Here is a 57,671-nt window from a genome sequence, read left to right as displayed (position 1 = left end):
GCCGCAGCCATTAAGCCTTCATCTGCTTCTTTAGCATCTTTGTATTCACCATGCCACACAATGCTGTAACCCACAGGTAGTTCAATCGCTTCAATATCCGCTTTGATTAAGTCTAATGCTTCAGATGTTAACAAACCTGGAGCGGGATCCGACTGTGCTAAAATTGTCGGGATGCGATTAATGCGGCGTAATAAATCGTCGTGCCATTCAATCTGCACAGATTCAATTAACTGCTCTAACTGTACATAGCTGCCAGTTGTTGAACTGAATACTCTAGCATGCTCAATTACCTTTTCATGGCTACGTTCATGTTGAGGTGCTCTGGCAACAATCGGTATTAAATGATTACCTTCACGGTAAACTCCCACGTTACGGCCATTCAATGTTTGCTCAATCGCGTTGTTGATTTCAACGGTTGTTAAACCAAAACTTTGAACTTTTTCAGCCGAGTATACAGGGCGTACCACTGGTACCTGCTCACGCCAATTATCCTGCACCGCAATTACATGAGGGCTATTCTCCATGATGAGTTTAGCTTGTTCAGATAGCTGACGTAACACAGCACTATCAGAGCCTTTAAATGCCACTTCAATTTTCTTACCACCACCAGGGCCAAGCATGAACTTCCATACATTAATGGCCGCATCGGTGTAACGAGCATTAAGATCAACTTGCAGTTCTGCAACTAAATCTTCAATGATTTCAAAATCACCAACATCAACCAACAATTGACCATAACTTGGGTTATTTGGTTCTGGCGAATAGGTCAACATGAAACGTAAACCACCTGAACCAATGAAGCTAGTTGCTGCCGTAACACCTGGCTTTTGTAATATATCTTGTTCAATACCTTCTACAATTTGCTTAGTACGGTTGATATCCGAACCTTGTGGCAAGTAAACATCAATGACGAATTGCTCACGTTGTGACTCTGGCATATATCCTGGAGGTACATGCGTGAAAGCATTTAAGCCTAAAAATAGTAGAGCAATGACGACTGCTAGACTCTTTTTTTGGTTATGTAGAACGCTTGTCAGTGCTTTTCGGTATAGCACACTAACTTTACTTGGACCTTTGTTTGCTTTGTTACGGTCAATTTTAATGAAGTCATGACATAACATTGGGGTGACAGTAATGGCGAGCACCCAACTCAAGAACATCGAGTATAAAATTACCCAGAATAGTGAGCCAGCATATTCACCCATATTGGATGGTGATAAGCCGATAGCGCTGAATGCACAGATACCAACGATTGTACCGCCAAGTAGAGGCCATTTAGTGCTGTTTACTACATCTGAAACCACTTGTTGGCGATCAGCATCAGGGTCTTTTTCTAGTCGGCTTAACACACCATCAGTCACAACGATTGCGTTATCTACCAGCATACCTAGGGCAATAATCAAGGCACCCAGAGAAATACGTTGCATGGCGATGTCATCAATTAACATTATGATGAGTGTACCGGCAACGGTTAGTACCAATACAAAACCAATAATTACGCCGGTTCGTACTCCCATAAATAGCAACAGTACAATAAATACAATGACTACGGCAGCAATCAAATTGTTAATAAAGTCAGAAACTGACTCTCGAACGGAATCTGATTGTATAGAGACTTCATTGAGCTCAATACCAAGTGGACGTTGGCTTTCAAGTTCAGCGATACGGGCTTTAACTGCATCACCCATTTCAACCACGTTACCACCAGCAACGTTTGAAATACCCAAACCAACCGCGCGCATACCGTTGTAGTTCATCAGCACGGCAGCGGGCTCTTCATAGCCACGAATGACATTAGCGATGTCAGATAACCGTACAACAGTGTTGTTCTCACCGATGCCGATCTGCAGCGACTTTAACGCTTCAAACGAGTTTATGTTCGATATGGGTGACACTGTGATACGCATGCCATCCGTTTCTAGGTTACCAGTAACGGCAACCATGTTTTGCTTTTCAAGCACGGTATAAACTTGGTTGGCAGATACCCCAAACTGAGATAAACGGTCGCTGGATATCTCAACAAAGATGGCTTCTTGTTTTTCGGCCATCGTCGTTGTTCTAGATACACCAGGCACAAGAACAAGCTCGCGACGTAGTTCATCAACATAATCTTGCAGCTGCTTGTCAGTATAGCCTTCACCGGTTACCGCATAGAATTGGGCAAATACGTCACCAAAGTCATCGTTAACGATAGAGCTGGCGGCGCCAGGTGGTAATTGACCTTGCGCATCATTAATTTTACGGCGGAGTTTGTCCCAAACTTGTTGCAGCTCTGCCTCATCATTTGAAAACTCACGCTTTATTTCAACGGTAACTTCCGAGATCCCTTGCTTTGAAACTGAGGTGATTTCATGCACCTCTTGCAATGACTGCGCCGCGCCCTCAATGACATCGGTGATCTCATCAGACACCTCTTGTGCACTGGCGCCTGGATAAGGTGTCACAACGACTGATTGGCGGATAACGAACTCAGGGTCCTCAAATCGACCGAGATTGAGATAGCTGAGGTAACCGCCTAGCAAGGTCAAGGCAACGATTACCCAGACACTAGTACGTTTAGCTATGGTATAACCTGCGATGTTCATATTATTTTGCCTCATTTTGCATTGGGCGAACTTCTAACCCCTCGGTTAAGCCTAATATGCCAGCAACAACCACTTGCTCTCCAGTATTTAACTGGGACTTAATTTGGACTCTGTCACCGTGTAAAGAGCCAACTTCAACAGTACGTTTTTGCAAAGTGTTATTTGCATCAACAATCCAAATATGTTGGTTGTTTAGGTTGTCTGGTGTAATCGCTGATAATGGCACAGTAATGTATGCCTCACCCTCAACGGAGTCTGAAAATACACGTACATTCATGCCCGGCAATAGACGAGAGTTCTGTAAATTATCAAACGCTAATGTGATTGCATAAGTGCGCGTCACTGGATCAGGTTCAGTTTCATATTTTTTCACTGACAACTGATACATTATGCCAGGCGTTAACGCTGAAGTTGCTTTAATTTCTGGGTTATAGCCTTCACGAGTCATCACACTTTCAGGGACATTAATGACCACTTCCATACTTGAAAGGTCATGGATTGAAATAATGGGTTCATTTGCCTGAATAGCGACGTGGTTATTAACAAAGCGGCGACTAACAATGCCTGAGAAAGGCGCCTTAATCATAGTGTCTTCAACTCGGCGTTGTGCTTCACTTACACGGTTTTTGGCTAAATTGTACATCAAGGTTAATTCATCAAGTTGGCTTTGAGAGATTGATTGCAAGCGTTCGAATAATGTGTTTGCACGCTCGTATTCAATACGGGCGTTCTCTAGTTCGTTTTGCGTAGAAGCAAGTGCAATCTCAGCATCAGTTGAGTCGATTTTTGCTAACACATCGCCTTTGTTAACTTGACTCCCTTCTCCTACTAGCAGCTCAATTAACTGGCCATTTGTGCGGAAAGAAAGCTCTGCTTGCGATGCAGATTGTACCGTTCCATTAAAATACAGGTCAGAGACTTGAGTTGGAGTGATGATTTCAGTGAAGACCGGGCGGATCACTGTTTCAATGACTTCTTCTTGCGGCTTTTCACTGCAGGCACTGAGCAGTAATGAAACTGAAATAGCCGTCGCCAGTAATGCAAGTTTTGCATTCGATAATTTAGATGGGATTGATTTAATCACAACATTCTCCAAGAGCTTTCAAATTCATTTCAAGTGACATAACACTATGTATGCACTTTTTGATGTTGATGAGTCTACGTCTTTAACAGTTAAAGGCTAGGGATAAGAGATATTCATATTTGCAGCATCAAGTAAAAACACCAACTAATCACAAGCTTAGTCATAAATATCATACCGATTAACGCCGTGCTATTGAACACATTTTCCTTACAAATTTTACTTTACAGATACGTTTTGCGCCTATTTACGTTTATCAATCTGATATATTGTTGTGATGCACTTGTTTGGATATAACTCAATAGCCATTTTGTGGTGTAGTGAACAGCCAATTTTAATTTTAGCGTTATAGGGGGAAGTAATGAGTAAAGTTATTTCAATTCACTTGCCTTCATTGTTGAGAAAAATGGGTCAACATAACCTTGGCGTGCTTAAGCAGGCTGCAATACTCCATCACTGTCACATTACTCGAGTTAGACGCTCTAGAAATTGGCAGATTGAAGGCGACGTGCATTGTTTAGCCGAGCTCGCTTCGTATTTATCCGTTGAGCAATTAAATCTTACAGAGCAATCTGCACTGGATAGCTTTACAAAAAAGCTATCTGCTGGCTTAACTCCTTATGCCGACTACTTAATTCCGTTATCTACCCGTTTAGTGCAACTGATCCGGCAAAATCCAGCCATCACATTGAATGAGTTAATGAGCTTAACGCAATGTAGTGAATCACAGGCCAGAACCGCTCGATTTGAAGCTGACGATTGGTAATCAAGATATTGCAGAACATTGTGTTGGCAAAAATTACAACATCATTATTGACTCTCTAGTTTGTTTTTAAATTTCTTAATCGTCACTTATATTATTTAAGTGTATTAACACTTAATTCTTTATTACTATCTAATATAAGTGGGCTGGATAATTGTTAATGGAATTAAAAGTCAGGCTTTGTTTTGTTACTGGATGAAGTTTTTATAATTGACACCTGGATATTAGATGTTATTAAAGTAGCTATTGTTAATAATTGAAAATGTTCTTGTTGTTTTAATGGCTTAACTGCTAATTCATATCTCATTTATATTTAAAGTGTTGTTCAAGTTTAATATGTTCTTAATAGTCAATAGTGACTATCCTCCCAAGCGTTAGGTGCTAGAGCACCTTGGTGGCTCCACCTCAAAAGCCTTTATATATAAATGTAGATATATCTAATTAAGCTGTTACTGTTGCTTTCATTGTGTTTCTATATATTTCTCTTTTAAATTCAATTTAGTACCTATAAAGGGGTAGTTGAAATACTTGATTTTGTCGACCACTTAACACATTGGCTAGTTTGATTGGGGTAGGGTCACATTTTTACTTTAAATAACTATTTATGGTTTATTAGTTTGGTTAAATTAATATTAATTCAAGCGGTGATGATTATTTTGGGTTGGTTATTTTGTAGATGACTCGAATAAAGCATTTGCATATTAAAGCGTGTAAGTGTTGCTTGATGAATAAAAATAAAATATTCCAGTGAGGAGTGAATATGAAACTTAACAAGATCGCATTGGCCGTTGTTGTTTCAGCTGCATTTACCGGGCAAGCAATAGCGACTGACCTATATAATAGTGACAACTGGCAAAAGCAGTATCCAGATCAGCACAAAACATGGGCTGAAACTGAAAATGCTAACCCTGCTTCTGGTGAACCAACAGATTTATTAGCTAAAAATCCTAACTTAGTTTCTGCTTGGGCAGGCTATGGTTTTGCTAAAGACTATAACCGTGCTCGTGGTCACCACTTTGCAGTCACTGATTTAATCAAAACCTTGCGTACAGGTAGCCCAATTGTCGGTCATGACGGTAAGGTTGTCGGTGAAGCCATGGCTGCAAGCTGTTGGGGCTGTAAAACACCTGATCTTCCTCGTATGTACGACAAAGTAGGTGAAGCAAAATTCTCTGACAATGCGTGGTCAACTTGGGGCCATGAAATTTCAAATACCATTGGTTGTGCAGACTGTCATGAGTTAGGTAAGTCTGACATGCGTCTAAGCCGTCCATATGCAGAACGTGCGATGAATACCATTGGTAAGCCTTTCGATAAGCAAGACAAGGTCATGCAGGCTAGCCAAACATGTGCACAGTGTCACGTTGAATATTACTTTGATGGTACTGATAGCAAGAAAGTGAAATTCCCATGGGATTACTGGGTACCTGGTGTGAAAACAGACTATAAGCAGTTTGTTAGTTATAAAGGTACCGATGGTCTATATGAAGGTTTTGCTGCTGAAGCGCAACTCGCTTACTTCGACAACCGCGGCTTTAAAGACTGGACTAATGCGATTTCAGGTGCACCTATGCTAAAAGCACAGCATCCTGAGTTTGAAAACACGTTAGATCGTACTTCTCATGCAATGGATTCACACTTAGAGTTTGGTTGTTCAACTTGTCACATGCCAAAAGCTAAAAATGACCAAGGTGCTAAGTACTCTCATCACAAAGTGACGTTTGAAGCTGAACAGTTACCGAAGACATGTACTAGTTGTCACGAAGCGGGCGATTTCAAAGAAATCTTTGCTGAGCGTAAAGCTGAAATCAACAAGTTACGTTTCGATGCAAACGGTACTGACCCACGTTTAACTGAAGTTCACTTCAAGGCACAAGCGATTTGGGCTGCGAATGGCGTGGAAGGTTTAGAAGCGGGTCTTGGTATTGGTAAAGCCAAAGCTAACTATGAAGCTGCATTAAAAGCTGACAACGAGTTAGCTAAAGAAATGAATAAGTTACTAACACAAGTACGTAATGCTCAGTGGTTCTGGGATAGTGCAACTGCCTCTCACGGTATCCATGCACATAACCCTGAAGAAGCTGTACGTCTGCTAACTAAAGCAAATGGCATCTTAGATGATGCGATAGCCAATGCAGATAAACTACTTGCTAAATACGCTCCTAAGTATAAGTACGATGCAAGCAAGTACGACACTAAAGAGAAGTTACAACCACTAGCGGGTCTAAACTTTGACAAGATGACTGCTGATAAAGAGAAGTTCATCAAAGAACGTGTTGAAAAAGAATGGCCACACAAACTTAAGTAAGCTTATGTAAGTTTACTCAGTTACCTACCATTCAATGCCAGCTGACCATGTCAGCTGGCATTTTTTTGTGTCTAGTTATCAACTAAAGAAATTAATCAAACAAGCGAGTCAAAGCGTCCAATTAAATTACCAATCAAGCATTGCCGCAGACTTTATTCAGTCTTGAGTGTCATGCCTTGCAAATGCATGGCATAATCTTGGTCACGATATATCGCTACTTTATCTGTTGTTTCAGATTTTTCACCTTAGCCTAACCCTTGTTTTAGTCTTTAGAGGACGTTATATGGCAGTCAATGTTGATGATGCACACATGGATTTTTTACCCGAAAACAAGCTGCTGTTAAATGCCGTAGGTGAAGGGATTTATGGCTTTGATCTGTCTGGAAATGCCGTGTTTATTAACCCTGCGGCTGAACGGATGACAGGTTGGAAAGCCCAAGAGTTGCTTGGTACTAATATCCATAGTTGCCACCACCATAGTCATGCTGACGGTAGCCATTATCCACAAGAAGATTGCCCTATTTACAATACACTTAACGATGGTATTGCCCGTGAAATCAGTCGTGACGTGTTTTGGCGCAAAGATGGCAGTAGTTTCCCTGTGCATTACACTTCAACGCCAGTATACAAAGATAATCAACTGATCGGTGTTGTCGCGATATTTCGTGATATTAGTATTCAAAAGCAAACTGAACAGTCACTACGCCAAGCTTTGGCTCAAGTACAAGCGCTATCGGAAAAGCTGGCCAGCGAAAATGATTACTTACATACCGAGTTAAAATCACGCACGGGGGATGTGACGCTCTCAGGTGAAAGCCCTGTGATACAGCAGTTATCTGAGCAAATTAAATTGGTAGCCAACACCAATAGTACAGTGCTTATTACCGGCGAAAACGGCACGGGTAAAGAGTTGGTGGCAAGGAATATTCATCGCCTCAGTGAACGCAGTGATAAGCCCTTAATCAGTGTTAACTGTGCGGCATTCTCTGCATCATTGTTAGAAAGTGAACTCTTTGGTCACGAGAAAGGTGCCTTTACGGGGGCCACGTCAAGGCGAAAAGGGCGATTTGAACTGGCGCATAAAGGCACGCTTTTTCTGGATGAAGTGGCTGAGTTGTCACTTGAGGCACAGTCGAAGTTGCTCAGGGTGATACAAGAGCAAGAGTTTGAGAGAGTGGGCAGTAGTCAGCCGATTAAAGTGGATATTCGACTTGTGACAGCCACTCACCATGATTTACAAAAACGAGTAGAGCAAGGACTGTTTAGAATGGATTTATTCTATCGGTTGAATGTGTTCCCGCTCAACGTGCCACCTCTTAGGGTGCGCAAGAGCGATATTGGCATTTTAGTCGGTGACATTTTGCAGCAAATAAACAGTAAGTTAGGTAAAAAAATTACTGGAGTTAGTAAAAAAGGCTTAAATAATTTAATGGCTTACTCATGGCCTGGTAATGTACGAGAGTTGCAAAATATTATTGAGAGGCAAAGCATTCTGTGCCATGGCTCAGTATTGGATATTCCGTCCCTAAACAACGAAACTCCCCCGAGTACGGTATTGCAAACCCTTGCGGAGGCAGAAACTGCGCATATATTACAAACCTTAGAACAAGTACATTGGCGAATATCGGGTGCAAATGGTGCAGCCGCCTTACTTGGTGTGCCACCCAGTACCTTAAGGTCGAAAATGCACAAGTTATCCATTCAGCGCCCCAGTTAATGGCGCGTTTTCCCCTTCAGTAATAATAAAGCAAAAGTCACGATATATCGCTAAAGTCACGTTATATCGTGACCTTTGTGAGCGTGTTGGTTTTTTATCTCTTTAAATTCAACACTTTAAAAGTATTTCTGATTGGTTTTGAAATTGCATTAGTGCATGTCATTAAATTGTACATAGCCGTAATGGAATTGAATATGAGCCAACCTCGTCAAGCAGAAGATACCATTGTAAAAGCAGAGCGTATCCCCACAACCTTTATTGAAGTGGATAAGCCAAGTGTTACAGAGGCAAGCCAACTAGAAAGAAACGTGAAAGATAAGCGTAAAAATCGTCACTTTCAATTGCAAAAGGGCTTATATCAGCGCTGGCGTACCACTATCAATGCCTTGGTGATTATGGTTTTTCTTCTATTGCCTTTTGTAAAATATCAAGGCCAGCAAGCTATTTTGTTTGACTTGTCCCAACAACAGTTTCGTTTTTTTGGTGTGACCTTATGGCCGCAAGATTTCACCTTGATGGCTTGGGTATTTATTATCGCGGCTTTTCTGTTGTTTTTGGCCACTGTCATATGGGGGCGAGTTTGGTGTGGTTACCTGTGTCCGCAAACCAGTTTTTGTTTCAGCTTTGTTTGGGTTGAACAGCAAATTGAGGGCAATCGTAATAAGCGTCATGCATTAGACAAAGCGCCATGGACGCTAAATAAGCTGATAAAACGCATTGCCAAGCACAGTATTTGGGGATTAATGAGCCTAGTGACTGGTTGCGGTTTTATTGCGTATTTTGTGCCAGCAACAAGCTTGTATATGGATATATTTACGCTTAATGCCAGTGGTTTAGTGACAGCATGGGTATGGTTTTTCGCCGTTTGCACCTATTTGAATGCTGGTTTTATGCGTGAAAAAATGTGCTTACATTGTTGCCCGTATGCCCGTTTTCAGTCCGCTATGTTTGATAGCAATACCATCACAGTGACTTATGACACCAAACGAGGTGAATCAAGAGGGCCTAGAAAGCGTAAGCAACCGACCTCTCTTGGTGATTGTGTTGACTGTAATCTGTGTGTGGATGTGTGCCCAACAGGTATCGATATTCGTAATGGTTTGCAGTATGAATGCATCAACTGTGGCGCTTGTGTGGATGCCTGTAATCAGACAATGATTAAATTTGGCTACCAGCCAAACCTAATCGGTTATTTCAGTGAGAATAAGCTCTTAGGTAAGCGCAGTGGTGGTGTGAAATCATGGAAATTTGTTGGCTACGCAGCCGGTGTACTGGCCATGGTTTTAGTATTTACTTTGGACGCTTTCTCTAAAACAGATATAGAGTTGAATGTGTTGCGAGATAGGCAGCACCTCTATCGCGAGGTGAGTGAATACCGCATTGAGAATACCTATACCTTAGTGATCCGTAATAAAACTCAACAAGATAAGCAGTACTTTATTTATCTTGATAAAGAAAACGGGCTGGAAATTAACCGAGACATTAATGTTGAAGTGGTCGTGAAAGCAGGCGAGTTACTTATTTATCCAGTGACACTATTTCATACACGGTCAGGGAATGAAATGGATAAACTGAAGAGAATGTCTGTGATGTTTAATGTAACTAATGTCGATGAACCACGTGATAGCGTGGCTCAACAAAGCCAATTCTTTACGTTATAAGGCAATTTATAACATGTCGAGCTACATTGTAGTCGCATGAACATTCTGACAATGCGCCTTCTTTACTCATTGTCAGAAAGTTGATCTCCATCAGCACAAGTTATTCATCCTCAACCATAATAGTGATATGCATTGAGATGTGGATGAGTGACTTGTCAGACAGGAAATTAATCACCTTGCTTAAAACTTGTATTGCGATAGGGCTGTGTCTTATCGCAATGGGTATTTATTTGCATAATTTTAATGATGCTGTGGAAGCGATGGGTGTCAAAGGCATTATTATCAGCGCTGTATGTGTCGCATTTGGTATGGTGCTGTCACTGCCTACCAAAATGTATTTAACCTTTTTATTGGTGCGCCGTGAAGAAGAGCAAAAAGCAGAGCAAAAAGCCAATAGTCAGTAGTTGTCACTTATCAACATTGCTTACAACCAGCAATACACTAGCCCTAATCTAACAACCCTAGCTCATAAACCATAAGCTAATATTTCTGCATGGAAACACATCACTTCCAAGTTAACAACATTATGCATTTGAGCCTGTTAGCCATTTTGCCACTGAGGTAAGGAATTAAACACGCTATCTAAATCTAACGATTGCTCAAGACAATCAGCTAAGCGATTTAGGTTATCCTCTCTTACTTGATGAATATCCTTAGCTTGACTGTGACCGACTCCCGCCCATTTCAATAGCGCGTCGCAGGCTTGTGAGTCATCAAATAAGCCATGTAAATATGTGCCAAATATCTGATTACATTCACTGATAGCACCTTCCAATTTACCATCAATATTGATCGGTGTAGTTTCGTTTGAATCGGTAATCCCCGCGTGGATTTCGTAGCCAGAAATTGGGCTAGAGGTGTGGTTTAACGTGAGTGTACCTGAGACGTGTTTCAAGGTTTTTTGAGCGGTAATGGTAGTGGATATATTTAAATAACCTAAACCGTCACTGCTACCCGCTTGGCTTTCAATGCCCTGAGGATCACTGATCGTCTGTCCAAGCATTTGATAGCCACCACAAATACCAATGACCTTGCCATGATAACGCAGGTGCTTGGCAATTTGCTTATCCCAGCCTTGTTGTTTCAACATAGCTAAATCATCTCTGACGCATTTTGAGCCGGGGATAATGATTAGATCAGCTGGTGGCAATGGGTTACCTGGGCCGATAAAATGAATATTTATAGCAGGGTTTAACCGCAGGGCATCAAAGTCAGTATGGTTACTGATCCGTGATAACACCGGAACAACCACAGTGAAGTTTGCTTTATCATCCACCTGCTGCTGGCTAACGCCATCTTCGGATTCTAAATATAGACCGTGCAAATAAGGAATGACGCCAATTACTGGCACGCCAGTTTTTTCAGTTAACCAGTCTAAGCCACTGTGTAGCAGGGTGATATCGCCACGAAAGCGATTAATCACAAAGCCTTTCACCAGTTGCTTTTCTGCATCGGATAGTAGATCAAAGGTGCCGTAAAGATGTGCAAATACTCCCCCTCTATCAATATCGGCGACGATGATAACGGGCGTTTGTGTGGGAAGTGCAAACCCCATATTGGCAATATCATACTCGCGCAGGTTAATTTCAGCAGGACTACCCGCACCTTCAATAATCTGTGCATCGACCTGCTGACCTAAACGATTGAAGCTTTCAATGACTAATTCCAGTAGTTTGGGTTTGAACTCATGGTACGTCACCGCATCCATATCATGTTTAGCCTGACCTTGAATAATGATCTGTGCGCCGATATCGGTATTGGGTTTGATTAATACTGGATTCATATCGTTGCTTGGAGGAAGGTTACAGGCTTGAGCTTGCACAGCTTGCGCCCTACCAATTTCACCGCTCTCAACAGTGACCGCGCTATTGAGTGCCATATTTTGCGGCTTAAATGGGGCAACTTTAATGCCTTTTCTCGCAAGCACACGACATAGTCCTGCAACTAACACACTTTTACCTGCATCGCTGGTTGTGCCTTGGATCATTAGACTGAGTTGGCTCATTGATTTTCCTTATAGACTTTATTTGGAATGGTTTAGATCAAATTACTTATCTAATCTTTTTCGTGGTGTTAATTTCTGACGAATGGCTTTCTTGATATCACTTTGTATTACTCAAAAAATTAGTAAACTATTCTTAACTACATCATTTGTATGATCATTGATTAAGTTTTAAAACTGCTCTCGAATCAGTTCTGTGTGCTCGCAGATTTCTGTTATGCCACTGATTACCCTTGGGCCAGTACGATTAATATAATCGCTTGTTAATTTTTTTATGTTATCGCTTCTTACTGCTGGTAATTCAGGCCATTGCTGCCATTCATCTATCGCTATTTGACTTGCACCGAATTGTTCAGGGTAAAGTATTAATTGAGGCGCTCTGGCTATAACCTGCTCTGCAGTGACTTGTGGGTATGGTGAAAAACTTTGTTCGAATACATTTGTTGCGCTGCAAATACTAAGTATTTCGTTGAACCAAGGGCTTGATGAGGTGACTAGTGGGTTGTGCCACATTGTATAAAATACTGAAATTTTTGGCTTATGGCTATATTTAGAGATTAACATCAGTAACTGACTTTCAAACTGTTTCGCTTGTTGGTTTGCGAATGTTTGATTGCCAGTAATGTCACCAAGTTGACGCATACGTAATGGAATATCACTCAGGGTATCAACACTAGTGTCTATTACTTCAATGTTCAATTGAGTAATCTTATTTATGATTGCATCGTTAATCATATTTTTACTTAGCAAGACAGCATCAGGTCTAGCAATAAGTAGTTTTTCGTAGTCAATAAGATCAGAATTTCCAATTCGGGGGATTGATCTTGCTTGTTCTGGAAAGTCAGCGAAATCGACTGTTGCGACAATGCGGTGCCCCATATTAATAGTATAAAGAATTTCAACGGCGTGTGGAGAAAGGACCACTAAGCGCTTTAATGGCGTAGGACTCTCAGAATACCTTTGTGCGTATACATTGTTTCCAGCCAATATTGCAATTAATACAAATGTATATTTTGTTTGAAAAAGTGGGTAAAAGATGAAATTAAGCAACGTGATTAGCTTATATATACTTGCATGAACTTTATAGCATAGAGCTGAAGTAGATTGGCTTAATAATGTACTCACTTGGCCACTCCATTTTCTCTCTTAAAAAGCAAAAAAATAAAAAACACACTGCCAAGCATAGCTGTCATCACACCGACAGGAAGCTCTTGTGATGGCAATATAACCCTTGTAATAACGTCGACGACAAGCATTAATACTGCGCCTAACATGGCAGAAATAATCAGGCTAGCTGGATGTGCCGCGCCAACTAACATCCTACTGATGTGCGGAACCATTAATCCAACGAAGCCAATACCTCCGCAAGTGGCAACTAAAGATGAAGTGATCAGTGCGGTAATTATCAGCATGGAAAGCCTTAGAGGTATTACGGCAATACCTTGTGTATGTGCACTTTCGTTGCCTACCATAAGCGAATATAAAGAACGTTGACAACCTATGATAATCACACAACCAACCATAACTATAATAGTAGGGTAAAGAAGATCGTTTAACCCTACATGACTAAAACTGCCCAATGACCAAAACAGGACAGCTTGAATAGCACTGGGGTCACTGAAATACAAAATTAAATTAGCGATGGAAGATAACAAGAATGAAGTAGCAACACCTGCTAATACAAGATTTTCTGTTTGAGCTGTACGTGACATGCACATTACAACTACAACAGCAGTTAATGATCCCAAAAAAGCACAAATGGGAACAGAAAAAAATAAAATTCCTCCAGTAATTGCCATAATTGCGCCTAAAGAAGCGCCTGAGCTAATACCAAATAAATATGGATCAGCTAAAGGGTTACGAGTAACACATTGCAAAACAGCTCCAGATATTGCCAAGCCCGCTCCACATAACATGGCGATAATAATCCGAGGTAAACGCAGCTCGAGAACAATCTTATCATTAAGTATTTGGTTTTCAGATGTGTTACTCAATAGTCCTAACAGCCGTAAAATTGCGCCAAAGGCCTCTTGTATTGTGATCTCAGCACTTCCAAGGCTAATAGCGACTAATGGACAGGAAACCAGCATTAAGAGTAGAGTCGCAGTAACATATCTGGCTTTAAGCAACCCCATATTTAAACTCCTGATGTTCATATGAAATATGAGGAGAGTTAGAAATTGGATGTGGTTTTACTAAGGTATTTACGCCATACACTTGTTTAATTAATTTGGGAGTAACGATTTGCTTCGGAAACCCCATTTTCACGAGTTTTCCATCTTGTAAAAACAACAGTTTGTTGCAAAATTCACTAGCAATATTCAGGTCGTGTAATGTAGTGATCACCGTAATATTTAGAGACTTTATGAGTGACAAAACTTCTAATTGATATTTAATGTCTAGATGGTTGGTGGGTTCATCTAGTAGCAGAATTTCTGGTTGTTGCAGTAAGGCTCTTCCGATCAATAGACGTTGTTTTTCTCCACCAGAAAGTAAATTAAATAAACTGTCTGCCTTATGGATCAACTTCATACGATGTAGCATGCTATCCAAGGTTTTCTTTTCATCATCATGCTCATTGAGCTGCCACCATTTGTGTTTATTGAACAAGCCGGTTGCAAGTAATTGCCTTGTGGTCATAGCAAAGCCTGATGGCGGATGCTGTAATACTACTGCCACTTTTGAGGCAAATTGTTTACGAGAAAAGTGGGTAATATCTTGATTATTAAGTAATACTTTACCTTGATTAGGCATTAAGTATCGATATAAGCAACGAAGTAATGTTGACTTTCCCGCACCATTAGGTCCGAGGATGCCTATGATATCGCCTCGCTCCACATCAAAACTAATTTTGTTAAGTATTTGATGTTGCTGATTTTTGTAACATAGGCTTTTTACTTGCAAATGGATTGTTTGCTTTAAATGAGTTTTCATGAGTTTTCCTGCAGAGGTTAGCAATGGATAGTTGATATGAATCTATTCAAAAAGCGTGATAGCTAAGACTAAGGAAAAACTCCATTCCATTGATGTTGTAGTTATTCAATGACACTATTTTTTCATCAAATATATTGTTGGCTTTTAAGCGCAGCTGCCAGTTGTTTTCAAATAAATAGCCAATACTTATATCGACTTGATTATATGAGTCTAGATACGTGTCAGAGCCAGAATATCGCTTACCTTGGTAGTGATAATTAAATAATAAATCGAACTTATCCCATTGATATCCAATGCTATAGTCCAATTCATTTTCGCTCCGTCCTATTAAATCTTCATTCGAGTTAGAGTCGACAGCATCTAAATAGGTGTAAGATAACTGATGGGAACCGCCCCAAAGTTGGGTACTCAGTGATAGTTCTACTCCGTTAATTTTTGCATCATTTATGTTGGTTGGTTTCCAAACTGGGCTACCTTCAGTTTCTGGAGCCCAAGCGATTAAGTCATGGATATTGTTTTGAAAAAAACTAACATAACCCTGAAGGCTTTTACCTTGATAATTAAAAGTGACTTCATAACTGTTGGATGTTTCTGATACCAAATCTGGATTACCAGAATCAGGCCAGTACAAGTCGTTGAATGTAGGTGCTTTGAATCCTGTGCCAGTGCCTACAGATATGCTCCATTGGTTGTTAATATGATATGCAACACTTAAGTTATGTGATGTTGCACTATCAATATTTTCAACATCATCATGTCGTAATGAGCCTTCAAATAAGAAATTATTCCACGTGTATTGTGCGAGGGCATATCCTCCCCAAACATGTCGTTCATTAACTGAATAATCACCAATTACCTTTTCTTTATACCAGTCAATACCACCAATCAAGCGTAAGTTATCAGAGGCTTTAAGTTGATTTGTCCAGCTTATTTGATCGCGCGAAGTTTCATATATTAAAACGGGAATGTTTGGGTTATCATCGCGGAAATTTGAATTATGCTCTTGTGATTGCCCAATATTAACTTCTGTCGAGTAACTGTTGCCGTTATATTGAGTTCCAATGTTCCACATGTAATTTCGATAATCTGTTTTATTACTACTGCCACTAGAGTATACGTCGTCGTATTCATTGTTACCTTGGTCATAACGTAAGTTCCAATCAACTAACCATTGTTCATTGATTGATTGCTCCCCGTTTATTGCGACACCTATTCGTTTATAACCATCATCATCAGCTTCTTCTGGTGCGCCATCATGAATATCAAAACCGTCACTTTTTTCACCATTGATGGTTACTGCGCTACTTCCTTCACCATGGGAGATACCCGCACCAACTGTGCCACGTAAGTAATTATTGCTTCCCAATTCAGTACTGGTGAACCATTCTCCACTTTCAAGCTTTCGGGTGAAAATTTGAATTACCCCTCCGATCGCATCGCTTCCCCAAATTGAGGCTCTTGGTCCTTTTACTATTTCAATGCGTTTAACATTTTCAGGAGAAATTGAGCCAAAATTTACGCTCCCTAAAGTCGCTGAAGAAATGCGCTGACCATCTACTAATACCAAAACGTGGTTAGAATTAGTTCCTCGCATACTGACGGAAGCATTTTGGCTTGCACCGCCATACCGGGTGACGCTCAATCCTGGAAATTTTTCCAAAACATCTATAACGGATTTTGGGCTTATCGCCTCGATTTCTTCACGTTCAATTGTATTGATTACGGTTAGTTTTGAGTCGACAGAATTATCAAAACGGCTACCTGTCACAGTAATAACCTCGTCGACAGTTGACGGTTGTTCAGGCGCAGCTTTGGCATATGGCTGACACAGAACTAATGTGATTAGAAAAAAAGGTATTTTAAAACTCATTGTATTATTCCTGATAAATTGAGCTTGTGTGGTTAAGTCAATTAAAGAGTTAACTTAATTTTTAACTCTGCATCGCAACACGTTAATGTGAGAAGTCCTTGCCATAACTTATATTGGTCGGTCTCCTGGCTTACAGCTTCAAAAAATACACCTTCCCAGCTTTACGCCAGTGGTTAATTGTATTTCGCTCTGTTTACAGTTGCAGGTACAGCCATGGATTTTCACCATGTTCCCAATTTAATTCCAATATAAATAAATTTATGTAATTAACTATATTTTAATGTTGTTCATTTTTGTGGATTATAGGGTGTGAATAATTTTAAATTGTGACTTTTTTCACGTTATTTGTGCGTTAGCTTTATTAATAATGGTTAATGAAGTTGTTGAACTGCAAGATTTTGGCTTAGAGTTCTGTTTTGTATAGGTTTTTTGGTGTGTGTTTCTGTTTGTGTTTATTCTTTATTTTAATTTTTCACAATCTTTGTCACATTTCGTAATTTATATTTTTTTATTGTTTTCTATAAAAAATCTATTTTAAGCATGGGGTTGTGTTGGTGTTTTTATTATTGTTGATGAAAGTGGAAAAGTGAATTCCATGGGTGGTGGTATATCAAATTTTATTTTTGGTTATGATCATGAATGACTTAATTATTGATATTTAGTCGGCACTTAATTGCCGAAGTAAATTTAAGGTTAATTATGAAAGAATTGAAAAGCATGAATCAAAATCAGGAGCAAGTTGATAATCCTGAACGCCGTGAGTTATTTCGCCGTGCGGCAATTGGAGGTGGTGCTGTACTTGTGGCTGGTCTAGGTGCATATGGTGTAGGGCGCGCTTCTATTCAAGGTTTTAAGACGGATACTTGGCCACAAACCAATGAAGACTTCTTACCAATGGATCAACGGAACGTTCTATGGAACTACACAGCGAGTCGAGAGCAAGCAATCACTCAGCCAGAACGTAACTATCAATTTGGTGTATTAAATAAAAATGATCCTGACTACAGTTTTCAGATTTATCGAAACTCAAAAAAGCTTCCATTTGACAATAATAAGGTGGGTTTTACACAGTTAGATTACGCATTAGCTGATGCCTCTTGGGGAACAGTTTTTGGTCGTGATTTGAAAATGAATGCATTGTGTAAGCCAAATACTCAAATGTATTCATGGGATCAGTCAAGTAAAGTTGATGAGCAATATAAATTTGCTTCGAAAGAGGAAGCTACTGATGCGATAAGAAGTGCTGCGAAACTTTTTGGTGCGGCGAGGGTGGGTATTGCACGTCAAGATAAACGTTGGGACTACGATCCAATAATTAATGTCGATACTACCTCAAAAACTAACCCTAAAGATGAAGTGTTAACTTGGGAAGAGGATTTTCCTTTTAAGCCCAAAACCGTGATCGTTTTAGCTGTACCTATGGATTATGATTCACTTGCTGCAGGCCCTACAAAAACCTCTTCTGCAGCGACCGGTGACGGCTATTCTAAAATGGCATTAATTGCTTCTACTATGGCCGACTTCATTCGTCGTTTAGGGTATCACGCAGTCGCATCAGGTAATGATTTAGGAAACTCAGTGGCCTATGGTATTGCAGCTGGATTAGGCGAAGGAGCGCGTAATGGAGCATTAGTTGTACCAGGGTATGGTCCTCGTATCAGATTGTGCAAGGTGTACACAGATTTTGACTTTGTAGAGTACGGTGAGCCGCATAACTGGGGCATTGAAGAGTTTTGTAAAACATGTATGGAATGCGCTCATAAATGCCCAAGTAAAGCTATCACGATGGCTGATGACACGAGCTTTTACTTTGAAGGTGAACATGCAGAACAACCTGGTTATAGCTGGAGTAATCATGAAGGAATTAAGAAATTCCATAATGATGCTAAACGTTGCTTAGATTACTGGTTTGAATCAAATACTGACTGCTCCGCTTGTATTACTTCATGCACTTTTAATGAGCCTGATTATTGGCATCACTGGATGATTGTGTCTGCTAACCCATTTGTTCCAAGTGTATTGCATGAAGCTATGTCAAAAATGCACCCCGCCTTTGGTTATGGCAAGACCTCAGATGAGTCAGCTGTCAAGAAATTCTGGCAAACAGGTAGAGGAATGCGTGTTAACCCTACTAACCGTAATACATATGGCGCAGTTGGACGTTCATAAGGAGTTAACCATGGAATTATTATTGTTTTTCATATTGGGCATGGTGTTTTCACTAAGTGTGTTGGGAATTGCCTACTTGTCTATAAAAGTACTCATGCCGATTTATGCATGGGGAGGGATCATTGTAGGGGCGCTGATGGTCATATTTGGCTTGGGGTGGTCAGGTTCTTCTTTTCTTGAAGATATCCCACAATCAGGTGCCATGGGGTTAGCAGTGTTTTGTATGCCTGGAATGCTTCTCATCGCTTTTGTGTGGCGCAAATTTGCGCCAAAAAATATCAAGATCTAACAAGGTGACTCAGTGCAGTTCTTGCTGCACTGTCTGAGGAGTTTGTTATGCAATTAACAATACGAGCAGTAATCAAGGGCTTTGCCGTTTTAGGAATTTTTCTTGCCTTTCTAGTCGGTGAATTTGGCGCTCAGCCTAATTATCAAACTTTGATTGAGCAACAATATCCCACCTCCTCAATAACTAAATTAAGTGACAGTGGACAGGGATATGCACGATATGAAATTGGTAATGGAGGACAGGAACCTTTTCTATTGTTAATTGCTGAAACGGAAGGTTATGGCGGCCCAATGGTGGTTGCTACAGAAGTGTTTAAACATAAGGGTAGCTTTAAAACTGGTGAATCGTATCTGCTGCTCGATAAAGAGACACTGTCATACGTTATCAGCTTAGAACAACAATTGTTTTTCAATCAGTTAGAGAATCATCAGTTAAACGATAACTTTCAATTAGGTGACGACCTTGATGGTTACTCTGGTGCAACTATTACGGCTAGAGGCATTAGCTCCGCTATGCGAACAACACTTCATCCAATGGCTATAGAACAAGGACTTGAACAACAATGGCAAGGTGAGTCCTGGCATTTTGGATCCAAAGAAGTACTTTTATTAATACTTGTTGTGGCTGCTATTGCTTCTTGTACAAAGCTAAGTGGAAAACCTGCTAAGTGGCTAAAAAAAGGGTTACCAATTGCAGCGTTATTGATTGTCGGATACTACACGAACTCAGCTGTAAGTATTACTCACTTTTTGAGCTTGCTATTAGGCTACATCCCTAGTCCGCAAGCTCATCCGGCATGGTGGGTCTTAATGGGAGCGATTGTAGGTTGTATTGTGATTATGGGTAGAAATATCTATTGTCATAAATTATGCCCTTTCAGTGCCGTGCAAGGCTTATTAAACACTATCACAGGTCTAAATCTTTCCGTGCCGAGATGGCTAGTAAAGAACTCAAGAACAATCGTTTTATCAATGATTTGGACTGCACTGTGTATCAGCTTAATTTCTCGTAATCCGTCAATATCAGGTTATGAACCATTCTCGATGTTGTTTTCTCTAGAGGGTGTTGGATTGCAATGGTACATCATGCCAATGGCATTATTTGGCGCCATGTTAGTACCAGACTTTTGGTGCAGATTTTTCTGCCCTGTTGGCTTGACTATTAATGAGGCTGTCAAACTCCGACGAAAAGCAACTAAGCATTGGGAACAGCGCATTTCCGTACGCGAGCATATGCATAAAGGAGGTAAACATGAACCCCAACCATAAGGCTAAATCCAAGAAAAAATCCAATGTATTTGTTCAAACATTGGCTATTACCAGCTTGGTATTAATCGGTTTGTTCTTCGTAAACTCCATGGAACGGATTATCGAGCACGGGGTGTTCGAACGTTATATCAGCAACGTCTCTAAGGTGTTATCAGAGTAAACGAGGTAAATGATGAAATATGGTCAAACGAAATACCTGCAGTGTAATCACTGTGAAAAGCCAGTCACTATTCGTCCGCTAGAACAAGTTAACGCTCGAATGGCTACATTGTGGACAGATGGCTATGTTGATAGTCCAATGGTGCCAGAGCAACCGTTAGTCGCCAATTGTGGCCACTGCAATAAACCTGTGTGGTTACCAGAATTGCAAGCATTGACAGCACCTGATGTTACAGATGCTGCTGAGTATAAGAATCTGAATTTAGTGCAATTACAGACTTTACTACAATCTTATGTCCATCAAGCTTCAGAGCATCAATTACATTTAAGAATTAAAATTTGGCAGCGTCATAATCATCGATATCGTAATACGAAACTAACGGATGTTAATTTCGATATTCAGCATTTAGATAACATGGTTAAGTTGCTAGATATCTTAGATATGAATGTTGTTCAGGAACGATTAGTTGCTGTTGAGTTATTCAGACAATTAGGAGAATTCGGTAAAGCGAATAGGTTATTGCATTTTACTCAATCAAGTCTACAGCCTGAAGTCCATTTGTTTATGAAAAAGCTAATAAGTGATAAATCAAAAGCAGTGGCTAAAGTAGAAATAGATAGGTGCGAAGAGTTGGAAGCTAGTTAATTAAATTTGAGGGTGTATGTTTTTAAATAAAAAACAGTGTGCAGCTGCACTTTGTTTGTCTGGGTTATCATCTGTTAGTTTTCATTCAAATGCTGAAGTGTTAGATAGTAAAACAAGTTTTAATCTCGGTTATATTCATGAGTTTAGTTCTCGTTCAGAGGATTCAGGTAAATATTCTTTGCCTATATTTTCTATCGTTAATAAAACAACCACTGATTGGGGTGGTTTTTCTATTGGTGGCCAAATTGATAATTTGTTTCAAGTCGCTGATGATCTTGAAGGTGAACCAGGGAATCAAAGTTTTAAAGCTTTTTCTACTGTAAATTATAACCTAGGAGATAGTGGTTTTAAATTATGGTATGAGAATTTTGCCGTAGGTAGTTTGTCAATGTTTGAAATGACAAACTATTTGGGGGTGACTTATGCCAAAAGTTTTGGTGATTTGAAGACTGCGACGTCAGTGGGTGCTAACTATGTCTTTGGTCACGCTGGCACTGCTAGTAACCAGATTCAAGGCTTCAATAGCATGGCTGCGAAGTTTACGATGAGTTATCCCATTAATGATAAGTTATCACTATCTATGTTATTTGAATCTCATATTAATAGAACCGATGAGTATCGTGATGTATTTAATTATGATGACTTTGGATATAAGCTAAATTTAGGAATGAATTATCATATAACTGATAATTCCATATTAACTATTCAATATGCAGATAGAACATCTTGGGCTGGATATAATGAAGGGGGAGATAGTTTAAGGTTTTATTGGTCATTTGGATTTTAACCCTGCTTTAATTTTATAACTCATACATTATTTGATTTATGCGTGTTTTGAATTCTGCCTGGCTCCAGCCGGGCTTTTTTCGTGGTTTTGTTTTAATTATTTGTTTTATGATCAAATTTATTTATTTATTTTGATCGCCACCTGAAATAATGGTAATAAATGTTTTGTTGGTAATTAAGGTGATTTCGATCTAGTTATTTACTTTGCTTAGCTAATAAGATCCCTTCCGCACTAATTTTGGAAATGATTGTTCCATTGTTAATATTTTAAATTAAACATGCTTAATAATTTTTTTGGGATTTTATAATGCTTGATATATTAAAGAAAGCGACGCCATTACTTTTGTTAGCTCCAATAGCACAAGCAGAAGTGTTAAAACAAAGCACTAGCGTCAGTGTGGGCTGGAATCATGAGATGGGGGATAAATCAGAAGCTTCAAATAAATTTTCACAACCTGTTTTAGCACTTGCACATTTAACACAAGCAGATTGGGGGACGGTTTTTGTTGGTGGTCAAATAGATAACATTGGTCAAATGCAAGATGATGTTAGTGGCAACCCAGGGAGTCAGAGCTTTAAGGCTTACACTACTTTAAACTATAACCTTGGTGATAGTGGTTTTAAATTATGGTATGACGGTTTCGCTGTTGGCAGTCTGGCAATGTTTGAAATGACGAATTACCTTGGTTTAACTTATGCGAAAAGCTTCGGTAAATTGCGCGCTAGTGCCTCATTGGGGGGGAACTATGTATTTGGTCATGCGGGTACTTCAGATAATCAGGTTCAAGGATTTGAGAGCATGGCGTATCGTTTGACTGCAAATTACAGATTTAATAAGCATTGGTCAGCCTTTGCTAAGTTGGATGGCCATTTCAATCGTAGTGATGATTATCAAAATACCTATCGTTATCAAGATAGTGGTAAGTCATTGAATACTGGTGTCAGGTACGACTTTTCAAATGGTCAACGTATTACTCTGAATTATGGATATCGTGATTCTTGGGCAGGTTATAATGAAGGCGGTAACTTCATTCGTCTAAGCTATGGGTACCAATTTTAGCAAATTAATAAGAAGTATTAATTCAATAGCCTTTAGCCAGTTAAATGAGATTGCTTAACTGGCTTCAGTCATGTACCAGAAACTAAACCTAATTAAGTGAAGTTGCTTAATTGTGGGAGGGGAAGATAACTTCAGGCAGATTAACTGCATCTTTGTTTTCTAGCGTATTATTGGAGCTTCACCGAATAGGCCACTTTCTTTGATCATATCTATGAATAACCTCAGCCTTTGGCTATCGTAGGGGTTTTTGGGGTAAATAGCCCATAAAGTGCCTTTTGAACAAGATACATGAGGTAAAATACGCTTTAACTTGCCTTCTTTGACATATTGCTTGCAACTAAACTCAGGTAACCAGCATATACCATTACCTAGTAACATCATCTCAATTGCACAGTCTATCTGATCGATTTTTAGGTTACTGCTAACTTTTATTTCTCTGTCTACACCTTGTTCTTGCCAACGCCATATATCATTTGCTGAGTTAGGGTGCTTGACTAAAATAAGCTTATGATCGAGGAGTTGCTCAGGGGTTTGTGGAACTCCCATTTTTGAAAGGTATTCAGGGCTAGCATAAAATCGTTTTTCAGAGAACGCGATAGCTTCATGTATATAGCCTTTATTATCAATTTGACGTGTATTCAACATCAAATCAATATTAGCCATATTTAAGTCTGGTGCAGCTGAGGTAGAGCTAATTTCTAGCTCTATTTGGGGGTATTTACTCATGAAATTTGAAAGAGGTTCGCGGCAAATTACCCGATTAAACAGGCTCAAAGCAGAAACTCTTAATTTTCCACTGGGTACACTGGACGTTAATTTCATTTTTTCACTTGCTTGATTCCACTCTAACTCGATCTGCTTTGCATGCTTGAGAAACCTTTCACCTTCTAAGGTCAGGCTTAATCTTCGTGTGGAGCGATAGAACAAGCTTACTCCAAGGTACTCTTCGAGAGTTTTAACTCTCCTAGTTACTGTAGAGCGGGGTAATGATAAGTTTTCACCTGCTTCAGTAAAGCTCATTACTCGGCTTATTTCATTTATCAGATTAATATCAGCTATGGAAATTGGGTTCATATACTTTACCTTTACACATTGCAGTAAACAGAATATGACTTAATGTGAATAAACCATTCTATCAATGCGATTCAGTGTAAGCGAATGAAATCTTAACAGTAAGGCTGAAAGTTCTTGCAATGCAATTTTTCACTTATCAAAGCTTTTTAGTTTACGTTTGTAATGATGTCATTTATACAATTTGATCTCAGAATACTAAAAGGAGCTAATTGGAAATAAAATTTATATTAAGAAATCTGCAAATAGACCAAGACTATTGCGCTAAAAACACCGATAATTCACCTAATTTTAAAGATAAGCGCTAATCTGCGCTTAATGAAGCTATTTTGCGGGTGCATGCAATGGAAATTAAAGTTAACTTTCTCGATAACTTAAGGCTTGAAGCTAAGTTTGACGACTTCACAGTGACAGCGGATCAGCCTATCCGTTATAAAGGGGATGGTTCTGCGCCAAGCCCATTTGATTACTTCCTTGCCTCATCTGCATTATGCGCGGCTTATTTCATCAAGGTATATTGTAAAGCCCGTGATATCCCAACAGAAAATATCCGTTTATCGCAAAATAATATCGTTGATCCTGAAGATCGCTATAACCAGATTTTTCAAATTCAAGTGGAATTACCAGAAGGTATTTCTGAGAAAGATCGCTTAGGTATTTTACGCTCTATTGATCGTTGCACCGTGAAGAAAGTGGTGCAAACAGGCCCTGAGTTCAAGGTCGATACCGTCGAGAACTTAGATGCTGATGCCAATGCGATGTTAATGGGGCAACCTGACGGTGATGCGAGCACATATATTCTAGGTAAAGATTTACCGCTAGAGAAAACCATTGAAAACATGACGTCTATGTTGGCCGATCTTGGCATGAAGATAGAAATATCTTCATGGCGAAACATTGTGCCGAATGTCTGGTCACTGCATATCCGTGATTCGGCATCGCCAATGTGCTTTACCAATGGTAAAGGTGCGACCAAAGAAAGCGCACTTTGCTCAGCGTTAGGCGAATTTATTGAGCGTTTAAATAATAACTTTTTCTACAATGACTGGTTCTTTGGTACTGAGATTGCCAATAGTGAATTTGTGCATTATCCAAATGAGAAGTGGTTTGCATTAACGGAAGATGATGCGCTACCTGCAGGGATATTAGATGACTACACGCTAGCCATTTACAACCCTGATGACGAGTTGGCAGGTTCGAATTTAATTGATACTAACTCGGGTAACATTGAACGCGGTATTTGTACGATTCCTTATACTCGACAAAGTGATGGTGAAACGGTTTATTTCCCATCAAATCTGATCGAGAACCTGTTTTTAAGTAATGGCATGAGTGCCGGTAATAATATTGAAGAAGCACAAGTACAGTGCCTCTCTGAAATATTTGAACGGGCAGTAAAAAGACAAATCATTGAGCAAGAAATTGTATTGCCAGATGTACCAACAGAAGTGTTAGCTAAATACCCTGGTATCGTGGCGGGTATTGAAGGATTAGAAGCGCAAGGTTTTCCAGTGGTTGTGAAAGATGCCTCGCTTGGTGGACAATTTCCGGTTATGTGTGTGACCTTGATGAACCCTAAAACCGGCGGTGTGTTTGCTTCATTCGGTGCACACCCGAGTTTTGAAGTTGCCTTAGAGCGCAGCTTAACCGAGCTACTCCAAGGGCGCAGTTTTGAAGGCCTAAATGATGTACCAAAACCTACCTTTAATTCCATGGCCGTTAGTGAGCCAGAAAACTTTGTAGAACACTTTATTGATTCAACTGGTGTTATCTCATGGCGTTTCTTCAGTAGTAATCATGATTATGATTTTGTTGAGTGGGACTTCTCTGGAACCAACCAACAAGAAGCTGAATACCTGTTTGGCATTTTGGCCGAGTTGGGCAAAGAGGTGTATACCGCTAACTTCACTCAGCTGGGTGCTGCAGCATGTCGTATGTTAGTTCCTGACTACTCGGAAGTTTATCCAGTGGAAGACTTAATCTGGGATAACACTAACAAGGCGTTAGATTACCGCGAAGATATTCTTAATTTGCATGCGCTTTCTGATGATGAGCTAGCGGACTTGGTTAATCGTTTAGAAGATTCTCAGCTGGACAATTACACCGACATTCGCACATTGATTGGTATTGCTTTCGACGAGAACACTGTGTGGGGACAACTCACAATCATTGAGCTGAAGATATTGATTTATCTCGCACTAGGAGCCTTAGAAGAAGCTCAAGAACTGGTAGGTGACTTCTTACAGTTTAATGATAATACCGTTGCTCGGAGTTTATTTTTCCAAGCGATGAATGCGGTATTAGAAGTGGCGATTGATGATGAACTGGACATTGAGCACTTTATTCATAACTTCACACGTATGTTTGGCGACGAGGTCATGCAAGGCGTGATCGGTACCATTAATGGCGAAGTGCGCTTCCATGGGTTAACGAAAACTAGCATGGCGCTGGAAGGCATTGAACCACATTTGCGTTTAGTTGAAAGCTATAAAAAACTGCATCAAGCACGTAAACTCACCGCACAAAGTGAGTAGTTGCTTACAGGCAGCATAGCGACAGCGCTTAGCAAAATACTATAAACGGGCAATTAGCCCGTTTTTTTTGGCCTGCATTTTGTATTAATCATACTGAGATTTGTTTGTATTACGGCCTAAGTATTGATTCTGTTGCTTTTATCGTCACTCTTCTTGTCAATAGTCAAAAAGTTGACAATTACAGTTTCTTTGTTTGTAACAATTTGTTAACTTCTTTTGGGCGTAATACAACAATAATAAATAATAAAAAGGGATAGTATGATGAGGACGTCACTTAAGTGGTTATCCGTGGGATTTTTGAGTATTGCCACATTGGGCGGTGCGTTTGCTGCCCACGAATGGTATGCTGAAAAGCCCGTCTTCTTCCGCGTTTTTTTGGACAGGGAACTGGTCAAAATGGCGTTCGATAGCCCAGAAACACTCACATCACTCGGCTTTTTAGAGTCTGTTGGGATCAAAGGTCATAATGCGTATTTGGATGATGCTGACCCCAACAAAGATCAAAAAATGTTTCAGCGTGCTGAACAATTTCGTCAAGGGCTTGAACGCTATGACGATGAACTTCTCGATCAAAATCAGCAGTTTTCCAAGCAAATCGCGCTATACCTACTGGATACGCTAGAAGCTTATGAACCGTTCAAATATCACAATTATCCAGCCAATCAAATGTTTGGTATTCAAAGTGGTTTTCCTAGTTTCATGGAAGCGCAGCATCAAATCAATGATCAACAAGATGCTGAAAACTATCTGTCCCGTTTAAGTGAAATTGAACGTAAATTTGGCCAACATGTACATGGGCTTCAAATACGTGAAAGTAAAGGCATCATACCGCCTAGGTTTGTCATTGATCGTGTACTGGATGAAATGAATGCATTTGTAAGTACGCCAGTGACAGACAATATTTTATATACGTCAATGGATAAAAAATTATCCACTGCTAACGATATTTCAGTCGCTGATAAACAGGCACTGCTTGAGCAGGCCGAGCAAAAAATTGTGTCGTCTGTGTATCCGGCTTACGACTTACTCATTACTTACTTTAACGGGCTGAAATCTAAAGCAGGTAATAATGATGGTTATTGGCATTTGCCTGATGGTGAGCAAGCTTATCAGGTTGCATTGAAATTCTTTACTACCACCGATTATACCGCGGATGAAATCCATCAATTAGGTTTAACCGAAGTTGCTCGTATTCAACAGCAAATGATGGGCTTATTCGAGCAAGAAGGGATTGATATTTCAGCGGGATACTTGCCTGCAATGGCGCAGTACAGCGCTCGCCCAGAGTTTTACTATGAAGACTCCGATGCTGGTCGTGAACAAATTCTTGAAGAATATCAAAGCATACTAGATGAAATAGATCAGGGGTTGGAAACCGCTTTTAATATCCGTCCGAAAGCGGGCATGGAAGTGGTACGCATTCCCGAGTTTAAGGAAAAAACCTCTGCGGGTGCGTATTATCAAGGCCCTTCTATGGATGGCTCTAGACCGGGTAGGTTCTTCGCTAACTTATATGATATCAAAGCAACCCCTAAATACAGTATGCGTACGCTGGCATATCATGAGGGGATCCCAGGCCATCACTTTCAAGTTGCCATTGCAATGGAATTAGAAGATATGCCATTCATGCGACGCTTTGCTCCTTTTACAGCCTATACCGAAGGTTGGGCACTTTATGCAGAGCGTTTAGCTTATGAACAAGGCTTTATGACTGCGCCTGCAGATAATATTGGCCGCTTAGCTGATGAGTTACTTAGGGCGGTGCGTTTAGTTGTTGATACTGGCATACACCATAAGCGCTGGAGTAGAGAACACGCCATTGATTATATGGCTGATAATACTGGCCGTACACAAAGTGATGTTGTCGCTGAAATTGAGCGTTACATCGTTATGCCCGGCCAAGCAACGTCTTATAAAGTGGGGATGATGAAAATTCTAGAGCTAAGAGAGAAAGCCAAGATGGCACTGGGCGATCAATTTCACTTGCCTGACTTTCATGATGCCGTACTTAAAAACGGCGCCATGCCACTAGATATACTGGCGCAGGTGGTGGATGGCTATATTGCTGAAACATTGCAATCTCAAGCCACAGAGCTAGCAGTGACATCGACATCTCCTACTGAAAAGCAGGTGTTGTAGCTAAGCTTGCTGTTTCTTAAGCTTACACTGGCTAAGGTCATATAGTTAAGCTCTAAGTTGAAACCGCTGTTGATGATGAACTCACAACCTTAGTTTCAATTAAGGTTGTGATGAAGATCATGGTGGTAAATAACTAAATACTATCACTAATCAAATATATGAAATATCATATATGTATTATTTCATATGTTTACTTTGCATGTTGTGGTAGAGGTATTGTTACTGCGACATGATTCAGGAGTAGGTTGTGGGAATATTTGAACGTTATTTATCAGTATGGGTTGGGCTTAGCATCCTTGCAGGTGTTGGGTTAGGACTGTTATTTCAAGATGCATTTCAAATCATTGCTGGATTAGAAATTGCCCATGTCAATATTGTTGTTGCCATATTCATATGGGCGATGATCTACCCCATGATGGTGCAAATTGACTTTTCTGCCGTAAAAGATGTGGGTAAAAATCCGCGCGGTTTGATTTTAACCGTCATCATTAACTGGTTAATCAAACCCTTTTCTATGGCGGCACTCGGTTGGTTATTCTTCAATACGTTATTTGTGGACTGGGTCGACCCTGCCTCTGCTCAAGAATATATTGCGGGCATGATATTACTCGGTGTAGCGCCTTGTACCGCAATGGTATTTGTTTGGTCACAAATGACGAAAGGTGACCCAAACTATACGCTTGTTCAGGTAACGGTGAACGATGTCATCATGATTTTTGCCTTTGCACCTATTACCGCTTTTTTATTGGGCGTGACTGATATCCATGTACCTTGGGAAACCTTGTTAACTTCTGTTGGCTTGTATGTGGTGTTGCCGCTGGTGGCTGGAGTCTTGACCCGAAATGCCCTTAATAAGCAAGGTGATGAACAGGCTATGTCGCAATTATTGGCACGCTTAAAGCCTTGGTCAATCATTGGATTGCTAGCAACTGTTGTGTTGCTGTTTGGCTTTCAAGCACAAACCATTGTGACTCAGCCACAAACCATTGGCTTGATTGCTATCCCGTTGGTTATTCAAACCTACGGTATTTTCTTTATTGCGTATTTTGCGGCTAAATTCATGAAGCTAAAGCATAATGTTGCAGGACCTGCAAGTATGATCGGAACGTCGAACTTTTTTGAATTGGCTGTTGCTGTGGCCATTTCTTTATTTGGCTTACATTCCGGTGCCGCATTGGCTACCGTCGTTGGCGTATTGGTTGAAGTACCAGTCATGTTATCGCTAGTGGCTATCGTGAATCGCACTCGTCACTGGTTTGATGGGAACTAAATTGAATAATGAAAGGGGTGAGAGCGTACATTTTAATACACTCAACGCCCCCTTGTTTAAGTTAAAGTAGGCATACTATAAATGTGGGTATTGTGTTCAAATCAGTTTATAGTTATTCATGACTACACCAGATCATGCCAATACACTAGGGAAGTAAAATATGGCGCAGACAGCAGGGAGCAAGCTACCTTTTGGGCTAATTCAAATTCGTATATTAGTGCTAATTGGTATTGTACTGATGTGTGGTTTTATGTTTGCGGATTTACGCGTATTACCTGATAGCTTGCATGGTGTCTATCTTCAGTCCCGATTGTTCGGCCAAGTGCCATTATGTTTGGCGTTAATCGCATACTCCTTCCACTCGAGTTTCCACCGAAATTACAATGTCGCCACGATCAGTGTGACGATTTTGATAAGCTTCGTTAACTTTGCGTTGATCGTCATTTGCTGGCAGCAAGAGCAGGTTATTTTTGCTTACGAAGGCACTTTACTTTATTGCTTTTTTACCATGTTTATCTTGCGGGTAAATTTCAAATACTCATTAATTTATGCAGTAATCGTGTTCATTAGCTTTTGTGTCATGGCATTGAATTTGCCAATCTATGGGATAGAAACCTTCCTCAATGTCGGCTTTGTACTTGCGACTTTCTTTGTCAGTCTTATTGGCGTATATCAAATTGAGCATGGTCAAAAGCAACTGTTATCTTTAAACCAAAAGTTAACCGAACTAAGCCAACGTGATTCATTAACGGGCTTATATAATCGCCGCACTTTTAATATGTTGTTTCAACATGCGATGAAAACCAATCTTCGCTTAGGCAACAGTGTCGCTATTTATCTTATCGATTTAGATCACTTTAAAGGCTACAACGATCACTATGGACATTTGCAAGGGGATAAAGTGATTCAATTGCAGGCCAGCTTATTAAGACGAGTGTTCAAACGGCAATCAGATATCATTGCACGTTATGGCGGGGAAGAGTTCATTGTGGCTGTATTTGATGTTAAACCGCAGGAAGCTCACTCGCTTGCTGAGAACGTGGTTGACTTGTGGCGTGAGACAGCACAACCCCATGCTGAGAATGTGGTTGATTACGTGAGTTGTTCAGTGGGCTACCATATTGTGAATATTACCGATGGCCATCATCAAGATGAGTTGGTCAATAAAGCAGATAATGCACTTTATCAGGCAAAGTCTGCTGGTAGAAATACCTATAGACAATATCAATCGGTCTAAAACATAAATTCTCTAGGCTGGCTTTGGCGCGCTAATCTGTTGTGCTAGTCAAACTCGGTGATGAAGTCATTATCGCTGAGTTTTCATTATTCGTTTTGGTTTCTTCTTTTTCAGCTGTTATTTTGTCATTCACCTTCTACCTGCTTTTGAACAGGCTATATTTCACAAAGTCTATATTGGATATCGCCTGTTTCAGAGCCGTCATAGCAAGTCACTATTGAAATACACTCTTAATAATAAAATATTATCAAATTGAGAATTTATAATAATTTAACTCGATTGATTTGAGCTTGTACACTGTTTGCCATTATCAGTAGAACGACCTTTTTTGAGGTGCATATGAAGTTTTTACATACAATGATTCGAGTGGTAGACCTGCAACAGTCTATTGAGTTTTACACCCAAGTACTGGGTATGACAGAGCTTAGCCGAACTGACAACCATGACTATCGTTACACCTTAGTATTTGTTGGCTATCCTGATCAAGCTGGTGCAGCCACGATTGAGCTGACATATAACTGGGATACCAATGAATATGATATGGGTAATGCTTTTGGTCATTTGGCTTTAGGCGTCACCGATATTTATGCCGCTTGCGAAAAAATCTCAACCTTAGGCGGCAATGTGACGCGCCAGCCAGGCCCAGTAAAAGGTGGCGAAACACATATTGCGTTCATCACCGATCCAGATGGCTATCAAATTGAACTAATTCAATTAGATTAATGACCCAAATTAAGAGAGTAAGCATATGAGCAATATTCTGTTTGAAAAAGTGACATTAGGGCAACACCAGTTAGCCAACCGTATAGTATTACCGCCGATGACTCGCTCACGTGCCAGCCAACCAGGTAATGTGGCTAATGCCATGATGGCCAAATACTATGCACAACGTGCTGAAGCAGGCTTGATTGTATCTGAAGGTACTCAAATTTCTGCAATGGGGCAGGGTTACGCTTGGACGCCAGGTATCTATACCCAGGCACAAATTGATGGTTGGAAACTTACCACTGATGCTGTACATGAAAAGGGCGGCGTTATCTTCGCGCAATTATGGCATGTGGGACGTGTGACTCACCCCGATAATATTGGTGGTCAGCAACCCATTTCCTCTTCTGCTTTGAAAGCAGAAAACGTCAAAGTGTTTATTGACAATGGCACTCAAGAGCCTGGTTTTGTTGATGTAGCCGAGCCGCGTGCAATGAGTAAAGATGATATCAATATGGTGGTTGAGCAATATCGTCAAGCGGCGATTAATGCCATTGAGGCTGGGTTTGATGGAATCGAATTACATGCTGCAAATGGTTACTTAATTAACCAGTTCATCGATTCTGAAGCGAATAAGCGCACTGACGAATATGGTGGCTCTATTGAAAATCGTTTACGCTTTATGAGCGAGGTGGTTGCGGCAATGATTGATGCGATTGGAGCTGATCGAGTCGGTGTACGTTTAGCGCCATTTACATCACTCAATGGCACAGTAGATGCGACGCCTGTAGAGACTTATGTGGCGGCAGGTAAAATGCTTAATCAGCACAAGATTGTCTACTTGCATATAGCTGAAGTTGATTGGGAAGATGCACCTGATACCCCAGAACAGTTCAAAGTTGATTTACGCAACGCATTTGAAGGTGTACTGATTTACGCAGGTAAATATGATGCAGAAAAAGCCTGCACTATGATTGAGCAAGGCTTAGCTGACATGATTGGTTTCGGTCGTCCATTTGTCGCAAATCCTGATTTGCCAAGCCGGATTCAGCATGGCTATCCATTAGCGAAACACGATCCAGCAACGCTGTTTGGCGGTGATGACAAGGGGCTAACCGACTACCCCACATATACCCAAGCGTAAATTCTGGATATAATGAAAAAAGCAATCTCCTTGTGAGGTTGCTTTTTTGTTTGTTCACTTCACCTTATCTTCGTAAAACACCATTAGTAAGAGAGCGGTATGCGTGCATCTGTGTATTTATTATTGGCTACCTTATTGGCCGCAGTAGGCTGGGTTGCCTCAAAAGTAATTGTTGAAACCATGCCAGGCGAGTCGTTTATTGGTTTGCGGTTTTTAGTCGCCTCACTGATTCTACTGCCTTTTTGTTATAAGGCTGTCATCAAATTACGTCTAAAACAGTGGCTGTTTTCGTTAATGGCTGGCGTAGTATTAGGTGTCGGTTTACAGATCTGGATGCATGCGGTCACCATCAGTGACGGCTTATCGGAAGGGGCTTTCATTATGAGCCTAGCCATGCTGATAGCGCCTTTGGTGGCATGGTTGTTATACCAAATTACTCCCAACCGTGCTTTCTGGTTAGCACTGCCTGTGAGTATTGCTGGCATGGCATTACTCACGTTAGCCAATGGTTGGCAATTGGCACCCAGTCAAGGGCTGTTTTTATTATCTTCTGTCACTATGTCATTTCACTTTGTATTGAATAAGCGACTCACAGCGAACATTGCACCTTTAGTGGCTATTTGTGTGCAAATGATGGCAGTTGCAGGGGTGAGCTTGGTGTATGTCAGCATGATTGAGCAAGCCAGTTATAACTGGACTGTTGATCTATTTATGTGGTTTATTGTTTCCACAGTCGCGGCAACGGCAATTCGCTACCTTTTACAAACTATTGGGCAGTCTGGTTGTAAAATTGAAACTGCGGCGTTGATTATGCTGCTTGAGCCCGTGTGGACCATGTTACTCAGTGTTAGTTTCCTTGGTGAACAGGTCGCGACTCAGAAGCTATTCGGTGGTGGCCTGATACTTTTATCTCTGGTGCTATACATTAAAATGTCTAAACGAGAACAGTAAAGGGCGATCAGTAAGCAATTAATCATGCGTTTTATTGTCAGTTTTCACCTCGTGTTTTGCTTAAATAATTATGGACTTTAATGTCCATAATGTTTGGTGTTATTGGTTATTTATTGAAACACACTGTTTTAATAAAATGACCTCATTGATTGAACACCAGCGAATTCATTGAGGAAACTATTATGTCTCACCCAATTATTGATGATTTAAACCAGCGTTATACTGCAAAAAAATATGATGTGACTAAACGTGTGTCTGCTGAAGATATGGCAGTGTTAAAAGAGGCAATTCGCTTATCTGCGTCTTCAATTAACTCTCAACCTTGGAAGTTCATCATTATTGAATCTGATGCCGCTAAACAGCGTTTTCATGACTCGTTTGCCAATATGCATCAGTTTAACCAACCCCATGCAAAAGAAGCATCGCATGTGATTTTGTTTGCGCATAATCCAAACTTTACCAAAGATGATTATCGCAAGGTGGTTGACGTTGAAGTGAGTTCAGGTCACTTACCTGCTGAGATGTATGACAACATGCTTAATGGTGGCTTTACTTTTGCCGAAGCCAATACCGATGAGAATGGTTTTAATGGTCACTGGACTAAAGCACAAACTTACATAGCCTTAGGTAATACTTTACATACTTTAGCGCGTTTAGGCATTGATTCTACTCCTATGGAAGGCGTGGATAAGCAGCTGATTGGTGATATTTTTGGTAAAGAATTAGCAGGTTACGAATGTGATTTTGCGCTTGCTATCGGTTATCACAAAGATGCAGAAGATTATAATCATGGCTTACCTAAATCTCGCCTGCCAGAGCAAGATGTGATTACCGTACTTTAGCTTAACCGAGTAGCAGCACCTTCGTGGCTACAAATAAGTTTATATTGAAGCGAGTTAGAATATTTTCTAGCTCGCTTTTTTGGTCTATATGCTGGGTTACCTTGCTGAATCACGTACATTAGAATGTTATGATTGCAGCATTATTTAGGCCAAAATGGCACTACAGATTAGGATTGAAGATGAATTTTGACGATAAAGTCATTAGTGATTTAACCGAGTTATCCACTTTTATTCGCATGATTGAGTCTGGCACACTTGGACTTGAAGGTGTTGCTGGTATTGGCTTAGCAACCAGTAATGCCGATGGTCGACACTTTGTGGCAGTGTTTGGTGATAACCATAAGTTACTGCTGGGTCGTTGGGTTACCAAAGACGTGTTTGAAAATGGCAAAGAGATTGTTGAAAAGGGTGTACAGCAACAATAACTGACGCTGATACTTTCATGCATTTATGCGTCTTTAATTTTCTGCTTAAGCAGCGTCCGATGTTTATCAGAAACTGCTTAAGCAAGTTTTATTATTCAAATATTACCGCTTTCACCTACTCATGTTGACTGGGTTGCCCAGATACCATCGCCAAAGCTTCATAAAGGTGCTTAATTTCTAATTGAGCAGGCAGCTGCACGCCACGTGGCAGTTTCGGACCATACACTTTATTGAAAGGTGTGCCGTGACCTTGTTGACTGATTAAATAGTTTTCCACTACTGGGTTGGGGTTTGTTAAATCACCGCGCATAAGAATAATGTTGTCTGCAGCAAGGGTATTTACTACAGGTTCTCGGTGCCACACATTGGCTTTATTGGCACGGCAAGGCAGGCACCAATCAGCTTGAATATCGACAACGACAGTATGTCCTTGATTCACTAGTCTACTTATTTCTTGCGGCGCGAGTGGTTCCCATTGCTGGAATAAATACGCATCATAGTTTTCGCCATTTTTGATAAATGCCACTATTGAGGCCATGCAAACGGCGAAAAAACCTAACATCACAATGACGCTCATGGGGATTTTTTTGCCTTTGGCTTTGGCAATCAGTAATCCAGCAATCGCAATGAATAAAAGAATCAATAAAAGGGTAGGAACAAAGGTCATCCTAGGCTCATCAGTTATATCTGTAATGCGTGATACATTAGCATAAAAAGATAGAACGAAATGAAAATATTAGTGCTGTTCAAATCACTTGCTAACCGTTAGCATTGCCACAAAAAGCAAGGATTTTTATGAGTTTTAGTGTTTGGTTAGGGTTACTGGCAATCTGTTGTTTGGGTGCAATGTCACCAGGGCCAAGTTTGGCCATGGTAATTAGGCATACGGTCAATGGCAGCCGTCTACATGGTATCGTGTGTGCTTGGGCGCACGCTATGGGAATTGGTTTTTACGCGTTGATCACTTTATTGGGCTTAGCGGTTGTATTGAAAAACTCGCCTTTAGTGTTTAATGCAATAGCGCTAGTGGGGGCGCTATATTTGGCTTGGATGGGGATAAATGCATTAAAATCCAGTGGTGCTTCTACCCTAGATACCGATGAAAAAGCCAATAAAACCAGCTTACTTCAATCAGCAAGAGATGGCATTGCAATCTCACTATTTAACCCAAAAATCCTGTTGTTTTTTCTTGCGCTTTTTTCTCAGTTTGTCGCCGCATCGGCGACGCAGTTTGGCCAGGCTTTGATTGTGTTTACACCATTATTGATTGATGGTCTGTGGTACACCTTAATTGCGCTAGTTTTGTCACAACCTATGATTTTACAGAAGCTAAAAGCAAAATCGGCTCTGATTGATAAAGCCTCTGGGGTGATTTTGATTTTACTAGCATTACGGGTGATCTATAGCATGTTGGTGGCTTCACCTATTTAGTTTACATCCATTCCACTTCCATTTTGGTGATATAAAAAGGGTGTAAACTAGATGCAGCAATAAAAAACGGTCCCATATGAGGACCATTTTTGTATGTTAAATTCAATGCTAATGTGCTTTATTGCCAATCAGTATTGAGTCAAACCACAGACTATTCTGCTTTAAATGTTTCAACACCATTGTTAGTTGACGTTTCTTCACGCGGAGTTCCCGGTGGGAACTTGATATGGTCTTCTAAATTCTCATTGAGCATTTCTTTATACTCATTAGAGAACCATTCAAGTGCATTTTGTTTTTCAGCTGCAAGATCAGATGATTTAACCGCGGCTTCAAAAGCATTGAAACGCGCAGCAGCATAGCGTAAACCTGTGCCTACTTTGCCTAAGTCATTTTCTTGCTGACTAAGTTGATTGGCCAATGCGATAAACTGATCAGCAACTTGATAAATGGTTAGCTCTTTTTTCTCTTCTGACATGGTGTGACTCATTTGTGTTTACTTAAATTAGCAATGAGTGTACCTATTTTGAAAACAGAATACAGCGACCTATTTAACTATTTGGATCAGAATCTGTAATTACCTGACCATTTCTCGAATCATAATAAATCGATAATGTCGCAAGCGGGTTATAAAAGTATCGACACTGATCTGGGCTGATATAGGTTGCGCGATAGGTTGATACCTCAGGATCGCTGTTGGTTGAAATGCTTGGAGCATCTTGCAATATAGTACGCCAGACTGACATACAATCATTGGTATTGTTTAATCGTGGCGACGACTCAAAAGGGGGATAATTTTGTGCAGGATAGCCCCATTGGTTTATATCGAGTTGTCCATCACTGCCAGCATTTTGATATATTTGCACATTATCCGCAGGACCTGAATTACCTAAGCTAGCCCATTTTATATTAGCTAGTTTTATGCCACTGGCAAACGCGCCGCCAGTTCCTTTTACTGTAGCGACTTCGGCATCTTGGCTAACATTGATAAACTTAGGTAAAGCAATCACGGCTATAATGGCAAGAATTGTCACCACGACTACTAATTCAATCAGCGTAAAACCAGCGTTATTTTTAAGTATCATGTGCTTTTGTGTCCCAGTTACCTATATCAAGCTTATGAAAGTTTCAGTAGGTTTGCGAGTTAAACTATTGGTTATTAATAACTAAATTGATTAACAAAATAAACAAAAAGGTGTTTTTAAATGAAATGTTGGCAAGACTTAATTCAGCAGCAACGTACACTCAGCTACTTTAAGCAGTTGGAACAGAATGTAGCACAATGTCGTCAAGCGGGCGTGAATGTCTTTCCTGATGAGCAAGATGTGTTTAATGCCTTTGAATTGACACCTTTTGCGAAAGTAAAAGTCGTGATTTTAGGACAAGACCCATACCATGGTTTGGGGCAAGCTCACGGGTTATGTTTTTCGGTGAATAAAGGCGTTAAGTTACCGCCATCCTTGGTCAATATTTATAAAGAACTAAGTGATGATATTGAGGGGTTTGTTACTCCCGAACACGGTAACTTATCATCTTGGGCTACGCAAGGTGTGCTGTTGCTTAATACTGTACTGACAGTCGAAGAGGGCAAAGCACACTCCCATGCAAAATTAGGCTGGGAGCAATTCACTGACAGTGTGCTACAGAGTTTAAATAGTGTGAATGAACCGATCATTTTTGTTTTCTGGGGTAACCATGCGATCAAAAAAGGTAAGCTAATTGATCAAGCTAAACATATTGTGTTGCAAGGCCCTCATCCGTCACCGTTATCTGCCTATCGAGGCTTCTTTGGTTGTGGTCACTTTTCTATGATAAATACGCATTTACAACAATTAGGACATCAACCGATCAATTGGCAGGTGTAACACAGCGGCGATTAGCCTTTATACAAGCTTGAGGTGAACGACTAAGTTAACCCCATAAAAAAACGGCACCCTAGGTGCCGTTTAGATTGATATTTCTATTTGGTTTAGTTGCTGCGTTTTACAGCCAATTTCGCGAGTGAAATCAAGGCCGTTTTATAATCACTGTCAGAAATAACTGCCAATGCGTCAATGGCTTTTTGCGCTTCTTGATCGGCTTTTTGCTCGGTATATTTCAGTGCGCCTGAATCATGTAGTGCTTTAACGATTTCATCAATGGCTTGCGTACCATCGCCTTTTTCGATCGCTTCTCTTATTAGCACTTTGGCTGAATCGCTACCGTGTTTCATAGCATAAATCAGTGGCAGAGTAGGCTTACCTTCTGCAAGATCATCACCGATGTTTTTACCTAGCTCGTCACTGTCTGCAGTGTAATCAAGTAAATCATCAGTAAGCTGGAAAGCGGTACCTAAGTATTTACCATAATCACCAAGTGCTTGCTGTACCTCAGCTGAAGATTGATTGATGACACCGGCAAGTAATGTCGCAGCTTCAAACAGCTTAGCGGTTTTACAATAAATCACGCGCATATAGCTTTCTTCTGTGGTGTCAGGGTCATTACAATTCATTAATTGTAATACTTCACCTTCTGCTAATACATTGGTTGCGTCAGCTAACACATTTAAAATGCGCATGCTGTCTAATTCGGTCATCATTTGAAATGAACGTGTATAGAGGAAATCTCCCACTAGTACGCTTGCACCATTACCAAACATGGCATTGGCAGTTTCTCTACCGCGTCTTAGGGTCGACTCGTCAACAACGTCATCGTGCAGTAATGAGGCTGTGTGGATAAATTCAATGATCGCAGCAAGCTTGATATGTTTTTCGCCTTGATAGTCTATCGCTCCTGCAGCCAATACCGACAGTAAAGGACGCAGACGTTTACCACCGGCGTTAATGATGTAAAAGCCTAATTGATTAATTAAGGCTACATCTGATTCAAGCTGTTTATAGATGAGCTGATTAACTGCTTGCATATCAGTGTCAGCCAGCTGACGAATGGCGTTTAAATCCATAATAGTCTCTAATTGCGGGTAGGTTGTTTCCCACCTCATTAATGTACGTACAAATCAAAAAGTGAATTATATAAGAAAACTGTCAATTACTTCAAAGGTACTCAGTGACAATTGTGCGTGATTTGCATAAAATGACCTCAATTAATCGGGTTGGCATTATGCTTATTCTGCAAGAGCGACAAGTCAGTAATATGATGGTTTGTTTAATTACTTTTTCAAACTTAAGTAATCAATGATCTTACATAAAAATTGGATGTAGCGCAGCACTAGTACAGCAAACTGTGTGGTATTCAGATCTTTTTTTATTGAATACAATTTATCTCTTGCCAGATATGAATTCTTCGCGTAGAATCCGCGCCCATTGTCATTAAAAGTTTTATAGCACCTAATGCCATCAAATATGGAATAGAGTGTTAGTCATTTGGAGTAAAATAGCTATGTACGCTGTTTTTCAAAGTGGCGGAAAGCAACATCGTGTTGCTGAAGGTCATACAGTACGTCTAGAAAAAATCGAAGTTGCCACTGGTGAAACAATTGAGTTTGACCAAGTACTATTAGTTGCTGACGGTGAGAATGTTCACGTTGGTGCACCATTAGTAGAAGGTGGTAAAGTTGTTGCTGAAGTGGTTAGCCACGGTCGCGGTGAGAAAGTAACTATTCAAAAGTTCAACCGTCGTAAGCATCACGAAAAGAAAATGGGCCACCGTCAGTGGTTCACTGAAGTTAAAATCACTGCTATCAGCGCATAATTTAGGAGTCTAACTCATGGCACATAAAAAAGCTGGCGGTTCTACTCGTAACGGCCGCGATTCAGAAAGCAAACGTCTTGGTGTTAAGCGTTTCGGTGGCGAATCAGTTTTAGCTGGTAACATCATCGTTCGTCAACGTGGTACTAAATTCCACGCTGGTGTAAACGTAGGTATTGGTCGTGACCATACTCTGTTTGCACTTACAGACGGTAAAGTGAAATTTGAAGTTAAAGGTCCTAATAACCGTAAGTTTATTAGCATCGAAGCTTAATTTTTTACTAAGCAAGTTTTAAAAAGCCCCACCTTTATGGTGGGGTTTTTGTGTTTTTTATTGGAGCATTTCATCCCTTTAGCGTTGTTTTTGCTGAGTGATGAATATGAACCCTAATGTTGTTTAACTTTGGCGCTTGTCTGCAAAACTCTGACAATTCGAGTTATAATGACAGATTAAGTGTGCGTCAGGAGTCAGTATGAAGTTTGTTGATGAAGCAAAGATCAAAGTCGAAGCGGGTGATGGTGGCAGTGGCTGCGTAAGCTTCCGTCGTGAAAAGTACGTTCCCGATGGTGGTCCTGACGGCGGTGATGGTGGCGATGGTGGCAATGTCTATCTACAAGCCAATGAAAACCTAAATACACTAATCGACTATCGCTTTACACGATTTCATGCTGCTGAGCGTGGTACAAATGGCCGCGGCCGTGACTGTACTGGTGCTGCTGGCAAAGATTTGATCTTGCAAGTGCCTGTTGGTACACGTGCTGTAGATTTTGAGACTGAAGAAGGCTTAGGTGATTTAACCAGTCACGGTCAAAAGCTATTGGTTGCTAAAGGTGGTTACCATGGTTTAGGTAATACACGCTTTAAAAGCAGTACCAACCGTGCACCACGTCAAAAAACATTAGGTACGCCTGGTGAAGTTCGCGAAATCAAGCTTGAGCTACTGTTGCTCGCTGATGTCGGCTTGCTTGGGTTACCCAATGCAGGAAAATCAACTTTTATCCGCGCCGTGTCTCGTGCCACTCCGAAAGTTGCTGATTATCCTTTTACCACGCTTGTGCCGAATCTAGGTGTGGTTAACCCGCGTCCGGGCCAAAGCTTCGTCATTGCAGATATTCCTGGTCTGATTGAAGGTGCTGCCGATGGTGCTGGTCTTGGTATTCGTTTTTTGAAGCACTTAGAGCGTTGTCGAGTACTGCTGCATATTATTGATATTGAACCTATTGATGGCACAGACCCTGTTGAATCTGCTAAAGCGATTTTAGGTGAATTAGAGAAATACTCACCAAAACTAGCTTCTAAGCCACGCTGGTTAGTGTTTAACAAAACTGATTTAGTACTTGAAGAAGAGCTACAGCAGAAAATAGACCACATTGTATCTGAGCTAGACTGGCAAGGTGATGTCTATACCATGTCAGCGTATAATCGCGCTGGTACAGATGAGCTAGCAACTAAGATGCTTGATTTCATTGAAAGTCTACCTGATGAAGTTGAAGCTGAAGTGGCCGATGAAGATGTCGAGTTCAAGTGGGACAATTATCACCAGTCTCAAGAAGAAGTTAGCCAAGATTTTGATGATGACTGGGATGATGACTTCGATGATGATGACTATGATGTTGAAGTGATTTACCAACGATAGAATCCGTATCAATTTATTAGGTAAGCCGTGTACGCAGAAAGTCAAAACGATATTACCCGTCTCGTTGTGCAGTGTGCGCAACTACTCCTCGCTTATGGCGCTGAATCTGATCTTGTAGAAGAGATCAGCCAGCGCCTTGGCAAAGCGCTTGGTTTAGCCAGTGTTGAACTCTCTATTTCCTCCAATGCATTAGTGCTAACTAGCTTAGTACATGGTCGCTGTATCACTACAACACGTCGTATTAGAGCTCATGGCATTAATATGATGGTGGTATGTGAGTTGCAAAGAATATGTTTATTAACCGAAAAAGGCATTTACAGCGCGAACGAGGTAAGACGCCGTCTTGCTCGCATTGAACCTCGAACTTATCCTGCTAAGTTTGTTATCCCCATGATTGGCTTATCTTGTGCGAGTTTTTGTCACCTGTTTGGTGGTGATCTCATGGCATGTTTAATCACATTTTTTGCCGCCGCAGCGGGAATGTCTGTCAGGCTTTTCCTAGCCAGTAAGCACTATAACTTGCTAGTGAACTTTGCCATTACCGCATTTTGTATCAATGTCGTCGCCCAAGTCGGCTATGTGTGGCCTGTCACTGAGACTCCACAAACGGCTATGGCGGCTAGTGTGTTGTTATTAGTCCCAGGCTTCCCCTTAATTAATGCTATTTCAGATATGGTAAAAGGCCATATGAATGTGGGAATTTCGCGTTGGGGTACTGCAAGCTTACTGACACTGGCCTCAGTTATCGGTATTACTATTGCAATGCAGTTAGGAGGCATTTTTTAGGATGTCATTAATCTTAACCTTACTACATGATGCATTTTTTGCAGCGATCCCAGCGATCGGCTTTGCTATGGTATTCAATGTACCAAAACGATTTTTACCTTATTGTGCCATTGCTGCTTCACTCGGTTATAGCTCACGCAGTTTAATGATGCATTTTGATATGCCTATTGAGTGGGCGACATTTGTCGCTGCTGCCTTGGTTGGCTTTACTACTATCCGTTTTGCTAAAAAGCATTTAGCGCCACCATTGATGTATGCTGTCGCTGCGATTATTCCCATGGTGCCAGGTACGTATGCGTTCAATACTGTTATTGCATTAATCCACTTAACGGCTGCCAATGCTATTAACCCTGAGCTTACAGCTGAAGTGATGCTCAATGGACTTAAAACGGTTTTTATTCTAGGTGCGCTTGCCGTAGGGCTGGCACTACCCAGTCTATTATTTTATCGAGATAAACCTGTAATCTAACAAAAGGAATCGTAATGCGCATTGCAATGATTGCCGCTATGGCAAACAACCGAGTGATTGGTAAAGATAATAAAATGCCTTGGCATTTACCTGAAGATTTGCGCCACTTTAAAGCCATGACTTTGGCTAAACCTGTGATTATGGGTAGAAAAACCTATGAGTCTATTGGACGCCCATTGCCAGGGAGACATAACATTGTGATCACTCGTCAAGCAGGTTATCAAATTGATGGCGTGACGGTTGTTGACTCTATTGAAGCTGCTTTTGCATTAACTCAAGATGTAGAAGAAGTGGTGATTATTGGTGGCGGTCAGTTATACGCAGAATTACTCCCACGAGCAGACATTTTATATTTAACCCATATTGAACTAGATGTTGAAGGCGACACACACTTTCCTGACTGGGATGATGGTAGTTGGTTAATTAGCTCCTCTAAATCTGAAACAAATGATAAAGGAATGCAATATACATTTAACACTTATGCAAAAAAGTGTTAAATTGTTCAGGTGGTACCCTGATGAAAATACGCTCACTAATAAGTGTATAAAAATATAAAATACAAAAATAAAGGAGTGTCGGATGCGTTTATTGCCTGTAGCGGTTGCTGCATTGTTAGTTGCATCTTCTGTGTCAACCCCTGTAGTCGCTAATACCGATCAATTGGTCGCAAATATTTGTGACTATGTAAAGTCTGATGATAAGAACCGATTGCGTAAAAAGCTTAAAGAAAGCAGAGTTAAGTTACGTAACATCTATGATGGTGTGTCTTGTGATGGCGGCAGTTTATTGCGTACCGCCTACAATTCGAATGCCGTAACAGTTGGTGAGTTTATTGCGAAGCGTTTGTCTTCAAAAGAGCTAACCGCGCCAGAGCCAGATGGTCAAACCATTTTAGATTGGGCTAATGCTAATGGTCACGGTGGAAGTAGTATTACTGCAGCCATCAATGATCGAATTGGTGGTTAACTCAAAAAGGCTAATAAAAAATGTCGGTTAATACCGGCATTTTTTTTGGCTTTTATTTCATCAAAGTATTCTATTTCTCTGCTAAATTGGATTTCTTATAGTAGGCTTGCAATTCTGATTAGTTATCGTGATAAATGTAATTTATTTGATGTATCTTCATGAGAGGATGTGGGATTTAGATAGTTGAAAAGATAAGGGAAAAAACTGTTTGAAAGTAGATAGTTTAACGCCAATTGTTTACCTATTTACACTATAGATCTAGACTAGTTGATAGCTCACAATGTTCATGACTTTAAACCTGAGCTTCGATCCCCTTCTGACAGAATTGCTTGAAATTTAAAAAGGGCCTAAATAGGCCCTTTTTATTCGAGTGAATGCACTCTGCTAGACTTTAAACTCTTTAACTGAACTTTGTAACTCTTCTGCTAGCATCGCAACTTGATGACTTGAATCAGCAGTTTGGTCTGCACCAGTTGAGGTTTCTTCTGCAATGGCAGCAATATGTTCAAGCTTCTCAGACACTTGCTGGCTCACAAGGTTCTGTTCTTGTGCTGCTTGGGCAATATGCGTTCCTGAATCGTAAGCTTGATGCACTGAGTTACTGATCGTTTCAAGAGCTTGGTTAGCTTGTTCTGTTTTCTCTACACAGCTATTGGCTTGTGAACGCCCAAGCTCCATAACCGCAACAGCTTCTTGCGTACCTTGTTGTAACACCTCAATCATCTGCTGAATTTCACGAGTAGAGTCTTGTGTGCGTGAAGCGAGTGAGCGAACTTCATCTGCTACGACTGCAAAGCCGCGTCCTTGCTCACCAGCTCGGGCAGCCTCAATCGCTGCATTAAGAGCCAGCAAGTTAGTTTGCTCTGCAATACCGCGGATAACGTCCAAGATAGAGCCAATTGAAGCGCTGTCTGCATGGACCTTATTAATCACGTTACCCGCTTTAGTCACTTCATCAGCCAGTGACAGAATGGTTTGCTTGTTTTCATTTGCAAGTGCATGCATGTGTTGGCTTTCTTCATCAGCTTGTTTTATTTGAGCTAGGGCTGAGTCAGCACTCATGGAAACTTGTTGTGCACTAGAGCTCAGCTCTGTTGTCGCAGTTGCTACCTGGTCAACTTGGCTCTTTTGTTCTTGAATACCTGTGGTTGTTTGAGCGGTAATTGCAGAGGTTTGCTCCGAAGCGGCTGCAAGTTGTGTTGAACGATCCAAAATACCCGTGATTAAGCTTCGTAGGCTGTCTACGAGTCGGTTACAGTTTCCTGCAAGTTCTGCAAACTCATCATGGCCGGTGTCATCAAGTTTGTGAGTTAAGTCGCCTGAAGCCAGTACATTTAATGCTTGATTTACTTGCGCTAAAGAACGTGTAAGTGGCTTAACCACAATGTAACTAATACCTGCAGCAACACCGATGGCGATGAATACCACAAACCAAGTCTTAACAACGGCTGAGTCAATGATTTCGATGGCATGTGAGCTAATATCATTAGCGTAACCATCAATTGCATTTGATAATGCTCGCATATTGTCATTTACGTTAGCTGCAGATTGGTTATTTTGCGCAAGCAGGGTTTTCGCAGATTGGGTATGGTTTAGCTGCTGTTTTTTTAGTGCGATTAAGGATTGGTTGCCTGAGAGTAATTGGAATACTTTATCGGTTTCAGCATTTAAGTCGTCAAGCATGTCATTGTCTACAATACCTTGACCTTGCAAGTTGATGTGTTGCAGCTTGCTTTTAGACTCACTGACCATGTAATCAAGTTCTTTGCTGATCACTTCAAACTTTCTAACATCATCAGCGGCTACTAAATCATATACAGTGGTAATCAAAGTGATAAAAGTATTATCTACCACGCCTGCGGAGGCAGCGATTGCTTGCTCAGTGACATCCTCACTCATTTCCAGATCAATGAAATCGAGTAAGATTGAAGAAGCATCGTCTGCGGCATCTTCTAGATCGCCACGTAAACTAATCAGCTTTTCTTGTTTGCTAAGTGCTTGCTCTTTCTCGTTGAGTAAAGCGGTAACACTGTTTTGAAATTGACTATAACTGCCTTTGAGATTGGTGAGTGGTCGAGACAAATTTTCTTCTGATTGAATCAGTGAAGTTAAGCTGTTGAGGCTATTGTTAAAGCTGCTATCTAAGCTTGCTACTTTACTTTCAATAACAGGAATTTCAGCAGACTTCAGGCTGTAATAGCCAATCAAGGTTTCGATTGTTTGTGAGCTTAAATTGTTGCTTAACTCTTGAGTATTTTCTAATGCTGGTAGAGTGATTTGCTGAAGTGTCGTTGCACCTTGCTTAATATCATCGTTACTAATGAGGGTAACAATACCAAAAATCACAAGCAGTAAAGTGACAATTGAAAAACCGCCAATTACTCTTGTCGCCACGTTTATTTTCATAGAGTGCTCCGACTTTTTTATTCTTTGTGACAAATTTACGAGTGGTAATTGTTCTCAGGCAACTATTCGCAAATTCATTATTAATTAGCTATCGGCTGTAGCAGGCTTTAGTTTAACGCTAAATTAACTTTTTTTGGGTAATTTTTTCATTATTTTCAACATGAAAAAGAGTCATATCGTTTCCCCAACAGCATCCGGTATCAATTGCATGTAGGTTTGATTTGTTAGTGTGACCCATCAGCGCAGCCCAGTGGCCAAAAACTACTTGGTGATCTTTAGGTAGGTTTGAGTCAAATTCGAACCAAGGTTTTAAAGTTTGCTTATCAGCCTCTGAAGGCGGCGCTTTACATGAAAAATCCAGCGAGCCATCTAACATTAAAAAGCGCATGCGTGTCAGTGCATTAATGCAATACCTTAATCTTGTGATGCCAGTCGCTTGGGGTTGCCACTGCTCTGCAGTATCTGTATACATTTGGCTTATCAAAGCTTCAAGGTAGTCATCTTGCTGCAATGCTTGGCTAACGGCATTAGCCTCTGAGGTTAAAGTCGCTAAATCCCACTGTGGTGGCACCCCTGCATGGGTCATAATGAGTTTATGCTCAGGTAAGTATTGCATTAATGGCTGCTGTCTCAGCCAATAAATAAGTGATTCGATATCCGGTGCATTGAGCAGTTCACTTAAGTGATCTTTCGGGTTGGGGCGTTTAATCTTCCCATGTAAAGCTAAGAGGTGGAGGTCATGGTTACCTAAAACTATTTTGCCACTAGCTCCCAAGTCTTGAAAAAACCGTAATGTTGCCAGAGAGTCAGGCCCGCGAGCAACGAGATCACCCACAGCCCATAGCTCATCTTTAGAGGGGTTGAAGTTCACTTCAGCTAATAAAAGTTGTAGCTCTTTAAAACAACCTTGAATATCACCGACACAATAATGAGCCATAAGTTATTGAATAACTCCTGGTGCTTCTAGACGAAATAGCGGAATAGATGCTTTAAAAGGTTGGCCAGTTTCATCGACAACCATGCCATAGGAGCCTTCCATAAAGCCAATAGGTGTTTCCATGACTGTACCACTTGAATATTGGTAAGCAGTATTTGGCGAAATTGTTGGCGTTTCACCTACAACACCGGGCCCTTTGACTTCACTTTTATCGCCATTGGCATTGGTGATGATCCAGTGGCGATCTTTTAGGGTTACGGCTTGATCGCCAAGGTTGATAATGGTGATGGTATAGCTAAATAGAAATTTATTATCTGCTTTATCTGACTGTTGTTCTAAAAATTCTGTTTCGACTTTTACTGAAATTTTTGCATCCACTTTAATTCGTTTCCATGTGGTTATTTGCCAGCTTCTCTCTAAATTGATTTGAATTAATTGGCTTAATGAGTACTGATAATGAGGATATAGCGGATAAACAAAAGGGGCAAGTCATGCCCCTTTAGTTGATTAGATTTGCGCTTGTTTTTTACACAATAAATTTGCCATGGCAACATACTGCGGCACTGAAATTTGCTCTGGCCTTAAACTAGAGTCAATGTCGAGTGAAGCAAAGTCTTCGTCACTGAGTAACGTTTTCAAATTGTTGCGAAGTGTTTTACGACGCATATTAAATGCAGTAGTACATAAGTGACGTAGCACTTCTACATCATCACATGGCCAAGGCTTTTCCTCATAAGGCAATAAACGTACGACTGCTGAGTCAACCTTTGGTGGAGGGGCAAATGCCGTTGGCGGTACTTCAAGCACAGGTACCACTTGGCAATAGTATTGTGCCATCACGGTTAACTTACCGTAAGCTTTAGTGCCAGGGTTGGCTGACAATCTTAATACTACTTCTTTTTGTAGCATAAAGTGCATTGTGGCAATGTCTTTAGCAAACTCAAACAGGTGGAACATGAGTGGTGTTGAAATGTTGTATGGCAAGTTGCCAAACACTTTCATTTTCTTACCATCTTGTCTGAGCTGAGAGAAGTCAAACTGCATCGCGTCACCTTGGTGAATGCGCAGTTTATCTTTTAAGAATGGGTGAGATTCTAAGCGTTCAACCAGATCTCTATCTAGCTCGACTACTGTCAATTGATCAATAGATTCAGCTACTGGCTCGGTTAGCGCACCAAGGCCTGGGCCGATTTCAACCATCACATGATCGTTATCAGGTGCAATGGCACCCACGATACGGCTGATAATACTTTCGTTAGTTAAGAAGTTTTGGCCAAAACGCTTTCTGGCTGTATGACCTAAATGAACTTTATTACTCATGAAATTTGCTACTTAATATTGGATGCCAATTCGATGGCCTTATTTAATGCACAGGTGAAACTGCCACAATCGGCTTCTCCTGTACCGGCTAACTCAAGTGCCGTTCCATGGTCTACAGAAGTACGTATATAGGGTAAGCCTAGGGTAATGTTGACTGATTTACCAAAACCTATTGATTTTAACACAGGTAAGCCTTGATCGTGATACATAGCGAGTACTACATCGGCTTGCTCTAGGTATTTAGGTTGAAATAATGTGTCTGCAGGTAATGGCCCTATGATATCCATTCCCTGCTCACGTAATTCATTTAGCGCTGGAATGATTACATCAATCTCTTCGCGGCCTAGGTGCCCATCTTCACCTGCATGTGGGTTTAAGCCACACACGAATATTTTTGGCGAACCTAAACCAAATTTACTGACAAGTTCACGGTGTAAAATTCCAATAATATGATGTAACCGTTCATTGGTTATGGCTTTAGAGACATACGCCAACGGAATATGGGTGGTCATCAGTGCGACTTGCAGCCCAGGAGTGGCTAACATCATTACCACATCAGAACAGTTTGCTTGAACCGCAAAAAATTCGGTGTGGCCACTAAAAGGGATCCCTGCCTGATTGATGATACCTTTGTGAACAGGCCCAGTGACAACCGCATCAAACTCATTGGACATGTTTTTTTCACCGGCGTAACGCAGGGTGTCTACAACATAGTCACTGTTCGCTTCGTTTAATGTGCCACATTTAGCTTCTTCCGCTAGAGTGAATGGCACAATGGTCAAGGTACCTGCTTCTTGCGCTCTAGGCGCTTGAGTTGGTTGATAAGGGCGAAGCTGTAAAGGCAGTCCGAGCATTTTGGCACGAGTGGTCAATAATTGCGGATCAGCACAAACAACTAACTCAGCAGGCCATGCCTGCTGAGCAAGTTTAATCACTAAATCTGGGCCAATGCCCGCCGGTTCACCCGGCGTAATTGCTATTCGTTTTGTCAAGGTTATCCTCGTGAGCTTTCTGGCTCAAACACTTCAATGTAGGCTTCAGTTCGCATTTCATCTAGCCAGTTTTGTAATTCTTCATTGAATTTTCGACGGAAGATAAGTTGGTGCGCTCTGTTTGTGTTGAACTTGTCAGTGGCATCTGTTTTACGACGTTGTTCAAGTTGTACCACGTGCCAACCATGAGTGGTTCTAAATGGCTCGCTATATTCACCTTCTTTTAAGCTCATTAAGGTACTGGCAAATTCTGGCACATATAAACTTGGCTCTGCCCAACCTAATTCACCACCTTTAGCTGCTGAACCTGGGTCTTCAGAATACTGTCGAGCAAGCTCAGCGAAGTCGCCTTCTCCTGATTTCACCTGTGCTAAAAAGTTTTCTAGCATGGCTTTCGCGCGATCTTCTGAAAGGATTGGCGAGGGCTTAAGCAGAATGTGACGTGATTTTACTTCGTCAATTTCTTGTACTTGCATACCGCGAACATCCATTACCTTCACGATATGAAAGCCAGAACCAGATTTGATTGGGCCAATAATGTCGCCTTTTTTGGCATCATTGATTACTTCAGCAAATAAGGTCGGCATTTCATTAATGTTCATGAAATCCCATACGCCACCTTCTAGAGCTTTAGGGCCAGATGAAGATGCAATGGCTGTGCTTCTAAAATCTTTACCTTCATTTAGGCGCTTTAATACAACTTCTGCACGTTTGCTAGCATTATCTAATTGTGCACCTGTGGCATCCATTGGTACGTCGATTAAGATATGACCTACTTGGAACTCAACATCTTTCAGACCTTGCTCTTCAATTAATTGTACTAGTGAATTAATTTCCTGAGGAGATACCTGAATTCTACGTTGCACTTGAATACGTTGGATTTCACCTAATGTAATTTCTTCACGCAATTGCTCACGGTATTGATTGAAGCTCATGCCATCCGCTTCAATTTGATCGCGCATTTGTCGCACAGTCATTTGCTGTTCGCGAGCGATATTTTCGATTGTTTGGTCTAGTTGTAAATCACCAATCTGTAAACCAATGCGTGACGCCATTTGCATTTGTAAATGAGTCAGAATGAGGCGCTCAATGACCTGAGTACGCAGTGCTGATTCGGATGGCAGAGATTGATTAGCTGCTTTAGCATTGTTGCTAACAGTACGGATCATATTTTGGATTTCACTCTCCAAAATAATGCCATCATCTACTTGAACGGCAACTCTATCAAGCTGTTGAGGTGCTGCAATACTTACGTGGCTAGTAAATAGGGCCAGTATTGCAAACATCAATTTCTTACTGTGTTTCATCCACAAAATCCTTGACACTTATTTCTTGTTTTAAGGCGATGTGCCTACATTAATTTTAATTGAGGGGTTCCCCTCACACTGTCATATGACAGGTTAATTCACACTAGGTTCAGCAATCTAACACAAAAGCGTTAAAAAGCTGATTAATTCCTGAGGTAAAGTGGCTTACGATAGTTAAATAAACCCTCATTGAGCATATCTTCAACACCGAGCGGCCCAGAACCACCTAAACCTTTAATGACAAAGTTTAGATAGATGCCACGCTCAAATTGTTCTCTGCTATCAATTTCTGAGAAGTCATCTTCGTAGTTAGTTTTGATGCGGTAGTGATAACTTAAGCGCATTGCCCAACAACAAGACTCATATTGTATACCTGCATAGGTTTCGACACTTCGTCTCTCATTCAAATCGTAATAAAAATTACCGACAAAGTGTAAGTCATCCATAATTGGCCATGTTGTACGTACACCAGCCTGTGAGATGTTGACACTATCATTGGTGTTATTGTTGACTAAGTCAGGTACGTAACGATAACTGAACTGGACTAACTTACCTGGCATTGGGCGGTAGTCTAGCGTTGCTTGACTCTTTTTGCTGTCACCGTCTTCCGTATCGAATTGCAAAGAGGTACTTAAAAACCAATCATCGTACAAGCGGGTTTCTAGCTCAGCTGCTAAAACGGAAGTTGACTGACTACTGGCAATGGCGTTGAGATCTCTTAGTACCTTTGACTCTTCAAAGAAAAAGATTTGTCCCACACTTAACTTTGTTTGCTCAAGGTTGTTCTCATCAAACAAACGTGTTGTGAAGCCCAAGGTTAACTGGTTGGCGTCTGCGATGCGGTCTAAACCTGAGAAGCGACGATCGCGGAATAAACCGAAGTAATCTTCTTGTAAAAAGGCACTATCATAAACGCCAATGCCTGTTTGATCTTCATAGCCTACATATAAATATTGCATTTGTGGCTCAAAAGTCTGGCGGTATGATTGCGACAAATATTCCGTGTTACGTTCAAAGTTAATTTGACCGTTAAGGCGTACTTGCGGGATAGTTCGACTGACTGAGTCATCGACGTCAAAACCATCATCACCATTTTGCTGCCAATAATTGGTTTGTAACAGTTTTAATTCGCTGGTAAAAGAGCCAACAGGGCCATGAATAGGTAAAACAAGGCTAGGTTCAATATGCAATCTGGTTGCCGTTGAGAAGGTATCATCTTGGTGCTGGAAGTTAGTTATCTCGGTATTGAGATTAAAATCCAGCGAGTCAAATAAGTCGACAGAACGGTAATTGAAATTAAGTTGTGGCATCACTTGATAAGGTTTTTCTTCCTCACCCAGTACTTTGATATCTTGCACTCTTAAATTCATATCCCAGTTTTGCTGGAAATAACTGATCTCCCCCATTCGAGAAAGCTGGTTGTCTGTTGATCGGTTAACATCAGAACTTAAATCATTGAAATAGTTGTTATCAGAAACATTGGTGTAATTGACTTTTACACGCCAGTTTTCATCAATAACACCTTGATGATTCCAGTGATAAAGGTAACGGTCAGGTGAGTTACTGAGTTTTCTGTCGTCACCTAAATACTCGACATTAAATTGCCCCGATTGTTGCTCAGAGCCCATATAGCGAAATTCAGTCTTTAAAAATAAGCCACGTGATGACATGTAATCAGGTGTCAGTGTTAAATCATATTGTGGGGAAATGTTCCAGTAGTATGGCACACTGATTTGTACACCGTTGGTGGTACTGGTACTGAATTCCGGAAACAAGAAGCCCGATTTACGCTTGTCTGAAATGGGAACTGTCATGTATGGGATATACATGATGGGGATGTTAGCCACTCTTAATTTCGCATCCCAAATCTCACCCCATTCCTCCTCTGAATCGATTTTGATTGTCTTAGCTTCAAGCAGCCAAGATTGAGACTCAGGTGGACAAGTGGTGAAGTTGGTATCTGACAATACTAAGTTATTCTCACCAGTAATTTCTAATTGCTGTGCATCACCATTAATTTGTTGGCCATGCAGCCAGTATCGTGCCCCAGAAAGCGTTGCCTGATTAGAAATCATTTTTGCTTCTAACTCTTCTGCTGTCACAGTAAATAACTCATCAACAAAAATGAGATTCCCTTCCGCATTGAGCTGTTGCTTTTGTTGATCTACCGTCGCTTTATTGGCGGCAATATGACGGCTTCCTTGGCTAAAGCTGACATTGCCTTCAAAATAAGCGGTTTGATCCATTTCGGCATAGGATTTATCCGAAATAATCAAAATATCATCTTGTTTGAGCGAGGAGATAGCGCTTCTATCATTCACTGATGGCGAAAGTGGTGGGGTGATCGCACAATGTCCCAGCGCTTGCTCTGCGTAGGCATTGTTTGACTCTAGCAATGCACTAGAGCAAAGGCATAAAGCCACAAAATAACGAATATGCATTGTTATCAATTAGTTATGAATTCTTTAATAGGAATATCAATGGAGAGAAAAGGATACCCAGCTAACTTATTCAATCCATTATTTAGCTGTTTCCACATGTTATGCTGGTTATAATAAAACAATTTTTCAATAAGAGCTATTCAGATGAGTGTTTCAGACATCAGATTGATTGAGTTAGAGGCTTGGTTAGCATCCATTTTTGACAATTCTGTTAAAGTGACATTGATAAGTGGTGATGCCAGTTTTCGCCGTTACTTTCGTGTGACTCATCAAGGTCAGCATTACATTGTTGCTGACTCACCAGTTGAGCTTGTGCCAATTACTCCTTTTATCACTATGGCCAAGGCATATGAACAAGCAGATATTTTTGCACCTAAGGTGTTGGCGTTTGAAGCAGATAAAGGCTTTGTATTGCAAACTGATTTAGGTGATCGACAGTTACTTGATGCCCTGACTGAAGAGAATGTAAGTGATTACTATCAAACAGGCTTAGGTTTGTTGCCGCATATTGCCAAAGTGACATGTACTGAGCAAGGAACCTTAACTGCGTTTGACCAGTCGTTTGTAAAGCGTGAGTTACATATTTTTGTGGAATGGTTACTGGAGAAACACCTTAGCTATCAATTAACTGATGCTGAAAATACTATGCTTGATAATGTATTTAATAGGCTGACCGATAATGCGTTATTTCAGCCTCAGGTGGGTATGCACCGTGATTTTCATAGTCGAAATATATTATTGGTCGATGATCAATTGGCCGGTAAGCAATTGGCGGTTATCGATTTTCAAGACGCAGTGATAGGACCTGTGACATATGATGCCGTGTCGTTATTAAGAGATTGCTATGTAAAATGGCCAACATCAATAGTCACTCAGTTAATGAAGCATCACTACCAACTGTGTCTACAACAAGGGCTTATTCCAAGTTCAACGTCATTCAATGATTATCAACAATGGTTTGATTTTATGGGTATGCAGCGTCATATCAAGGCTGCTGGGATATTTGCACGTCTGTATCATAGAGATGATAAAGCCGGTTATTTAAAAGACATCCCGCTCACGCTAAGTTATGTGGTGGATATTGGCAGTCAGTATCCTGAGTTTAGGCAATTTAGTCAGTGGGTGAACGATATTGTGATTCCGGCCGTCAATGCAAAAAATCATAGGTAGATGAACACCAATGAAAAAGGAAACAGCACAATCATGAAAGCAATGATCCTCGCCGCAGGCCGTGGTGAACGTTTACGACCTCTGACCGATGTAGTGCCAAAGCCACTGGTTGAAGTTGCGGGTAAGCCACTCATTGAGTATCACCTAGAGAAGTTGGCAAAAGCGGGTTTCAAACAAGTGGTAATCAATTGTGCATGGCTTGGTCATAAATTACCCGAGCGATTAGGTGATGGCAGTCGCTGGGGGTTAAGTATTGCATATAGTCATGAACAACAAGCATTAGAGACTGCTGGTGGCATCATACAAGCGCTCAAGTTATTGGGTGATGAGCCATTTTTTGTGATCAATGGTGATATATTCATCGAGCAACTACCTAATATAAAACAGCTACACGCAAGTATGATGCAACAAAATGCTCAAATCGCTTTATGGCTTGTTAATAATCCTGTTCATAACCCCAGTGGGGATTTTTTTCTAAACCAGCAACCTGATCGTGATGGGGATACTTGGGTTGATGAACTTGAGCAAGAGCAACTTGGGGTTACCTACAGTGGTATGGGGCTATACCACCCCAAAATATTTACAGACTTAGTGCCTGGACGACGTGCGTTATCGCCTGTAATACGTGATAAAATACAGCAGCAACAAGTGCTTGGCCAAGTCTATACTCATTACTGGTGTGATGTCGGCACTATTGAGCGAATGAATACCCTTGAGCAGGACATTGTTCAAGGTAAAGTGAATACTAACTAATCGGGTTATTTAATGCGTATTTGGGGTAAAGTTTTTGGATTTATTATTGGCTTTATGTTTGGCCGTATTCTTGGCGGTATTCTAGGACTGTGGCTAGGGCATCAATACGACAGACGTAAATCATTAACTGAGTTAATTCGTACCAGTGCACAACGCCAAGCGACCTTTTTCAACGCGACATTTGCTGTAATGGGGCATGTTGCTAAAGCATCTGGGCGTGTCACTGAAAATGATATCCGTATCGCGACTCAATTAATGGACCAACTGCGCCTTTCTGGTCAAGCGAGACAAGACGCACAAACCGCTTTTAGACAAGGCCGTCAAGCTGATTTTGATGTCCAAAAACAAATTGCTGATTTTAGAGCCGTGACGAATGACAGAGCTGAGTTACTGCAAATGTTTTTAGAAATCCAAATACAAACAGCTATTTCTGATGGCGAGTTGCACCAAAATGAACAACGGGTGTTAACCGTGATAGCCAAAGCATTGGGCTTAGAATCTCAGCTACAAGATCTAATCAATAGATGGCAAGCAGAGTTTAATTTTCATCAATCTGCTCAAGGAAATAAAGTGCCCTTATCAGATGCTTATGCCATGCTAGGTGTGGCAGAATCTGATAGCGATCAACAAATTAAACGTGCTTATCGTAAGCTGATGAATGAACATCACCCCGATAAATTAGTCGCTAAGGGATTACCAGAAGAGATGATGGCATTAGCTAAAGTGAAAGCACAAGATCTTCAGTCGGCTTATGAAAGCATTAAAGCTGAACGAGGTATTCGTTAAGTCAAAACACAAGGAAGAACAGTATGCGTGAATCAACATGTGCGGTGAGTAGAGCGAAGGTTAAATTCAGGTTAGCTTGTTTGGTTGGTGCACTTGCAGGAATAAGTGCAAGTGGTCACGCAGCAGCGGAGGTGTTTGTTGCTCCCTTCGGTGGTTATAGCTTTGGTCACTCGGGCGTAGATATTACCGATAATGAAGATGAAGTGACTTCTTCGCTTAAGTTTTCCGAATCAAGTCATGTCGGCATCATGTTGGGTAAAATGACCAAGGACCCTGGCAACATTTATTTTTTATACAGTCGCCAAAGCAGTGATGTGAGAAGTGGTGCATTATCTAGTGAGGTATTAAGTGACCTTGATATTAGTTACTTCCATGTTGGTGGTAGCTTGTATTTCCCCAATGGCAATTTTAAGCCTTATATTACCGCTAGCTTAGGTGCAACGCATATGGCGCCTGACAGCCAATACTCTACAGAAACCAAATTCTCTATGGGTTTTGCTGGTGGTGTGAGTTATGACATCAGCGAAAATATTGCCTTATTTGGTGAAGTAAGAGGTTACGCCACCTTTGTTAATTCTAACAGTTCACTTTTTTGTGGTAGCACTGAGTGTTTATGGCGTATCTCTGGTGATGTGATGTGGCAAGGACAAGCTAATGCCGGTGTTAGCTTTAAGTTTTAACTATTTAATCACTTAAAGCCCTAGCTAATATTGCTGAGACTGCTCTTTTGATACTGTAAGATGGATAAATCATGAAAATCGTTGTCCTAGATGGCTATACTCTCAATCCTGGGGATTTGAGTTGGCAGCCGTTACTTGAGCTGGGTGAGTGTGATATTTATCAGCATAGCCAAGCTAATGAAGTATTGGCGCGCGCTAAAGATGCGCAGGTATTGTTGACCAATAAAACCGTTATTGATCGACAACTAATGGCACAATTACCTCAGCTTAAATACATTGGCGTACTGGCA

54 protein-coding genes and 1 riboswitch (2 of these 55 cut by a window edge) are annotated in these 57,671 nt (G+C 40.8%); of the genes, 35 read left to right on the top strand and 19 right to left on the bottom strand.

The window, feature by feature from the left end; translation table 11 throughout:
* Together ACHUGF_RS11710 and ACHUGF_RS11705 are read right to left on the bottom strand one after the other, a co-directional pair.
* Positions 1-2,585 carry the 5' portion of an efflux RND transporter permease subunit gene (locus ACHUGF_RS11710; RefSeq protein WP_394131376.1) on the bottom strand. It extends 487 nt beyond the left edge of the window, so 2,585 of the gene's 3,072 nt are visible here — the first part of the coding sequence; it begins with the start codon at positions 2,583-2,585; the stop codon falls past the left edge of the window.
* 1 nt (position 2,586) lies between these two features.
* On the bottom strand, positions 2,587-3,669 hold the full coding sequence (locus ACHUGF_RS11705; RefSeq protein ID WP_394131374.1) for an efflux RND transporter periplasmic adaptor subunit: 1,083 nt from the start codon (positions 3,667-3,669) through the stop codon (positions 2,587-2,589).
* A 358-nt stretch (positions 3,670-4,027) separates the two neighbouring features.
* Between ACHUGF_RS11705 and ACHUGF_RS11700 the strand changes: the two genes are divergently transcribed.
* The 5 genes from ACHUGF_RS11700 to ACHUGF_RS11680 all read left to right on the top strand — a co-directional run bounded on the left by ACHUGF_RS11700 (position 4,028) and on the right by ACHUGF_RS11680 (position 10,519).
* Positions 4,028-4,432, top strand: coding sequence for a ribosome recycling factor family protein (locus tag ACHUGF_RS11700; RefSeq protein ID WP_394131372.1), 405 nt, complete (start codon positions 4,028-4,030; stop codon positions 4,430-4,432).
* A gap of 757 nt (positions 4,433-5,189) precedes the next feature.
* Positions 5,190-6,737 carry an ammonia-forming cytochrome c nitrite reductase subunit c552 gene (locus tag ACHUGF_RS11695; RefSeq protein WP_394131370.1) on the top strand — a complete coding sequence of 516 codons (1,548 nt, stop codon included), beginning with the start codon at positions 5,190-5,192 and terminating at the stop codon, positions 6,735-6,737.
* 283 nt (positions 6,738-7,020) lie between these two features.
* Positions 7,021-8,454, top strand: a complete 1,434-nt coding sequence (locus ACHUGF_RS11690) for a sigma-54 interaction domain-containing protein (RefSeq protein WP_394131368.1) — start codon at positions 7,021-7,023, stop codon at positions 8,452-8,454.
* Positions 8,455-8,642: 188 nt separating this feature from the next.
* Positions 8,643-10,115 carry a cytochrome c oxidase accessory protein CcoG gene (gene ccoG / locus ACHUGF_RS11685; protein WP_463602293.1) on the top strand — a complete coding sequence of 491 codons (1,473 nt, stop codon included), beginning with the start codon at positions 8,643-8,645 and terminating at the stop codon, positions 10,113-10,115.
* Positions 10,116-10,267: 152 nt separating this feature from the next.
* Positions 10,268-10,519 carry a hypothetical protein gene (locus tag ACHUGF_RS11680; protein WP_394131386.1) on the top strand — a complete coding sequence of 84 codons (252 nt, stop codon included), beginning with the start codon at positions 10,268-10,270 and terminating at the stop codon, positions 10,517-10,519.
* A gap of 137 nt (positions 10,520-10,656) precedes the next feature.
* Here the strand turns inward: ACHUGF_RS11680 and ACHUGF_RS11675 are convergent, their stop codons facing one another.
* The 5 genes from ACHUGF_RS11675 to ACHUGF_RS11655 form a co-directional block, all read right to left on the bottom strand.
* A complete protein-coding gene (locus ACHUGF_RS11675; protein WP_394131364.1) occupies positions 10,657-12,120 on the bottom strand; it encodes a cobyric acid synthase in 1,464 nt (487 codons plus the stop codon).
* A 168-nt stretch (positions 12,121-12,288) separates the two neighbouring features.
* Positions 12,289-13,242 (bottom strand): helical backbone metal receptor, encoded by a 954-nt coding sequence (locus ACHUGF_RS11670; protein WP_394131362.1) that lies wholly within the window; start codon positions 13,240-13,242, stop codon positions 12,289-12,291.
* Entirely contained in the window at positions 13,239-14,252 is a 1,014-nt protein-coding gene (locus ACHUGF_RS11665; RefSeq protein ID WP_394131361.1) for a FecCD family ABC transporter permease, read from the bottom strand. Before ACHUGF_RS11665 ends, ACHUGF_RS11670 begins: the two co-directional genes overlap by 4 nt.
* Positions 14,239-15,051 carry an ABC transporter ATP-binding protein gene (locus tag ACHUGF_RS11660; RefSeq protein WP_394131359.1) on the bottom strand — a complete coding sequence of 271 codons (813 nt, stop codon included), beginning with the start codon at positions 15,049-15,051 and terminating at the stop codon, positions 14,239-14,241. The genes ACHUGF_RS11665 and ACHUGF_RS11660 overlap by 14 nt, the downstream gene beginning before the upstream one ends.
* Positions 15,052-15,097: 46 nt before the next feature.
* Complete coding sequence (locus tag ACHUGF_RS11655; protein WP_394131357.1) at positions 15,098-16,921, bottom strand: TonB-dependent receptor domain-containing protein; 1,824 nt, start codon at positions 16,919-16,921, stop codon at positions 15,098-15,100.
* 98 nt (positions 16,922-17,019) lie between these two features.
* A riboswitch (cobalamin riboswitch) is annotated at positions 17,020-17,184 on the bottom strand.
* Between the two features lie 436 nt (positions 17,185-17,620).
* Between ACHUGF_RS11655 and ACHUGF_RS11650 the strand changes: the two genes are divergently transcribed.
* The 7 genes from ACHUGF_RS11650 to ACHUGF_RS11620 all read left to right on the top strand — a co-directional run bounded on the left by ACHUGF_RS11650 (position 17,621) and on the right by ACHUGF_RS11620 (position 23,298).
* Entirely contained in the window at positions 17,621-19,090 is a 1,470-nt protein-coding gene (locus tag ACHUGF_RS11650; protein ID WP_394131355.1) for a reductive dehalogenase, read from the top strand.
* Between the two features lie 10 nt (positions 19,091-19,100).
* Positions 19,101-19,379: a hypothetical protein gene (locus tag ACHUGF_RS11645; protein WP_394131353.1), complete on the top strand. Its 279-nt coding sequence runs from the start codon at positions 19,101-19,103 to the stop codon at positions 19,377-19,379.
* A gap of 47 nt (positions 19,380-19,426) precedes the next feature.
* A complete protein-coding gene (locus ACHUGF_RS11640; protein WP_394131351.1) occupies positions 19,427-20,647 on the top strand; it encodes an FMN-binding protein in 1,221 nt (406 codons plus the stop codon).
* Entirely contained in the window at positions 20,631-20,807 is a 177-nt protein-coding gene (locus ACHUGF_RS11635; RefSeq protein WP_394131349.1) for a hypothetical protein, read from the top strand. The genes ACHUGF_RS11640 and ACHUGF_RS11635 overlap by 17 nt, the downstream gene beginning before the upstream one ends.
* A 9-nt stretch (positions 20,808-20,816) precedes the next feature.
* Positions 20,817-21,452 carry a hypothetical protein gene (locus tag ACHUGF_RS11630; RefSeq protein ID WP_394131347.1) on the top strand — a complete coding sequence of 212 codons (636 nt, stop codon included), beginning with the start codon at positions 20,817-20,819 and terminating at the stop codon, positions 21,450-21,452.
* A 16-nt stretch (positions 21,453-21,468) separates the two neighbouring features.
* Entirely contained in the window at positions 21,469-22,239 is a 771-nt protein-coding gene (locus ACHUGF_RS11625) for a hypothetical protein (protein WP_394131345.1), read from the top strand.
* A 306-nt stretch (positions 22,240-22,545) separates the two neighbouring features.
* A complete protein-coding gene (locus ACHUGF_RS11620) occupies positions 22,546-23,298 on the top strand; it encodes a nucleoside-specific channel-forming Tsx family protein (protein WP_394131343.1) in 753 nt (250 codons plus the stop codon).
* Between the two features lie 159 nt (positions 23,299-23,457).
* On the opposite strand, the gene ACHUGF_RS11615 is transcribed toward ACHUGF_RS11620, so the two are convergent.
* The gene (locus ACHUGF_RS11615; RefSeq protein WP_394131342.1) at positions 23,458-24,372 is read right to left on the bottom strand and encodes a LysR family transcriptional regulator; all 915 of its coding nucleotides are present in this window, start codon (positions 24,370-24,372) and stop codon (positions 23,458-23,460) included.
* Positions 24,373-24,713: 341 nt separating this feature from the next.
* Here ACHUGF_RS11615 and ACHUGF_RS11610 point away from each other — a divergent pair, with 341 nt between their 5' ends.
* The 9 genes from ACHUGF_RS11610 (at position 24,714) to ACHUGF_RS11570 (ending at position 35,616) form a co-directional block, all read left to right on the top strand.
* Complete coding sequence (locus ACHUGF_RS11610; protein ID WP_394131341.1) at positions 24,714-26,903, top strand: OsmC domain/YcaO domain-containing protein; 2,190 nt, start codon at positions 24,714-24,716, stop codon at positions 26,901-26,903.
* Positions 26,904-27,164: 261 nt separating this feature from the next.
* Positions 27,165-29,042 (top strand): DUF885 domain-containing protein, encoded by a 1,878-nt coding sequence (locus ACHUGF_RS11605; RefSeq protein ID WP_394131384.1) that lies wholly within the window; start codon positions 27,165-27,167, stop codon positions 29,040-29,042.
* Between the two features lie 247 nt (positions 29,043-29,289).
* Positions 29,290-30,312 (top strand): ACR3 family arsenite efflux transporter, encoded by a 1,023-nt coding sequence (gene arsB, locus ACHUGF_RS11600; RefSeq protein WP_394131340.1) that lies wholly within the window; start codon positions 29,290-29,292, stop codon positions 30,310-30,312.
* Positions 30,313-30,472: 160 nt separating this feature from the next.
* Positions 30,473-31,549, top strand: a complete 1,077-nt coding sequence (locus ACHUGF_RS11595; RefSeq protein ID WP_394131339.1) for a GGDEF domain-containing protein — start codon at positions 30,473-30,475, stop codon at positions 31,547-31,549.
* Positions 31,550-31,888: 339 nt separating this feature from the next.
* A complete protein-coding gene (gene gloA, locus ACHUGF_RS11590) occupies positions 31,889-32,272 on the top strand; it encodes a lactoylglutathione lyase (RefSeq protein ID WP_394131338.1) in 384 nt (127 codons plus the stop codon).
* Between the two features lie 25 nt (positions 32,273-32,297).
* Entirely contained in the window at positions 32,298-33,398 is a 1,101-nt protein-coding gene (locus ACHUGF_RS11585; RefSeq protein WP_394131336.1) for an alkene reductase, read from the top strand.
* 99 nt (positions 33,399-33,497) lie between these two features.
* Positions 33,498-34,349 (top strand): DMT family transporter, encoded by an 852-nt coding sequence (locus tag ACHUGF_RS11580; protein WP_394131334.1) that lies wholly within the window; start codon positions 33,498-33,500, stop codon positions 34,347-34,349.
* A 182-nt stretch (positions 34,350-34,531) separates the two neighbouring features.
* A complete protein-coding gene (locus ACHUGF_RS11575; RefSeq protein WP_394131332.1) occupies positions 34,532-35,191 on the top strand; it encodes an NAD(P)H-dependent oxidoreductase in 660 nt (219 codons plus the stop codon).
* A gap of 179 nt (positions 35,192-35,370) precedes the next feature.
* Positions 35,371-35,616 (top strand): hypothetical protein, encoded by a 246-nt coding sequence (locus ACHUGF_RS11570; RefSeq protein ID WP_394131331.1) that lies wholly within the window; start codon positions 35,371-35,373, stop codon positions 35,614-35,616.
* A 115-nt stretch (positions 35,617-35,731) separates the two neighbouring features.
* On the opposite strand, the gene ACHUGF_RS11565 is transcribed toward ACHUGF_RS11570, so the two are convergent.
* Positions 35,732-36,283 (bottom strand): thioredoxin family protein, encoded by a 552-nt coding sequence (locus ACHUGF_RS11565; RefSeq protein ID WP_394131329.1) that lies wholly within the window; start codon positions 36,281-36,283, stop codon positions 35,732-35,734.
* A gap of 128 nt (positions 36,284-36,411) precedes the next feature.
* On the opposite strand from ACHUGF_RS11565, the gene ACHUGF_RS11560 reads away from it, so the two are divergent.
* On the top strand, positions 36,412-37,047 hold the full coding sequence (locus tag ACHUGF_RS11560; protein WP_394131327.1) for a LysE family translocator: 636 nt from the start codon (positions 36,412-36,414) through the stop codon (positions 37,045-37,047).
* 151 nt (positions 37,048-37,198) lie between these two features.
* Here ACHUGF_RS11560 and ACHUGF_RS11555 read toward each other — a convergent pair whose 3' ends face one another.
* Positions 37,199-37,522, bottom strand: coding sequence for a DUF3144 domain-containing protein (locus tag ACHUGF_RS11555; RefSeq protein WP_394131382.1), 324 nt, complete (start codon positions 37,520-37,522; stop codon positions 37,199-37,201).
* Between the two features lie 73 nt (positions 37,523-37,595).
* Positions 37,596-38,129: a pilus assembly FimT family protein gene (locus ACHUGF_RS11550; protein ID WP_394131325.1), complete on the bottom strand. Its 534-nt coding sequence runs from the start codon at positions 38,127-38,129 to the stop codon at positions 37,596-37,598.
* A 120-nt stretch (positions 38,130-38,249) separates the two neighbouring features.
* On the opposite strand from ACHUGF_RS11550, the gene ung reads away from it, so the two are divergent.
* The gene (gene ung / locus ACHUGF_RS11545; RefSeq protein ID WP_394131324.1) at positions 38,250-38,909 is read left to right on the top strand and encodes a uracil-DNA glycosylase; all 660 of its coding nucleotides are present in this window, start codon (positions 38,250-38,252) and stop codon (positions 38,907-38,909) included.
* A gap of 104 nt (positions 38,910-39,013) precedes the next feature.
* On the opposite strand, the gene ispB is transcribed toward ung, so the two are convergent.
* Positions 39,014-39,985, bottom strand: coding sequence for an octaprenyl diphosphate synthase (gene ispB, locus ACHUGF_RS11540; RefSeq protein ID WP_394131380.1), 972 nt, complete (start codon positions 39,983-39,985; stop codon positions 39,014-39,016).
* Between the two features lie 437 nt (positions 39,986-40,422).
* Here ispB and rplU point away from each other — a divergent pair, with 437 nt between their 5' ends.
* The 7 genes from rplU to ACHUGF_RS11505 all read left to right on the top strand — a co-directional run bounded on the left by rplU (position 40,423) and on the right by ACHUGF_RS11505 (position 44,589).
* Positions 40,423-40,734: a 50S ribosomal protein L21 gene (gene rplU / locus ACHUGF_RS11535; protein WP_130598246.1), complete on the top strand. Its 312-nt coding sequence runs from the start codon at positions 40,423-40,425 to the stop codon at positions 40,732-40,734.
* A gap of 16 nt (positions 40,735-40,750) precedes the next feature.
* A complete protein-coding gene (gene rpmA / locus ACHUGF_RS11530) occupies positions 40,751-41,005 on the top strand; it encodes a 50S ribosomal protein L27 (RefSeq protein ID WP_007650346.1) in 255 nt (84 codons plus the stop codon).
* A gap of 199 nt (positions 41,006-41,204) precedes the next feature.
* The gene (gene cgtA, locus ACHUGF_RS11525; RefSeq protein ID WP_394131321.1) at positions 41,205-42,368 is read left to right on the top strand and encodes an Obg family GTPase CgtA; all 1,164 of its coding nucleotides are present in this window, start codon (positions 41,205-41,207) and stop codon (positions 42,366-42,368) included.
* A gap of 27 nt (positions 42,369-42,395) precedes the next feature.
* Complete coding sequence (locus ACHUGF_RS11520) at positions 42,396-43,154, top strand: threonine/serine exporter family protein (protein WP_394131319.1); 759 nt, start codon at positions 42,396-42,398, stop codon at positions 43,152-43,154.
* Position 43,155: 1 nt separating this feature from the next.
* Positions 43,156-43,623, top strand: coding sequence for a threonine/serine exporter family protein (locus ACHUGF_RS11515; RefSeq protein WP_394131317.1), 468 nt, complete (start codon positions 43,156-43,158; stop codon positions 43,621-43,623).
* Between the two features lie 14 nt (positions 43,624-43,637).
* Positions 43,638-44,120: a type 3 dihydrofolate reductase gene (gene folA, locus ACHUGF_RS11510; protein WP_394131315.1), complete on the top strand. Its 483-nt coding sequence runs from the start codon at positions 43,638-43,640 to the stop codon at positions 44,118-44,120.
* Positions 44,121-44,202: 82 nt separating this feature from the next.
* Positions 44,203-44,589: a DUF3718 domain-containing protein gene (locus tag ACHUGF_RS11505; RefSeq protein ID WP_394131314.1), complete on the top strand. Its 387-nt coding sequence runs from the start codon at positions 44,203-44,205 to the stop codon at positions 44,587-44,589.
* Between the two features lie 384 nt (positions 44,590-44,973).
* On the opposite strand, the gene ACHUGF_RS11500 is transcribed toward ACHUGF_RS11505, so the two are convergent.
* The 7 genes from ACHUGF_RS11500 to lptD all read right to left on the bottom strand — a co-directional run bounded on the left by ACHUGF_RS11500 (position 44,974) and on the right by lptD (position 53,992).
* Positions 44,974-46,995, bottom strand: a complete 2,022-nt coding sequence (locus tag ACHUGF_RS11500) for a methyl-accepting chemotaxis protein (RefSeq protein WP_394131312.1) — start codon at positions 46,993-46,995, stop codon at positions 44,974-44,976.
* A gap of 118 nt (positions 46,996-47,113) precedes the next feature.
* Positions 47,114-47,932: a symmetrical bis(5'-nucleosyl)-tetraphosphatase gene (locus ACHUGF_RS11495; protein ID WP_394131310.1), complete on the bottom strand. Its 819-nt coding sequence runs from the start codon at positions 47,930-47,932 to the stop codon at positions 47,114-47,116.
* A gap of 3 nt (positions 47,933-47,935) precedes the next feature.
* Positions 47,936-48,316: a Co2+/Mg2+ efflux protein ApaG gene (gene apaG, locus ACHUGF_RS11490; protein WP_394131379.1), complete on the bottom strand. Its 381-nt coding sequence runs from the start codon at positions 48,314-48,316 to the stop codon at positions 47,936-47,938.
* 123 nt (positions 48,317-48,439) lie between these two features.
* Positions 48,440-49,252, bottom strand: a complete 813-nt coding sequence (rsmA, locus tag ACHUGF_RS11485) for a 16S rRNA (adenine(1518)-N(6)/adenine(1519)-N(6))-dimethyltransferase RsmA (RefSeq protein ID WP_394131308.1) — start codon at positions 49,250-49,252, stop codon at positions 48,440-48,442.
* An 8-nt stretch (positions 49,253-49,260) separates the two neighbouring features.
* Complete coding sequence (gene pdxA / locus ACHUGF_RS11480) at positions 49,261-50,244, bottom strand: 4-hydroxythreonine-4-phosphate dehydrogenase PdxA (protein WP_394131306.1); 984 nt, start codon at positions 50,242-50,244, stop codon at positions 49,261-49,263.
* A gap of 2 nt (positions 50,245-50,246) precedes the next feature.
* On the bottom strand, positions 50,247-51,551 hold the full coding sequence (gene surA / locus ACHUGF_RS11475; RefSeq protein WP_394131304.1) for a peptidylprolyl isomerase SurA: 1,305 nt from the start codon (positions 51,549-51,551) through the stop codon (positions 50,247-50,249).
* A 143-nt stretch (positions 51,552-51,694) separates the two neighbouring features.
* Positions 51,695-53,992, bottom strand: coding sequence for an LPS assembly protein LptD (gene lptD, locus ACHUGF_RS11470; RefSeq protein ID WP_394131303.1), 2,298 nt, complete (start codon positions 53,990-53,992; stop codon positions 51,695-51,697).
* Positions 53,993-54,136: 144 nt separating this feature from the next.
* Here lptD and ACHUGF_RS11465 point away from each other — a divergent pair, with 144 nt between their 5' ends.
* The 5 genes from ACHUGF_RS11465 to ACHUGF_RS11445 all read left to right on the top strand — a co-directional run.
* A complete protein-coding gene (locus ACHUGF_RS11465; RefSeq protein ID WP_394131301.1) occupies positions 54,137-55,162 on the top strand; it encodes an aminoglycoside phosphotransferase family protein in 1,026 nt (341 codons plus the stop codon).
* 33 nt (positions 55,163-55,195) lie between these two features.
* Positions 55,196-55,915 (top strand): N-acetylmuramate alpha-1-phosphate uridylyltransferase MurU, encoded by a 720-nt coding sequence (murU, locus tag ACHUGF_RS11460; protein ID WP_394131299.1) that lies wholly within the window; start codon positions 55,196-55,198, stop codon positions 55,913-55,915.
* A 12-nt stretch (positions 55,916-55,927) separates the two neighbouring features.
* Entirely contained in the window at positions 55,928-56,701 is a 774-nt protein-coding gene (gene djlA, locus ACHUGF_RS11455; RefSeq protein WP_394131297.1) for a co-chaperone DjlA, read from the top strand.
* A gap of 23 nt (positions 56,702-56,724) precedes the next feature.
* Positions 56,725-57,381: an outer membrane beta-barrel protein gene (locus tag ACHUGF_RS11450; protein WP_394131295.1), complete on the top strand. Its 657-nt coding sequence runs from the start codon at positions 56,725-56,727 to the stop codon at positions 57,379-57,381.
* Positions 57,382-57,452: 71 nt separating this feature from the next.
* Positions 57,453-57,671, top strand: the start of a protein-coding gene (locus ACHUGF_RS11445) for a D-2-hydroxyacid dehydrogenase (protein ID WP_394131293.1). 735 nt of this gene lie beyond the right edge of the window; 219 of the gene's 954 nt are visible here — the first part of the coding sequence; the start codon lies at positions 57,453-57,455; the stop codon falls past the right edge of the window.

The sequence above is a fragment of the Shewanella maritima genome, from assembly GCF_043643735.1.
GTDB classification, from domain to species: domain Bacteria; phylum Pseudomonadota; class Gammaproteobacteria; order Enterobacterales; family Shewanellaceae; genus Shewanella; species Shewanella maritima_A.
Note: the sequence above shows the minus strand (reverse complement) of the source record. Positions and strands in the feature narration are given on the sequence as shown.

What these genes read in the sequence shown, in the direction of transcription:
- ACHUGF_RS11500 (WP_394131312.1), bottom strand. Translation starts at nt 46,995, where the DNA reads ATGAAAATAAACGTGGCGACAAGAGTAATTGGCGGTTTTTCAATTGTC.
- rsmA (WP_394131308.1), bottom strand. Translation starts at nt 49,252, where the DNA reads ATGAGTAATAAAGTTCATTTAGGTCATACAGCCAGAAAGCGTTTTGGC.
- rpmA (WP_007650346.1), top strand. Translation starts at nt 40,751, where the DNA reads ATGGCACATAAAAAAGCTGGCGGTTCTACTCGTAACGGCCGCGATTCA.
- ACHUGF_RS11655 (WP_394131357.1), bottom strand. Translation starts at nt 16,921, where the DNA reads ATGAGTTTTAAAATACCTTTTTTTCTAATCACATTAGTTCTGTGTCAG.
- ispB (WP_394131380.1), bottom strand. Translation starts at nt 39,985, where the DNA reads ATGGATTTAAACGCCATTCGTCAGCTGGCTGACACTGATATGCAAGCA.
- djlA (WP_394131297.1), top strand. Translation starts at nt 55,928, where the DNA reads ATGCGTATTTGGGGTAAAGTTTTTGGATTTATTATTGGCTTTATGTTT.
- ACHUGF_RS11660 (WP_394131359.1), bottom strand. Translation starts at nt 15,051, where the DNA reads ATGAAAACTCATTTAAAGCAAACAATCCATTTGCAAGTAAAAAGCCTA.
- ACHUGF_RS11610 (WP_394131341.1), top strand. Translation starts at nt 24,714, where the DNA reads ATGGAAATTAAAGTTAACTTTCTCGATAACTTAAGGCTTGAAGCTAAG.
- ACHUGF_RS11450 (WP_394131295.1), top strand. Translation starts at nt 56,725, where the DNA reads ATGCGTGAATCAACATGTGCGGTGAGTAGAGCGAAGGTTAAATTCAGG.
- ACHUGF_RS11565 (WP_394131329.1), bottom strand. Translation starts at nt 36,283, where the DNA reads ATGACCTTTGTTCCTACCCTTTTATTGATTCTTTTATTCATTGCGATT.
- ACHUGF_RS11595 (WP_394131339.1), top strand. Translation starts at nt 30,473, where the DNA reads ATGGCGCAGACAGCAGGGAGCAAGCTACCTTTTGGGCTAATTCAAATT.
- rplU (WP_130598246.1), top strand. Translation starts at nt 40,423, where the DNA reads ATGTACGCTGTTTTTCAAAGTGGCGGAAAGCAACATCGTGTTGCTGAA.
- ACHUGF_RS11560 (WP_394131327.1), top strand. Translation starts at nt 36,412, where the DNA reads ATGAGTTTTAGTGTTTGGTTAGGGTTACTGGCAATCTGTTGTTTGGGT.
- ACHUGF_RS11620 (WP_394131343.1), top strand. Translation starts at nt 22,546, where the DNA reads ATGCTTGATATATTAAAGAAAGCGACGCCATTACTTTTGTTAGCTCCA.
- surA (WP_394131304.1), bottom strand. Translation starts at nt 51,551, where the DNA reads ATGAAACACAGTAAGAAATTGATGTTTGCAATACTGGCCCTATTTACT.
- ACHUGF_RS11650 (WP_394131355.1), top strand. Translation starts at nt 17,621, where the DNA reads ATGAAAGAATTGAAAAGCATGAATCAAAATCAGGAGCAAGTTGATAAT.
- ACHUGF_RS11580 (WP_394131334.1), top strand. Translation starts at nt 33,498, where the DNA reads ATGCGTGCATCTGTGTATTTATTATTGGCTACCTTATTGGCCGCAGTA.
- ACHUGF_RS11695 (WP_394131370.1), top strand. Translation starts at nt 5,190, where the DNA reads ATGAAACTTAACAAGATCGCATTGGCCGTTGTTGTTTCAGCTGCATTT.
- ACHUGF_RS11550 (WP_394131325.1), bottom strand. Translation starts at nt 38,129, where the DNA reads ATGATACTTAAAAATAACGCTGGTTTTACGCTGATTGAATTAGTAGTC.
- ACHUGF_RS11465 (WP_394131301.1), top strand. Translation starts at nt 54,137, where the DNA reads ATGAGTGTTTCAGACATCAGATTGATTGAGTTAGAGGCTTGGTTAGCA.
- ACHUGF_RS11665 (WP_394131361.1), bottom strand. Translation starts at nt 14,252, where the DNA reads ATGGGGTTGCTTAAAGCCAGATATGTTACTGCGACTCTACTCTTAATG.
- ACHUGF_RS11575 (WP_394131332.1), top strand. Translation starts at nt 34,532, where the DNA reads ATGTCTCACCCAATTATTGATGATTTAAACCAGCGTTATACTGCAAAA.
- ACHUGF_RS11505 (WP_394131314.1), top strand. Translation starts at nt 44,203, where the DNA reads ATGCGTTTATTGCCTGTAGCGGTTGCTGCATTGTTAGTTGCATCTTCT.
- cgtA (WP_394131321.1), top strand. Translation starts at nt 41,205, where the DNA reads ATGAAGTTTGTTGATGAAGCAAAGATCAAAGTCGAAGCGGGTGATGGT.
- ACHUGF_RS11495 (WP_394131310.1), bottom strand. Translation starts at nt 47,932, where the DNA reads ATGGCTCATTATTGTGTCGGTGATATTCAAGGTTGTTTTAAAGAGCTA.
- ACHUGF_RS11555 (WP_394131382.1), bottom strand. Translation starts at nt 37,522, where the DNA reads ATGTCAGAAGAGAAAAAAGAGCTAACCATTTATCAAGTTGCTGATCAG.
- ACHUGF_RS11690 (WP_394131368.1), top strand. Translation starts at nt 7,021, where the DNA reads ATGGCAGTCAATGTTGATGATGCACACATGGATTTTTTACCCGAAAAC.
- ACHUGF_RS11635 (WP_394131349.1), top strand. Translation starts at nt 20,631, where the DNA reads ATGAACCCCAACCATAAGGCTAAATCCAAGAAAAAATCCAATGTATTT.
- ACHUGF_RS11625 (WP_394131345.1), top strand. Translation starts at nt 21,469, where the DNA reads ATGTTTTTAAATAAAAAACAGTGTGCAGCTGCACTTTGTTTGTCTGGG.
- gloA (WP_394131338.1), top strand. Translation starts at nt 31,889, where the DNA reads ATGAAGTTTTTACATACAATGATTCGAGTGGTAGACCTGCAACAGTCT.
- ACHUGF_RS11585 (WP_394131336.1), top strand. Translation starts at nt 32,298, where the DNA reads ATGAGCAATATTCTGTTTGAAAAAGTGACATTAGGGCAACACCAGTTA.
- ung (WP_394131324.1), top strand. Translation starts at nt 38,250, where the DNA reads ATGAAATGTTGGCAAGACTTAATTCAGCAGCAACGTACACTCAGCTAC.
- ACHUGF_RS11640 (WP_394131351.1), top strand. Translation starts at nt 19,427, where the DNA reads ATGCAATTAACAATACGAGCAGTAATCAAGGGCTTTGCCGTTTTAGGA.
- ACHUGF_RS11675 (WP_394131364.1), bottom strand. Translation starts at nt 12,120, where the DNA reads ATGAGCCAACTCAGTCTAATGATCCAAGGCACAACCAGCGATGCAGGT.
- ACHUGF_RS11645 (WP_394131353.1), top strand. Translation starts at nt 19,101, where the DNA reads ATGGAATTATTATTGTTTTTCATATTGGGCATGGTGTTTTCACTAAGT.
- ACHUGF_RS11700 (WP_394131372.1), top strand. Translation starts at nt 4,028, where the DNA reads ATGAGTAAAGTTATTTCAATTCACTTGCCTTCATTGTTGAGAAAAATG.
- ACHUGF_RS11515 (WP_394131317.1), top strand. Translation starts at nt 43,156, where the DNA reads ATGTCATTAATCTTAACCTTACTACATGATGCATTTTTTGCAGCGATC.
- folA (WP_394131315.1), top strand. Translation starts at nt 43,638, where the DNA reads ATGCGCATTGCAATGATTGCCGCTATGGCAAACAACCGAGTGATTGGT.
- ACHUGF_RS11570 (WP_394131331.1), top strand. Translation starts at nt 35,371, where the DNA reads ATGAATTTTGACGATAAAGTCATTAGTGATTTAACCGAGTTATCCACT.
- murU (WP_394131299.1), top strand. Translation starts at nt 55,196, where the DNA reads ATGAAAGCAATGATCCTCGCCGCAGGCCGTGGTGAACGTTTACGACCT.
- lptD (WP_394131303.1), bottom strand. Translation starts at nt 53,992, where the DNA reads ATGCATATTCGTTATTTTGTGGCTTTATGCCTTTGCTCTAGTGCATTG.
- ACHUGF_RS11615 (WP_394131342.1), bottom strand. Translation starts at nt 24,372, where the DNA reads ATGAACCCAATTTCCATAGCTGATATTAATCTGATAAATGAAATAAGC.
- ACHUGF_RS11605 (WP_394131384.1), top strand. Translation starts at nt 27,165, where the DNA reads ATGAGGACGTCACTTAAGTGGTTATCCGTGGGATTTTTGAGTATTGCC.
- ACHUGF_RS11630 (WP_394131347.1), top strand. Translation starts at nt 20,817, where the DNA reads ATGATGAAATATGGTCAAACGAAATACCTGCAGTGTAATCACTGTGAA.